The organism is Ectopseudomonas oleovorans (assembly GCF_003052605.1).
GTDB lineage: Bacteria > Pseudomonadota > Gammaproteobacteria > Pseudomonadales > Pseudomonadaceae > Aquipseudomonas > Aquipseudomonas oleovorans_A.
This window is the reverse complement of sequence record NZ_QASO01000032.1, coordinates 1-56,304: the sequence shown is the minus strand read 5'-3', so window position 1 is coordinate 56,304 and position 56,304 is coordinate 1. Positions and strand designations below refer to the sequence as shown.

Here is a 56,304-nt window from a genome sequence, read left to right as displayed (position 1 = left end):
CAACCTCGCGGGCCATGCGCTGCATGTCCTCGCGCGCACGAACGTCTGCCTGGATGGCCGTGACCGCACCGCCCAGGTTCTTGCGGGCCTGTTCCAGCCGCGCGGCATCGCGCCCGGTGATCGCGACCTGCGCACCTTCTCGCAGGAACAGTTCGGCAGTCGCCAGACCAATGCCGCTGGTGGCACCGGTGATCAGTGCCGTCTTGCCTTGCAGTCTCATGTCAACGCCTTGTTCAATGCAGCACGGGATACCCCCGGCGTCAGTGCCTGCACACCCAGACTTGCTGCTTCGATGGCGCCGGCGAGATAGCCCGGAAACTGCGGCGACCACTCGCTGGCGATGCCCGTGAGGCACCCTTGCCACGGTCCTGAGGTGGCTTTGGACGCAGGTGCCTGAGCATGCTGGCCCGTCGCATCGCGATCCATTGCCGTGGCGGTGCGCGGGTCTTGTGCCCAGTCCTTAATGATGTCGGCCTTGGGCGTCGCCGCGTCGGGTCCAAACATTCGGACGAACTGCTCACGGCAATGCGTGCGCATCACCTCGTCAGAAACGGTGCTGCGCACGCGCGCCGGCACACCCAGGAAACCAAACAGCGCTGCGCTGCCGCCGGGCATGGAGGCATCATGGATCTCACCCATCGGCCCGCGTGCACTGCGGCCCTCTCCCGATAACCCCTGTTCTCGCCAGAACGGGCTGTCATAGATTGCGATGTACTTGGCGTGCGGCGCCATCCACGTGGCCGTGTCGCGCCATTGCTTGGCGAGTGCCTCCGGCAACGCTGGCTCGAAGGCAATGGTGTTTTCGATCAGACGAGGCGGCAGCGCCAGCAGGACGTGCTCGGCGTGCCACGTCACGGGACGACCCGTGGCATCGACGCTTTCGACGACAACATGGTGATCGTTTTTGCGCAGGCTCTGCACCGTATGGCCGGTCAGGACACGGCCTGGATTCAATCTGCGGTGCAGCGCTTCGATAAGGCGGCCCATTCCACCCTTAAGGCGCATGGACGCCGGCGAGTTCACATAGCCACGCATGCGCACGGGAGCGTCCTGCGGCGAACGCTCGACCACCATGTCACCGGCCTCGAACTGCTCGAAGATTTCCAGGCTCAATTCTTCGATCAGGCGTCCGAGTTCGCGTTGGTAGCCGGGCCAGAACCAGGCGGGGCCAAGATCGAAACGGTCAACGGGGCTTACTTGCGCTGCTCCGTGGGAAACGACCTGTCCCGAGGCGTCGGCAGAGGCGATACGCCCACCAGATGCCTCCCGTGCTTCCAGCACCACGTAATCGGTCACGCCTTGGCGTGCCAGCAGATAGGCTGCGTACAGGCCGCTCAAGCCAGCGCCGACGATGACGATGCGTGCGGTATGCGGGCTCATGCTGCTACCACCACATCGGACAAATGGCCCGTCTTGAGGTACACAGTGGCACCTTGATCGCCAGCACGAGGCACAGCAGGTTCACCTGCCGGCAGTCGCAGCCAACTGCCTCCCTCGTAGCGCGTCCCCTCCAGCATCACGGTGCCTGATACGACCAGGATTTCCGCACCGTCCTGCGATGCTTCGAGAATCTTTTCGCCTGGCTCCAGGCGCTGCAAGCTGACCTGCTCGCCCTCAGTCGCGAACAACGGGCACACCTCACGCGCACCTTCGCGGCGCCAATTGGCCAAGTCTCGCGTGTCAATGCGGACGCTGCGCGTCTCGTTATCCGGCATCTGCTGGAGCTTGACGAAAATGACTGCGCCCTCGGCACTGTAGGGCTGATGGCTGGAGCCGGGCGGGTTGCGCAGATACCAGCCTGCCGGGTAATGTCGGTCTCCTTCGGAGAAGGTTCCTGACAGCACCAGGATTTCCTCGCCACCCGGATGCGGGTGCGCGGGAAAGTAGGATTCGGGTGCATACCGCACGATGCTGGTGGCACGGGCCTTCTCCGCGCCCACGCGATCCAGCATCACCCGCTCGACGCCTCCTTGGGGAGATGCGACCCATTGGTAATTGCCGGATGTCACGATGGCGCGACGGGTGAAATCAGCATTGATCAGCATGATGTTTATCCAAACGGGGGACAGCGGCATGGCTCGTCCAGGCGATGGCAGCCATCCCCGGTCAATACGGCTTATTTGGCGGGCAGTTGCTGGTAGGCCTCGACAACACGTGCCGAGTAGGTCAGCGCAGCACCCGCGTTCAACGCGATGGCAACACCCAGGGCTTCGGTGATTTCTTCGAAGGTGGCACCGTGTTCTACCGCCTTCTTGGTGTGCACGGAGATGCAGCCGTCGCAGCGGGTGGTGATGGCCACCGCCAGTGCGATCAACTCGTGCATCTTGGGTTCCAGATGGCCGGTCTTGACGGCTGCGTTGTCGATCGTCATCAGGCCGCGCATCACGTCCGGGCTTTGTTTGGCGTAGTCGCCCACGCGCTCCAGTAGGGAGTCGCGGTAGGCATTCCAGTCTTGCATCATGGTGGTTCTCTCTGTAAGGAAGTTGGCGCCGGGCGTTGACTACGCCCAGCGGAGGTTTTAGTAAGAGGCTCCTGGCATCGGAGCCTGCACGAGATACATCAGTTGCGGCCAGCCATCACGCCGCCATCGACATCCCAAACGGCGCCGGTGACCCAGCCCGCCTTGTCCGATAGCAGGAAGGCGACCACTTCCGCCACATCCTGCGGCGTGCCTACGCGGCCGATCGGGTGAAAGCTGTTGAACCCTTGCAACGCGCTGTGAACTTCGGCCTTGGGAATGAAGCCTTCGTAGATCGGGGTCTGCACCACGGCAGGCGACACCGCGTTGACACGGATGTTCTTGCCGGCCAGTTCCATGGCCAGATGCTGGGTCAGAGAATGCAGGCCGGCCTTGGCCATGGAGTACGCCGAGGACGGCGTGGCCGCGATTGCCTGCTTGCCCCACATCGAACCGATGTTCACAATCGCGCCCGGGCGGTTCTTGGCAACCAGATTGGCGGCCACCTTCTGCGTGATGAAGAAGGTGGCTTTGTTCAGTTGCATGTACTGGTCGTAGTCCGCGCCCGAATGCTCCAGGAACGGCTTGGGGAAGAACACGCCAGCGGCATTGACCAGCAAGTCGATGTCCGCGTGCTGCTCGTCCAAGGTCTTGATCAGCGAAGCCACGGCCTCGTCATTGGTCAGGTCTGAGGTCAGTGCCCAGACTTGACCCAGCGCAGCAAGCTCCTTGCGCGCTTCTTCGGTCTTCTCCGGACGGTTGCCCACGATGACGACGCTGCCGCCGTCGGCCAGCACGGTGCGTGCGATCTGCATGCCCATGCCGCTGGTGCCGCCGACGACCAGCAGCTTCTTGCCCTTGAATTGATTGCTCATCTTGAAATCCTCTCTGTTGGCCCGCCGCTCGGCGGGGGGTGAATAGAAGAAAAACTGTTGATTCCGAAGGTGGCAGCATTGCCGCACCTTCCACCTCCGTATGAAGGCTTCTCTGGAATAAGCGTTATTGTTCTCCTGTTCCCAAAGCCCGACAAACCATATAAAGTGTCAGTTATTGAAAGAAAAACTTTATCGAAATGAAGTCACCCGTCCACCTGAATGCCTTGCGCGCCTTCGAGGCCAGCGCCCGCCACCAGAGCTTTTCTGCGGCGGCGGCCGAACTCAACGTCACGCCAGCAGCGGTAGGCCAACTCGTACGCACGCTGGAAGACTGGCTGGGGACGCCCCTGTTCGTGCGGGGCAGCAGTGGCCGTGCGCGGCTCCTTCCCACGGAGGCTGCCGAGCGGGCACTGCCCGATATCCGCGCCGGGTTTGATCGGCTCACCCTGGGGATGGAGAGACTTCAGGAGGGTGCGTCAAACGGCGTGCTGACCGTGGCCGTCAGCCCAGCCTTCGCCGCAAAATGGCTATTGCCCCGTATCGACCGCTTCCAGGCCGTCTGCGCCGACACGGATGTGCGCCTGGACACCAACCTCAAGCCAGTGGATTTCGTGGCTCAGCGGGTTGATATCGGGGTGCGATATGGCGCCGGCCAATGGCCGGGGTTGACCGCCGATAAGCTGATGGATGAAGAGGTTTATCCGGTGTGCTCGCCCCAACTGCTGCGTGAGCATTGGCGCTTGCAAAAGCCTGCGGACCTGGCCCAGGAAACCCTGATCCACGATTTGTCCATGGACCGACACACAGCGTTCCCAAGTTGGGAAGCCTGGATGAAGAAAGCCGGTGTGAAGGATGCCATTACCCAACGGGGCATGCAGATCAACAACTCTGCTGCGGTCCTGCAGGCGGCGATCGAGGGGCATGGCGTAGCGCTGGCGCGCAGCGTCATGGCTCGTGACGACTTGGCAAGCGGACGTCTGGTAAGACTATTTCCAGACATCAACTTTGCTTCTGCACTGGCGTACTACGTTGTGTATCGACCGGAATGTGCGAGCTTGCGCAAACTGACTACCTTTCGGGATTGGTTGCTAGCAGAAGCCGCCCATTCCCAAGCGGAGAATGGTGGGCTTTAAATCCCAGGCCCTAATCTCCGGCCAACCTCCCATGACACACCACTACCGCGCATCGTCGCGGAAAGCTGCTGCCCCAATCGCTGTTCGATCACCGGACGCCACGGCACAAGCGAGAAGCCTATGCCGTCATCAAGCATCGCGTAATGCCCACTGGCGAGCATGACGCTGCGCCGGTAGATGCCGGCGACGCGCTGGCCGTCTGCCACAGGTCGATTTTCCAGGCCGGTGTCGGCGGCAATGTCCTTGGCGGCTTGCGCCAGTTCCCGATTGCGCAGCGTGCCCAGCAGGTTCCGGGCGAGGATCACACGCTGCCCGCGCCGCTCGGCCAACCCCTGTTCGGCCAGAAAGTCGGCGCGCTGTTGCAGGGTGTTCTTGACCTCGCCACCAAACCCCAGGTCACCCAGGCCCTTGCCGCCGCTGATCAACTGCTGATCCAGCCAGGTCGCGCCAATCACCCGCGCCTGCCGCTCGATCGGAAGGTGCGATTTCAACTCCACCGCCACACCGCCCAGCCGTTGCGCGTCGTACTGGCGGCCACGCTCGGCCAGGTCGTCCGGAACCTTCCATAAGCCTTCGGCCACGCGCTCCACGATGCCGGCCCGACCCAGGGCTTCCAGTCGTCGGACATGGGCCGCGACGACTTCCTGCGGGTCTCGGTCGGGCTTGCCCCGGCCCTGCTCGATCGCCAGGTGATGATCGGCGCGATACAGGCCATCGCTCGCCAGCGCGGCGATGTTCTTGTCGGCCGCCCGCACCTCGGCGGAACCGCGTACCTCCACCACCGCGCCAGCGGGATAGTTCGCCAACTCGTCGCGGGCGTTCAGCGCGACGTAGTGAGCCTTGCCGTCCACCCCGTCGATGACCAGATAGCCGCGGTCGCGCAGTTCGTCGGCCAGCCCCTTGGCAGCGATGCGGCCAACGATGGTACGGCCTTCGTCACCCGCCTCGAACACCGCCAGTTCGCGCGGCTGGCCGCTCATGGCCCGCTGCATCGTTCGGATAATGTCGCCACGCTCGCCCAGGGCGCGCAAGGTCTTCTCGGCATCGGCATGGACGGCCCAGGTGCCGGGCTGCGTCTCGTCGGCCAGGCCCAGGCGCTGCAAGCGTTGCAGGCGGCCGATCAGCAGCAGGCGTTGGCGTTGCAACCGGGGTTCATTGAAGCGTTCGATCTGCACCCGGCCAGCCTCGCCGGCTTCGCGTTGCAATGTGCGATCGAGGCTCGTCCACCGCTCCTGTTCCACCTCGCGCTGCAAGGTCTGCTGGATCTCCAATTCGGTGCGCGGGCCGAGCCATTCCGTCGCCAGTTCGGCGGCGCGATGGCGGAAGCCGTGGGCGATGTAGTCGCCCGCGATGATGAGGTCTTTGCCGGTGTCGTCGCGCCCGCGCACGATCAGGTGGGTGTGCGGGTTGTCGGTATTCCAGTGATCGACCGCCACCCAATCCAGCCGCGTGCCGAGGTCGGCTTCCATCCGGTTCACCAGATGCCGGGTGTAGGTGCGCAGCTCTTGAAGCTCGGCACCGTCCTCCGGGGAGACGATGAAGCGGAAATGGTGCCGGTCATCGGCGCTGCGCTCATTGAAGGCGTCGAGGTCGGCATCGTCGGTCTGCGGCCCATAGGCGCAGCCCGGCGCGCCATCGCGGCCAGCGCCGTCGCGCTCGATGTAACGCAGGTGTTTCGTCAGCGACTGCGGGCTGGCGTTGCGTTGATTGACTAGCAGAGTCTTGATGGTCACGCGCCGCGACATGTGCGTGAGCTTCGCCCCGGCGAAGCGTGCCGCCGTGTGGCCGCGCCCAAGCCGTGAGCCGGGCCGCTGGCCTGCCCGTGCGCCGCTGCCATTGCTTGCGGAGTGGCGCATCGAGGATTTGCCGCCGCTAGCCTTGCCGACCTGCTTGAGCACCTTGGAAACGAAACTCTGGCCCTGGCCCTTGCCCCGGTTCTTCGGGGCGCTGGGACGCACGCGGAAATCGTCGTCGCGGCGGTCGGTCATGGCTGAGCTCCCTGCAAGCTCTGGTGTGTCCTATCGTGCGAAGCACGCGGACATGCCTGCATTGGCGCGACCTTCGCGCCCCAAGCGGCACGGTGGCGAAGCCGCTCCGTGCCGCGCGCCCCCCATGTGCAGACTGGCTTTCGACGCGGCCCGGTGCCGCGTCCTTTTGTCTTGCCTTCCGCCTTTGCCCCTCGCTGGCGCTCCGGGCAGCGGCGGCCCGGCGGCGCTGCTGCGTAAGCAGCCAGCGCACCGGCGAACGCGGACACGGCCGCAGGCCGGGCGCGTTCGAGGCAAGACGCCTGCACATGGGAAGGCAGCGCGAAGTGCAGCGCGGATGCGCTCGCACTGCACGCGCGACGACACGCGGAAAGCCACTGGATCGGCATGCCCGATGGCACGACAAGATGCACGGCAACGTACAGCGAGTCGGCGGCCATCATGGGCGAGCCTCCAGCCAGACCGGATGCGCGACGCCGATCACGGCGGATGCGCTGACCGGCCCGAAATACCGGCTGTCGAACGATGCCGGATTCGTCACGCTCAACAGGAGCAGCTCGCCCGGGTCGAGGCGTCGGCAAAGCTGCAAGGACGGCAGCGGCCGGCCCAGCCGGTCGGCAGGCAACGCGGCGGCCACCGGCACGCCGTCGATGCGTACCTGACCGGCGACGATGCAAACGTGTTGCGGCGCGACCGCGCCCACACGTTTGAGCAGCTGAACGCGCGTCGGCAGGTAGCCGCGCTGCGCAGCCAGCGCGGCGGCCCTGGCGGGCAGCGGCACCAGCACGATGCTGTCTACGGACGGCGGACGTGGCAGCGAGGCGGCGCGTGGGTCGAACGGATCGACGCGATACCAGCCAACCGCCACGCTATCTGACGGGTTGTAGATCAGGCGCGGCAGCGGCTGCACGAAGGACGCCCAGGCCAGCGCAGCGAGGCTGCAGGCGGACAGGCTCGCCAGTACGAGGCGAGCGCGCAAACGTGCGCGGGGCGAGCGAGGACGCGGCGCGGCGGCGACAGTAGAAACGGTGGTCATGGCTGTGCCCTCCCGGTCAGCCAGGCGGCGTGCCGCTCGGCGGTGTATTCGGGCAGCGGCAGGCGCGCGGCGAGCCGGTTGGCGAGCGTGCGCCAGTACGCGGGCGAGACGGCGACGGGCGCGATGCCCAGCGCCTCGATGGCGTCGATGCGTTCCAGCACGGCGCGCACCTGGTTCTCGCCTTCGGCGTGCAGCAGCAGGCGCGCGCCCGGCCGCACGCCGGGGATGCGCTGCGCCGCGTCCAGCGGCGTGCAAGCCTGCATCACCATGAGCTGCCAGCGGATCGTGCCGTAGTCGTTGGCTTGCCAACGGACACGGCACAGAACCGCGTTCGGCAGGAACACGGCGCTGCGCCGCCAGCGGTCGAGCCGGACGATGCGCGCAGGCTCACCGAAGCGCAGATAGAGGTCGAAATGCTGGTCGATGTAGGCCAGCGCCACGCGCGTCAGCGGCGCGCTGGCTGGCTGGCCGGTAGGTGCTGTGAGCGCAGCCGTGGCCGCGCCAGCGGCCGGCGAAGCGGATATGTTCATGGGGTGCTCTCCCTGCGGCTCTCTGGAAACTCGCGCTCCAGCAGGCCGCGCAGCAGGTCGGCCACGGTCACGCCTTGCGTGAAGGCCGACACCTTGATGCGCGCCCGCATGGCGGGCGTGATGTCGAGAGTGAGGCGAGCCGTGTAGAGGTCGCCCTTGCCCAGCGCATCGGCATCACCTTGGCGAATCCACGCCTCGGCGTGTGGATTCGCGGGCGGACGCGCGCCGATGCCGACACGCTTGGCGCGTGGTGGCGGCTTCGCTGTCATGACGGCCACCGCAGCAGTTCATCGACCAGCGCGGTGATTTCACGCGCGGCCGCGCTGTCCGGCGCCGTCTCGCGTGCAAGCCGACCAGCGGCCACGCTGTCGGCGAACACGACGCGCTGATGCACTTCCGCGCGCAGCGCAGGAAGCGGCTGGTCGGCAAGCGCCTGGCGCGCTTCGCGCCCGATCACGGTGGTACTGACACGCCGATTGATGATGAAGGCCGCGCGCAGCGCAGGCCGGAACACCTGCGCCTCGCGGATCAGCGCCACCATCTCGGCGCTGGCCCACAGGTCGTAGGGACTCGGCTGCACCGGGATCAGCACGCGCTCGGCCGCCAGCAGCGCGGAGCGCGCCAAGGCGGCGATGCGCGGCGGGCCGTCGATGACGACGTGATCTGCTCGCCTGGCGAGTTCTGGTGCCTCTTGGTGCAGCGTTTCGCGTGCGAGGCCCACGGCGCTGAACAGCCGTGGCAAGCCTTGCTGGCTTCTGCGCTGCGTCCAGTCCAGTGAGGAACCCTGCGGGTCGGCATCCAGCAGCACGACGTGCTGGCCGCGCATCGCCAGCTCGCCGGCGATGTGCGTGGCGAGCGTGGTCTTGCCTACGCCGCCTTTCTGATTGAGAAGCGCGACGATCATGGCGCGGCCCTCCCTGCCGGAAAGCCGGCCTGGCCGTGCCGCTGGGTGGTTTTCCACCGAAACGGCGCGCTTCTACTAAAAGTTATGTATTTCTTGTTAGGTAAGTTAGAGGGGGCGCAAACCCGCGCCGTTATTGGCTTTACGGCGTTTTCGTACTCCTGATAGCACGATAGGCGTACTCCTGATAGCACGATACCCGGTACTCCTGATAGCACGAGGCCGTCCACAAGTTTTCCCCGAGTTATCCCCGTGCCGTATGCAGCACTGGCCGGAAGGTCAGCAGTTCCGTTCCATCGTCCGGCATCCGCTCGATGTCCAGGACGTAGCCGGGCAGCGACTGCCGCGCCACCAGGGCGCGCAAGTCGTAGGCAAAATCGGAGAAGCGCGCCGCGCTGCCCGATTTGCGGTAGAGGTGCCGGAAATCGAATTGCCAGCCGTGTTCCTGCCGTCCGCCGTGCTTGCGCACCAGGCGATACAGCCAGCGTTCGATGCCGCCCTTCAAGCGGAAATAGGCCGGGTCGATGGTCAGCACCAAGGCGGCATCGAGCACGCCCGCATAGAACCAATCGGGCAAGATCAGCTCGATGCCCAGCGGCACGCCGCTGGCGTCGGCCAGTTCCTTCCACTCGTTGATCCACGAGAAGCGATGCAAGCGCCTTCCCGTGGTTTCGCGGATGGACGTGGCCACCGTGGTCGATTGCAAGCGATCCAGCGCGGCTTTCAGGCGCTGGTAGTCGTTGAGCGATGTGCCGCGCCCGATGAAGCGCAGGATTTCGTAGGGCGTGGCGCGTATCCAGCGCGACGGGCGGATGCCCGCGTCGCGCGCCTCCGCGATCTGCGAAGCGGCCCATATCAGCACGTCGGCATCCCATATCGTTGCGATGCCGTGCTCCTGCGTGCCCTCCACGCGGATGGTGATGCCGCCTGCGCGAAAGTCGATCGGCGCGGTGCGCCGCGACTTCGCCAGCGAGAAGAACGGAAAGGCCATCAAGTCCTGGCTGTCGCGTGGTGCCATGTCGCCCGGCAGCGCCCGGAACAGGTCGAGCTGTTCGCGCTGCTGCAAGGCTTGCCCTGGCGGGCTGGACATGGCAAAGGCCACCCACGCACCGGCGTTCAGCGGCCATCACGGTAGTCACCCGCGTGGCGTTGGGCATATTCCGGGTCGGAAGTCGCCTCGTAGCTGCGCTGGTCGGCCCAGGCATCGAGGTCGCTTACCGCGTACATGACGCGGCGGCCGAACTTGCGGAACTTCGGCCCTCCGCCGATCACGCGCTGTTTCTCCAGCGTGCGCGGCGACAGCCGCAGGTATTCGGCGGCTTCGTCGTTGGTCAGGTAGCGTTGGGGCTGCGCGGGCGCAGCGACAGCAGCGGCGGCAGGCCGCAAGGGAGCGGGTCGCATGGGGTGTACCTCCATCAAGCCCGGCCACACCACGCGGCCGGATAGAGGCACTTTCAAGAAAGCAAGGCTTCTTGCTAAGGGACGTTCTTCAAGGGACGCGAAACGTCCCCCCTAGTGCAACGGTGGCGGAAGCTGTGCCAGGCGGCGGTAGCCGCCGCGCATCAGCGCATCGCCACGGCGCACCAGCCGCCGCACGCGAGCACGCAAGGCGCTGTCTTTGTGCCAGTCGGCTGCGACTGCATCCGCGCCGAACAGCCCTTCGGCCACCTCGCGCAAGGACGCGCCCGAGAGGGTCGCGTCGAGCGCCTGCAAGGTGTGCAGTTCCAGCACCGCGGCGGGCGTGGGCCGGGATCGAGCCGCCGCCGCAGGCGTGGCCACGGTCGCGGCGGACAGCGCATCCAGTTCGGCCGCGAGCGTGCGATAGCGCGTGCAGGGCGTGGCGCAGGCGCGGGTGGCGTAGAGGTAGGCCATGCCGTCTTCCAGGCCGGGCGCGAGTGCCAGCCGCACGCAGCAACCCGGCCAGTGCGACACCAGCACCAGGCGCTTGCCGTCGTGGATCAGTTGCTTGCGGCCAGGCACGCGCCAGAACTCGAAGGCGTCGGCATCCGGCGGCGGGTCGTCGTCTGGATAGAGCTGGATCACGCCATCGTGATCGGGGAACCAGGCTGGATGCGCATCGCGCGCATCCAGGGCCGGGTCTTCCAGCAGGCGCAAGCCCCATCGATGCGCCGTATCCGGTCGGCGGCGACGGCGCAACCAGTCGAGCCGGTAATCGGGGTTTCTACGCAGGTATTCCCAGGCCAGCGCGGGGCCGTCGAGGTGCAGCGTGTAGAGATACGCGGCGGTTGGATACCAATGCTCGGCGTTCAGATCAGCCATAACGCAACCTCCTGTCGATCAGCAGGAACGTCGCTACGGATTCCGCCGTGCGGGAGCTATCGAAACGCCATCAAGTCGTCATCGAATCAAGGTAAGCTGTAACTGCTGGTGTCAAGACAGATTCGCTCCGGAGCATTGCTGAAATCGTCTGAATGCGACGGCTGCGCCGCCGTAAAAATGGTGCGCAGCATTGAGCAACGTGCCGCATCCAGCGCCCGGCATCATGACTGTTTGCATCTGGATCGCACCGCTTCGGCGCAAGCGTGCGGATTCAGACTTGTCCGGTCTTGAACAAGACTGAAATAGTCACAATGCGTCCCGTTTGGCCCTGCTGCGCTGGCCGGTATCAGTCCGGGATCGAACCGTCTTCCTGCGCCAGCCGGACATACTCCGACAGCCTCCGCGTCGGCTGAAAGTAGCGATCGCGCATCACCGGCCGCTGACGCGGGCCGACGATGGACGCGAGATCGGACAGCCTCACCGTGCCCAGAGCGGGCATTCCGATCCCCAAGTCGATCAGGCCGTAGGCCGTATCGCCATCGGCAGGATCGAGCGAGGCCAGCAGCCATGTTGCATGCGCGTCCGGGGTGAACAGCCGCACGGCCGGCAACGGGTCGATATCCTGCCCGGCGGCGCGGGCTTGGCCGTGGGCCAGCAGCCGCGTCCGTTCTTCCTCGGTCGCAAGCGGGATCACGGCCGCGTGCCTTCCACGAATGCACGGAACCGCCGAAGCGCCTCTGTGCTTGCGCACGAATCCATAGAAGCGTAGAGGCACGAAAGCGCATTGCCGGAAGTCAGGAAAGACACGGATGCGGTTCCCTGGGTTTGAAGAAATCCGCAGATACGGATTTCCGTAAAGGCACGAAAGAGGAAAGCAGTAGCACAAAATGAACACTATAGATTGTAGCCCTATAGAGCGCAATGGGCTGTCATCTTGGTTTTTGGGGGGAAACCATAGGTGGCAGCGAAGAACTCATTGGCAGCGGCGATACGGACGGTCAGGAAAGCGCGTGGCTTGAGCCAGGAAGCGTTCTCTGACGTGTCCAGCCGCACCTACATGAGTTCGCTGGAACGCGACCTGAAAAGCCCGACCATCCACAAGCTGGCCGAGCTGTGCGAGGTCATGGACGTGCATCCGCTCACGCTGCTGACGCTGGCCTACGTCGGCGACAGCGCGCACCAGGCCGACGAGCTGCTGGCGCGCGTGCGCCAGGAGCTTGAGGCCGTGCTGAAGGAGTCGGATACGCCGTAGCGCGTCGGCGCGTAGTGCCGGATCTCCGCAAGCGAAGCGCGCAGCGCCGCAGGCGCGAAGGCGTGAGGGATTGAAGCCGATTGGCCGTGACGGCGTAGCCGGCACGGGGCGCAGCCCGAAAGCCCGGCGGCGCTTCCAGCGCCGACACGCCATCTTGTGCCTGCGGCTGCCAAGGGTTGCGAACCCTCCAGTCAGCACCCATGCGATACCGGCCCTGGTGGACGTACCCAGCGCGGAGCGACTGCCGAAACCCTATGCGTGCGGTGATGCGATGAGCAGCACAGTGCCCCGCCGCAATGGGCGGGGCGCTGTGGGCGGCCGTCAGGCCGCCTTGGGCTTGTTGCGCGACCAGATCAGGTCGTGCGTGCCGTTCTCGCCTTCGATCAGGCGGGCATAAACGGTGGCTGGGAACGAAGGATCGTCCAGGGTCACGGACACATAGGGCCGTCCGGCCTCGCTGGTCTTCTTCCACGCCGCGCCGATGTCATGACTTGCCGCTTGCAGGCGGTAGTCGGGGGCGTTCTCGTTGTCGCCCTTGTCGTTGGGAACCAGCTTGACTTTGACGTTGAGCGTCAGGGTGCGGAGCGTGCCGGTGAAGCCGTCTTTCTCTGCGGTGAAGGTGCCGATGTTTGCCATGATGATTTCTCCTTTCGGGTTGAACAAGGTCGCGCCAGTGCGTCCTTGTTGTGATCCGTCCGGCGGGGATGGGCTGGCCGCACCGCTTGCGGTCGGAACGAAGTGGAGAACCTGGAAGCAAAAATAATTTGTCCCGCGAGGAATGCGCGCAGCGCAGGGGAAATTATTTTTGCTGGAAGGTTGCGGCCATGAAGCCCAAGGCGCAGCCGCGCCACCGCCAGGATTCACAACAAGACAAGGACGTACAGGCCGACCGCTCCCGAATGGAGACATGGCCGACTCGGCATCCCCGCGTGACGGCTTCACCGGCTTGCGCCCTGACGCGGGCCAGGTCAATGCCCCGACGACAAGGCCGGAGCGCCCCTGCCGCAGCTCGCGGCACATGCTTGAGGCGTGGCGTGGAGGCTCCATCGGGCGAGGCCGGGCGGTGTGTCGGTGAACCGTCCTTCGTGACATACAGGCAACGAACCGCCAGCGTCGAGGACGGCACGCTTTCGCACAACCTGCCGCAGCAAGCCGGGGCGTAGCCCCACAAGCCCCGCCCATTGCGGCGGGGCGCAGTCCAAACACCGGCGGCGGGGTGCGCCGCCGCACTTGTGGGCTTCGTGGTTTCTCGCGCACAAGGCCGCTTGTGCGCGGCCCCTTCGCCGCCCGCCCGAAGGCGGCGAAGGGGCGTTTTGGTTTTGGGCCTTGAAACCGGGCGCGGCCACCGCCGCGCCCGGATTTTTGACCACCAGCCCCAGGGCGGAACGGACTGGGGCTGGCGTGAATGATGGGTTAGTCCTTGGTTTCGATAATCCACCACACGGCACGCGGCAAGGCGCGGCCCGTGATGGGGTGAAAGTCGGTCAGGTCGGCTCGGGCTGTCCAGCCGCGAGGCGGACGGTAGCCGCGCACGTCGCCTTCGCCGTGCCAGCGGCGGGCGCGTACCGTACCGGGGGCATAGGTCGCCGCCATGCGTGGGCGGCTGGTCGTGGTGCGGGTCATTGGGGTTTCTCCTTGCAGCGAAGCGCCCCGGTCGAGGCCGGGGCGCTTGCCTTCCGTGCGGGTCAAGCGGCCAGTGCTTCGGCGGGTTCATCCGCCATTGCCTCGGCATCCTCCGGGGCGTTTTGCTCCGGGCCTTCTTCCTGCACGGCATCCTGCGGGCCTGCGGCCTTGAAGATGGCGGGCATCCAGCCCGTGCCATCGGCCAGCCGCTCGGCCTCGCTGGCAATGTCGGCCTTCTTCAACTTCGCCAGCCGGGTTACAGAATCCGGTGCAAACACGGCCACGGCATCCAGAATCACGGCCTTGGAAACATGCTTGAAGTAGCCTTCTGCGGTCGGCTTCCACCATGCGGCCATGTCGAGGCCCACGGCCTGCGCCAGTTCTGCGCCGCGCTGGTGCGGCGTGGCGCGGGGTGTCACCACGTCCACCGTGGAAGCCACGCACACGGCCAGCAGCCGCACCAGTTCATCTTGCGGCTTCGCCAGCAGCACGGCGAACAGTTCGGCGCTGTCCTCCGGCAAGGCTTCGCCCGCCACCTGTTGCAGTTCGCGCAGCGCCACGGCGGCGGGCGATTCGGGCAAGTCCGGGGCCATGCCTTCCAGCCGGTCTTGCACTTTGAGGCTTACGCCCAGCGGCAAGTCGTGGCCGTAGTGGCTGCCCTGCAAAACGGTCTGCACCATGCCATGCACCACGGCGGCCAGCGCGGCTTGCGGATGCCGGGCGACTTCGATTTGCAGCGCGGCGGTGCGGTGGGCGCTCAACTTCTGCGCCAGCCGGTCGGACATGGCGGCGGCCTTGGGCTGCCTGTCGTCGTCTCCGTCCTCGCCTTCCTCGTCGTTCGCGGCTTCGCCTTCGCCGCCGAAACCCTGCCGAATCCTTTCCAGTGTGCGCAGCGCCTTGGCTTCGGCTTCGCGCATCAGGCCGCGATGAATGACGGCCTCGCCGTTGCGGTCGATGGTGACGATGGCTCCGGCTGCGGCCTTCACGTTCGCGCCGTAGTCTTGCAAGCCATCTTCTAGCGCTTGCAACTGCTCGCCCACGGCTTCGCCTTCCTCCTGCAAGGCATCGGCCTTTTCCTCGTCGTCGGCGTCCAATGCGGCATCCACGGCTTCGGCCAGTTCGTGCATCCGGGCTTGCAGCTTCTCGATGCGTGCGGCTTCGCGCTTGTTCGGTTCGCGGCGCTCCCTCGGGGCGCGTTGGAAGGTGTGCAGGTCGGCATGGGTCGCGCCCGGCGTGGCATCCACCCACGCCCAACCTTCGGCGCGAACATTGGCGGCAATGCCTGCCAGCCGGGTTTGCGCCAGTCGTTCCAGCAGCGCGGCATCGGTCAGATACACGCCCGCATCGCCTTCCGCAAACAGGTCGCGGCGGATGCCACCGCCTGCGGCTTCGTAGGTGTCCAGCCCTACGAACCGCACCAGCGGATGCCGGTAGGCGTCGATTTCGCGCTCGGTCAGGCGTTCGCGCAAGTGGGACGGATGCCGCTGCCACTGCGGGGCATCGTAGAACGCGGCTTCCTGTGCGGCGTGGTCATCGGTGATGGCAAGCGCCATCAACTGATCGAGCGTGACGGCATCGGCGCGATAGTCGGCCATCAGGCGCGGCGACACGTTCGCCAGCTTCAAGCGGCGTTGCACCACCAGCGGCGTGACGCTGAAATCCGCCGCAATGTCCTCGATGGGCCGGCCTTCGGCCACCAGCGCGGCGAATGCCTCGAACTGGTCGGCGGGGTGCATGGCTTCGCGCTGTACGTTCTCGGTGAGGCTGGCCGTGCGGGCGGTGCCATCGGCTACCAGCAGGCAAGGAACCTCCCATTCCTTGCTGATGCGGTGCTTTTTCGCCAGCAGCTTCAACGCGGCGAGGCGACGGCCACCGGCGACGACTTCGCAATGCTCGCCATCGGCGGATGCAATCACGATCAGGTTTTGCAGCAGGCCGACACGCTGGATGGATGCGGCGAGTTCGGGGATGGACATGCGCGGGGTCTTGCGCACGTTGCGGCCCGTGGGGCGCAACACCAGCCGCGACAGCGGAACCAGAATCAGGTTCTTGGTCGGGTCGGCAGCTTCCAGCGCGGGGGCTTGGATGGCGCGGGCTTCGGTAGTGGTAACGGCGTTCATGGTGTATCTCCAATCAAGTGAAACAAGGGAATGGAGGGGAACCGCCCCTCCGGCGGGTAAAAGATCGGAAGGGTTCAGGCTTTCAACTGGCGCAGGCCATCGGCCAGCATCCAGAGGGCGCGATTGAGGCGCACATCGGAATCAATGCCTTGCACCGGGCGGGTCTGCTGGCGGCGCCCGTTGGCGCTGCGGCCATGCAATCCGCCTTTGGTCAGGTTTTCTTGGGTGCGGTTGAACACGCTCCACAAGTCCGGGCGGCGGTCGTCGAACCGGCGCGGCATCAGGATTTGCGATTCGGTGATGGGCGCTGGCTTGTTGTCGGTGGGGTCGTACTTGAGGGCCAGCGCGGAACGGGCGAACACTTCGGCCTCGCCTTCGTCCAGCGTGATCGCGCGCATGGCATCGCGGGATTCCTTCACCCGCTCGAAGCCGCTCAACACCTCGAAAGCGCCTTCGATGACGGAGCCGGCTACGTCGCCTTTGTGGGGCACGCGCACGTCCGCCACGGTGTCGCCGCAGACAAGACCATTGCTGCACACGAACCGGAACATGCCGGCCAGCATCTGATAGCTGCTGGTGCCGTCATGCGAGTTCAGCAGCACGATTTCGTTAGCCTCCGCGCCGTTGATCTGGCTGGCGTGGCGCAGGCGAATCATGTGTTTCGTGTGCTCGCGCTTGCCTTCATCGCGCACGCGGGTCTGCGTCACCATGAAGGGCTGGAAGCCTTCTTTCCGAAGCTCGGTCAGCACGGCGGCGGTGGGGATGTAGGCGTACCGCTGCGAACGGCTCTCATGCGGGGCGTCCGCGAAGATGGACGGCGCGACACGGTGAATCTGGTCATCGGTCAGCGGGTATTCGCTGCGCAGTGCCGGGGAACGGGAAGCGAAACGGGATGCGAGTTGCATGGTCTTTCTCCTGACAAAAAGAGGTTTGCTGTTCACACCGCACACCGGATTCCTAGATTCGGAGCCCAGCCTTTCAGCTGTTCGGTGCGGTCGGCACGAGGAACCCGGTTAGCCCTGTTGCCACCGTCTTTCCTGAGTTCATCGCCCGCGACGGTCAGGAGCGCGCGAACGGGTGCCGTCAAGGAGGCAAGCGCAGGGTTGGTGCGGCCCGCAGGCGCAGCCGAGGACACGGCCCTGCGTGCCTTGACGGCACACGGGCGCGGGCTACAGTCGCAGACAAGGTGATGAGGTCAGGGAAGACGGCTGGACATGGCAACGGCCATCCCTATGTGCCGAACCGCACGGCAAGCGAAGCGCGCAGGCCCGGATCTAGAAGCCGGGCCGGAGGCGTCAGCCGAGCGGAGCGAGGGAACGATGGAAGCCCGTCAGGGGCGAGACGCCGCAGGCGGCTCGATGCGCAACGCGCACGACAGCGCGACCGGCCATGTCTTCTTGGCCGGGGACGCCCTGACTTCGATGCTCGATGAACATCACGCCCAGGACAGCCCTCATGCACAAGGCATCGAGAAATTGCTTCTGCTGCTGGGACTGCGATTGGCTTCTGGCCGATCCGGCGCAGCCGGTTCGGCGGTCTTCCAGGGGCGCCAAGCATCGCGCGGCGGGGATAGCCCGCAGGGCTTTCCCCTGGAGGCAAGCGAAGCGCCGCGGGCGCGAAGGCATCGGCATCGGGCGCAGCAAAAAGAATGGCGCGTCGCCCGAAAGGACGACGCGCCGGGTTGTTAGCGCGATCAGCTCGTCGCCGGCGACACCATCGCTTCAAGCTGCTCTATGACGCCCGGCTTAACGAAGACGCAAGGCTGGTTGGCCTCGATCGGCACGTTGAACACCTTGGCGAACACATGATGCTTCAGGTGCGCCAGCCGGCCCGTGCGATAAGCCTGCTCGGGCTTCAGGCGGCCACCCGGCGAGCCGCTGCGCTGCGGGTCGCATTCGACTAGCGCGACGAAACCATCGTCGGCCAGCTTCTGGTGCTCGGGGCATAGGCCCCAGCCCGTCTTCGTATGGTGCTCCATGCTTGCACGCAGGCGCTTGTCGAGCAGGATGGTGCCGGTATCGAACGCTTTGCCGCAGACCAGGCAAACGTGCTGTTCGAGGGAAACATGTGATTTATCGTTCATGACGATCTCCGGTTACACAGGCGGAATTGCCCGGAACCGTCACCAGCACGGCGCAGCGCAAGCGGTCAGGGGTCAAGGACGGCCGGGAGGCCGCAAGCGTGCTTGCACGCGCAGCCCTTGACGGCGAGAACGCCGTGATACGGTGAAGGGAACAGCAAGACCGCCTCACACCACCACCTACGCACACCTGTCTTCAGCAAGCGCAGGCCCGCGAGGGCCGTAGCTGCGCCACCGGGCGCAGCAAAAAAGGGGCCGCAGCCCCCCTGTGTCAGATCAGGCCACGCTCAGCGAATGACGTAGTGGCCTCGCCGCCGACGACGATGTGATCCAGCGTGCGCACGTCCACCAGCGCCAGGGCTTCCTTGAGGCGTTGGGTCAGCAGCTTGTCCGCCTGGCTCGGCTCGGAATTGCCGCTCGGATGATTGTGCGAAAAGATCACGGCCGCTGCGTTGTGTTGCAGTGCCGTTTTCACGACTTCGCGCGGATACACCGATGCCTGGTCGATGGTGCCGCGAAACATCTCCACGTATTCGATCAGACGGTTCTGGCTGTCGAGGAACAGCGTAGCGAAAACCTCATGCTCGAAGTTGGCCAGCTTGGTGCGCAGGTAGTCCTTGACCAGCGCCGGCGAAGTGAACAGCGTCCCGCGCGGAGTTTTCTGGTCGATAACGTACCGCGCAGCTTCCAGAATTTGGTCGGCAGTCGCCGGCAGATAGCGCCCCTGGTCGTCACGCACCAGCAGCGAGGAATCGAGAGACAGAGAAAGTTGCGACATGATCATGCTCCGGTTGCTCGGGCGGAATTGCCCGGAACCGGCCTCAGCACGGCGCAGCGCAAGCGGTCAGGGGTCAGCGACGGCCGCCAGGACGCAAGCGCGCAAGGCGCGCGCAGCCCTTGACGGCGAGAACGCCGTGATACGGTGAAGGGAACAGCAAGACCGCCCACACCCCGCCCGCAGAGACGACGGATGGGCAAGCGCAGCGCGCAGGCCCACAGGGCCGGAGGCGTCAGGGATCAAAGCCGGATGGCCATGACTCGGTACGAGGCATGGGGCGTAGCCCGCGAGCCCGACGGCGGAACGCCGGGACGCTCTTTTGTCGCTAAGTTCCTATGAAATGTGGAGCTTCAACTCGCGATCTATAGGTAACGACGTGACCACACGCATTTAGAGCATCGTCAGCAGGTTGGAGATGAAAATTGCTTTGTCCATAGAGCCGTCGATTCAGTCAAGAACCGCTGTTGCGCAGTCAGCGCTTCCCTCAAATCATTGCCCAAATCGTGGTGCCCCTGACTCAATAGTTCTGCCATCACGGACTCGGCGATTTGCGAACCCCGGGGGAATGCCAAAAGCGTGCCTTCGGCCAGTACAGGCGGGAACTCCATGTTCGAACCAGAACCTACCAAGCTCTTCACAGTCCATAGCATCTGTCCGGCCAAATCCTTGGGGAGCAATACCAGATGAAATCCATCGAGCAGCCATTGCACAGTCAAATGGTTGAGCTGGTAGAGATAGAGTTTCGAGGCGAGGTGAATGCGCGCGCCAATGCGCTTAGCGACATGCACGGCGCCCGCAAGATGGTGAGATCCGCCACTGTTGTCAAGGAACAAACGGCCATCCCAAGCTCGCACGCTAAACGTGTCGGAGCCACGTCCGTGCAGTAGCCGAATTTCGCCATGAGAACAAAGCTCTTTTAAGCTCGCATCATCCAGTCCGAGCGGGGGCTTTCCTTTTCTGGCATATCGATTCTGCTCATCAATATAGTAGGCACCAAAGACATCCACACTTTCGTGTGGCATATCTGCCGACTTGCTTGCGGAGATGCCCTCTATATCGCTTGCGTCGCATTCAAAGTGAGGCACCATCGTCACTTGCACTAGCGATCCATGAGGACTTTGGAAAGCCTCCTTAGCGCCCGAGGCTAAGCCCGAAAATCGGCTCCGCAAAGTAAAGTTGCTGCGATTAAGATTGTCCAGGATGTCCCATCGACGGCGTGAGTCATCAAAAATCTTCGATTTTGCGGTGTTGAGGAGCACATTTTTTCCTGCCGACTCCTTGAGCCCCAATAGCTCACGCCAAGCTTCACACCGCTTCCGTACAAGCGCCGGCGGTCGATTCCAAAATCTTCGCCACCACGGCCATGTGTGGAGTTCAAGCACAGAAATTGGAAACTCAGAGAGCGACATCGCATGCATAGGTTGCAAGTACCTGGTAGTTAGGCAAGCGCAGGCCCGCAAGGCCGGAGGCGTCAGGAATCAAAGCCGGGTGGCCGCGACTCGGCATGAGGCGCGGGGCGCAGCCCGCGAGTCCGACGGCGGAACGCCGGGACGCTCATAACGTAGGCGGCAGAAAGCCAATGAACAGCACGTCACGCTCAAACTGCCCGCTCAACTCTCTTGCTCTTCGGGGTACTCTGCTTGAGGAATTGATACCCAGCCATCGCGGGTAATGCCCGCCCCAATGCGGAGATTCTTGCTTTCGGTTGCCGCCCAGTGCCCACCCCGGTGCAATACAGCGCGAATTACGGACTTCCGCGGGTGATCCTCATCGGCTTTGGCAGAACTGCAAATGGCATTCCAGGTATGCTTGTCCGGCATGCTGTCCAATCGTGGACCAACCAGTTGATCCAGAATTTCAGTCGAGACATTGTGTCGCCCGCCATGATGAGGCACCTGGAAATACCGAATGCCTGGCAACGCGAGTCCGGCAAAAGGCGCGTAGTCAATAACCTCTTGCAGCGCTTCACGCCCGGCATCGCCAGTAAGCATGACACGATGACCGTTCAGAACAGCCGACTGGACCACACTCATTTCATTTTCACGGCTGGTAGGCTCCGGCGGAAAATATTCCTCGCCCCACAGGGACTTGATGTAGGCGGTCGCGGCCTTCACCACCCGGAATATGCTGCTCAGCGCGCTATCCAAAGCACTTTCTTCAACAGCTTCCGGTGTCTTCGCGGAGTCCACGATCAGGTCGAAGTAGCGATCTAGTGTGGGTGCCATCACCATGAAGGGACCGATGTTCTGCCCCTGAAGAGGGGCATGGATTGGAATTCCCTTCTCAACCGCAAGATCCTCAAGAATTGCCGTGGCATCGTAGATGGAGCGCAATTTCCGTCTCAGTGCTTCAACTGATTCATAGGTCTCGAATCGATCAATCAACTGATCTGCATAGATCCACGGCCTGTTGATCCAGAGATTTTTGACTGTGCATTGCTCCAGGACTTTTCGCAGCCCATTGGCGTGATCGCGATCGGGGTGTGTGAGGATCACATGGTCGATGACTGTTGTTCCATAGTACGTCTTCAGGTGCTCGACGAGCTGATCTCCCGTATCCAGATACCCACCGTCAACGACGTGCACGCCCTCTGTGCCATTCACCGAATAGCGTAGCGTGATTGCATCCCCGCTTTTCGCTGTTTCGACGCCAAGAAAATCGATCTCGAAGTAGTCAGCCATACATCCCTTTCGTTTTATGCCAAGAAAGTGCCGGCGGCTTTGCCTTTACCAGCGATCCACCGCACACCTGAGTCCTGTCGGAGTCCATACCAACGACACGGCGGGAAGGCCGCCAGCATCCTCGGCGATGCCGCGCAACGTATTTCGGTCTATGCCCGAATGTGCGCCGCCTTTCGGGTGGCTATGCCAAGTGCCGATGAAGGCCAGATACCCAAAAGAGGTTCCATTCGCTGTGCGCAAATTTTGAACAAGCCCATTCGTCCCAAGGACGAAGCGGGCGGCCTCCCGAATGCTGTCAGGCGGCGCATCCACGAGGCCAGCAATGGTGATGGTTCGATTCTCAAACGAGATACGACCGACCAAGGCTCCACCTGTTTCCAGAGCGCCCCAGCGCAGCGCATCAGCATGGATCGCTTGCACGACAGGGTGCAGAATCCGAATGTTCCAGCCACCATCGTCTGCTACGTTGAGCACAGTGGTCGGGCCGAGGCTGGTGCTGGTCCATGCCATGCCGAGGCCTTCGGTATCCGAGACCCCGGCGCAAAGCGTCGCCTCCTTCGGGAGTCCGCCAACGAGCCAGCGTTCCAGTTGCAGGCCAGCTAATGAAGCAGAACGCGAAACAACGGCATCGGACATTGGCATCGTCAGTGAACGGCAGTTGTCGCCCACAAAAATACGCGTCGGCTCAGACGTATCGCCAGCAATCGACGCCCGCAGTTCCGGCACAAACCGACAGCACTCGAACAAGAATGCCGTAAGATCGTCAACCCGACCGGCGCGACCAGGCCCTTCAAGCAAAACCGCGACACAGCGCCCCTGGCCATACATGACGATCCGTGCCAACCGCGCAGGGGATTGGTTCAGCGCCGTTGATTGCGTTTCTGCGGCCAACACCTGAAGTGAGGCTGTCGCATCCACGATGAGGGCCGCATCCTGCGGAACGGTTGCAGCAAACTGCGCAGCATCGACCAAGAGAGTCACTGCGTCGGTGTCGAACGCTTGCGATTGAAGATGCGACAGCGACTCAAAGGCCGTCTTCATCAGCGCCGACTTCCGAGGTGGGACCAGCACCGATGCCCGCTCAATGAGTGCATGCCGGGCCGCGTTGTGAGGCGACATGGACTCGTTATCGACGAAGGTCATTGAGCCGAAACCCGCTCGCCCCAGTTGCATCGCGATTTTCGACCCCACGCTTCCGCAGCCGAGCAAGACCAGCGGCTGCGATGTGGCCGCAGATGGAATGCCGGACGTTCTTGCCAGCAGTTCGGGAGACAACGCATGTGCGTGAAAAGCCGGGTGAACCGTGGCGTTTCGCTCCAGGAGCGATTGAGCGTTGAGTTCATAGCGCACCACGTAGGGCAATACCTCGATACTTCTCCCCGGTGAGCCCACAAGCGACGCTGGCCTTTGAACAGTCAGAATCACAATCGCATACAAGCCATGCGTCCAGCCACGCGAGTCTTGCTGCATATCCAGAATCGAACGTCCATAGTAGCCGTCCAAGCCTTGAGCCAAAGCGTCACGATCGACGCCGAGTTCCGCTGCTCGATCAAGCAACGTCGCGAGATCGACAACCGTCTCGGGTTGATAGTGGCCGACCACATGCGGGTTGCCGTCGGTTATTGGAGCCCGCGCAATGAAGGCTGCGGTATGGCCATTTCCCCATTTACCCAACTTGTCGTTGTGAACCTCCTGATAGAACACAGGATCGACTTGAGCAGTCAGTTCGGCATTGACGATGGCGTATAGCCCGCCATCAATCGTCACGTAGCCTGCGGGAACCACCAAAATCGTGCCGTCAGCGGGAGCGGCGGCCGCGACATTCTCGGCACTGAATACAAGGGTCGAAGGACAACTGTCTCGACGAGTCGGCTCCCACCCCTGTTCAAGGTCCAGCAACGTCCCGGCTGCGGCCTTGTGCAACCAAACGATCAACTGATCGACGATGGCGTCCAGACCAAACCGATGCAGCAGCTCGTCCAACGATCCCTCGAACAGACAAGGCGAGACCAACTCGCCTTCGCGATGAGGATTGATGTGCGGCAAGTTGAGTGGGAAGTCCGCACGCAAGAAAGGCTTGGGTGCAGACATGGGCCAGTCACTGCCGAATACCAGAACGCATGTCTCGACCGAGCGCACTCCGGTCCCGGATACGCCATTGCGCCGAGACCTGCTCGGCAATTCAACAGCAACATCGACTTCAATCTGCGTCGATTCACCACTTTTCCTTGGCTCGCCAACGCGGACAAGGCCCCTGTGCCGCTGAAGTTGATGCAGTGCGTCCGCGATGGTGCCCGTCATGATGCCCCGTGTGGCATGGGCGCGCGCGCGGAGGTGATCACGGCGGCGGCCTTCGATCCGGCTTCCTTCTTCGAGGGAGGCTGCACACCCTGAGCGGTGACGGTGAAAACGAGGGGCTCCACGGATTTTTCGCTCGGATATTCGCCCGTGCAGTAAAAGTCGCCTTTTACTTCGTCCACGATTGCTACGTATTCACGCTTTGCGCGGATGCAGGGCGGATCGCTGTCGTCGTCTGCGATCGGCTTGCAACTGGCGACGATGACGGCACCGTTGCGGGTCTGCGAAAGCGCCTTGCGAGCGTCGGCATCAAGTTTGGCCTTTTCGCGGTAGTCCGACCAACTGTCATAGGACAGCGAATGCCAGGAACAGTGATGTGGCGCCTGCATGATGTCGTACTCAAGCACATCGGCTTCGGCCTTGTGGCGCTGCCACTGGCGGTTCCAGATAAATACTTCGGCATCGCCACCAGTAAGGAATTTTGCGCCATCCGGCGTCTGAGCATCAGCGGCCAATGTGAAGTTCAAGATCACGCTGGACTGGTTCTTGACCAGGCACTCTTCCTCTTCTTCGTCGTCCTGGGCGTCCAAGGGTGCCAGAAGAATCGCGGAGAAGAATGCGGAACTCTTGCCATTGATCGTCGAGAAGCGCGTGTCCACCTTCCGCACAATCGAGGTGAGATCATCGGTTTTTCCGTCGATGTCCTCGCCCATGATCTGAATGCGGTCGCCGTTCCCGACGACGAAATTCTTGTCGCGGTTCAGCTGTACGCGCCGACGCGCCTCCGTGTTGAATGCCTTGGCGTCGTCACTCAAGGTGTGCGTCTTGCTGGCGCGTCGAAACACGATCGGAGACGACCATATCTCGCGGATCACGATCTTCTTGTCCTTGTCGTCCTTCTTGTCATCCGGATACTTGTCCAGCGGCCCCAGGTGGAAGTGCCGCGTCAGGCCTCGGCAATGGTCCTGGTCCGGGTGGCTCAGCAGGAACGCATCGACATACGGCCTGCCGTTCTCATCTTTCTTCAGTCGGTCGCGCAGATCCTTGGCGACATCGCGCGCCTCACCGTCAGGGTCGTCGGCGTCTTGCCTGATGTTTACGTCGATCAGCAGGGTGGTTGCGTCGAGGTCGCCGAACTTGATGAGGGTCATGTCCCCGTTGTCGACGGGAAAAAACGTGATGGTTGTGGGCATTGGGGCTCCGGGTAGACGACCGAAGGATGATCGCGTATAGTTAATGTACGACTATTTTTTATATCCGTCTACTTTTTAGGCGCAACTGATGCAAGAGCCCTCTGTCACTGCCGCCAATCCTGCTGAGCCCAAAGGGCTAAGTTGGGGGTTGGAAAGCAGACTTCAATTCATCGATTTCCGTTTGCGCTGGGAACGGCACATTAATCGAATGGATCTCACTGAGCACTTCGGCATATCGGTTCCCCAGGCGTCACTGGACATTGCCAAGTACACGGAGTTGGCGCCGAGCAACCTAACTTACGACCGCAGTTCCAAGACCTACACGGCAGCGCCGAGTTTTCACCCGCTTTACCAACGAAGTTCGGCGCAACACTATCTAGCGGAGCTGCTGGCCACCAAGATGGGAGTCATCGAGCCTGCGGCCAGCTTTATCGGCTCAGCACTTGAGGCAGATTGGGCGCCGTCCCCCTGGCGCACGATCAATGAACAGACCGTCGAAGCAGTGGTCCGGGCAATTCGGCAGCAGGAAGCCATTTGGGTGAGCTACCAGTCCATGACGTCCATGGACGAATCGGTTCGTCTGCTGTCTCCCCACGCCCTTGGTAATGACGGTTTTCGCTGGCACATGCGCGCGTTTTGCCACAAACGCCAGCGCTTCAGTGATTTCGTCCTCGCCCGAATCCTGCGCATCGACGGCTTCGAAGCGAGCCAAGTGGACGCCAGCCAAGATTCGCACTGGCAAACTCTCTTGACGCTGGTGCTTGCACCGCACCCCGATTTGCCCGCTGCCAAGAAACGAGTCCTGGAGTTGGACTATGGAATGGAAGACGGACAGGTCAAACTTCCATGCCGCCAAGCGTTTTTGTATTACACGCTGAGGCGTTTGGGCTTGCATACCAAGGAAGCACCCGACCCTCTCGCGCAGCAGATCACTTTAAAGAACCGCGATGAAATTCAACCCTATATTGATGCCTTGTCGGCCCAAAGCTGAACGCCCATGACAACTATTTTTGAACTGGTCAAAGACCCCTATGAGCGCAAGGCGCGCGTAATCCCAGGACTTCTTGTAGCGTTACCGCTGCTCGTTCCTTTGTTGTGCGTCTACGGCGCAAAGCACCCGGTACTTACAGGCGTGATCGGCTTGCTTGGTGGCTGCGGTGCCATTTATGCGCTTGCGAGCGTAGCTCGCGGGCGCGGGAAGAAGCTTGAAGAGATCCTGGTTGCAAGGTGGGGCGGTATGCCGACAACCATCGCGTTACGCCATCGCGACAAGTTTCTCGATGGTGTCAGCAAGCAGCGCTACCACACGGCGATCACGGCCAAGCTGGGCATCGCCATGCCAACGGCAGAAGAAGAATCAGCAAGCCCTGACAAGGCAGACGACATCTACGTTGGCGCCACAAAGCGGCTTCGCGAACTCACGCGTTCCAACAAGCAGCTCTTGCTGAAAGAGAACATCGCCTACGGATTTCACCGCAATATGCTGGCAATGAAGCCTGCCGGCATCGTGTCGTGCCTCCTGGGCATCGTCTACGGATTGCTGATTGCAAAGATTCTGCAGGTAGTACCTCCTCATTTTAACCTAGAGCACCTTGCCGATCCGGGGCTTGCCGCAGGCTTGACACTGCTCATTTCGCTGGCATTACTTGCCGCTTGGCTGCTGTATTTCGATCAGGGCGCGGTCAGACGGATGGGGTTCGTCTATGCAGAACGCTTGTTTGAGTGCTTGCCGTCTTTGCCTTCTTCGGCCCCGCGGAAAAGAGCCTCAAAACCGACTACGGACTGAGATTCAATGCTCTTTGCAAATAGGCGCGTAACTCCGCAGGAATGCTTGCCTATCGGCTGACTTCCGACGGGGGATGGTCACGCCTCTTGGCTGGCAGCCGCGTGATTGCGATGCAGGTCCGAAACCACCGCGATCAATCTGTTGATCGGTTCAGCCAGCCGCTTCGGCAAGACGCGATGCTGGGTATGGGTTTTCAAGTCGGCGATCCAGCGATGCGCAACCCACACGTCTTCTTCAGGGTGGTGGTTGTCTACGCCGTTGCAATACTTGTAGCCAACGAGCGAATCAGTGTGCGACAGCAGGATGCGCGCCATCGTCATGTGGAAGCGATGGGCCTGGAGATCCGCCGGGCCTTTGGGACGCGGCAGGGTCAGTCGTAGGCATCGCTGGCCGTTGAACTCGCTCCAGTCGGGGCCAACGACTTGTCCCGCGCGTTCCAGCATCTTGCGCGACTGTTCGTTCTTGCCATTGACCAAGGCAACGGCGACCGTACCCTTCGGGTACTCCAGCTTTTCGGCGAGCAGGTTCATCCAGCGCACCAACTTGTTCAGGGTCTCATCGTCGGCAAACACAAGGAACTGATGGCGCTGCTCGTCGTCCAGAAACGCCGGCAATTGCGCGTAGAGGGGGTACAGCAGGTCGTGGAGATAGATGTAGGTCTGCCGGCGTCCTTGCTCGTGGCTCCGCGTGGTCGCAGTCAATACCTGCCGTGCCCACTCGGGCGTGAGTTCGTCCAGCGTCATCTCGGTGATGTCGATGGAGATGAGCGGGAATCCGAGCGACTTCCCGATAAGAGCCTTGCGCCCGTCGAAGGCGTGGCCGAGTTCGATTTCAACGCCGCCCAGCACCATCGGTTCAGCCTGGACCGGGGGGCCGAGCACGGCAACGTCGAGCCGGAATTTGCTGCCGAATGGCGTCTCCAGGGGATGCTCGGTTGCCACCTGGTCGGCGCCGAGCAACAAGTTGCCTTCCAGCGGATAGTCCGACGCATCCATATCCTTGAACGCCCACGGCATCGCAAGCCCGGCATTCAAACGTCGTGAGAGTTCGGCCGCGACAAGTTCTTTCGCCCGCCGGTGTTCAGGACTTTCCTGCACGGCGCGCCATCGGCTGGCTTCTTCATCGTCGAAGTGCGCTTTGGGGTTAAAGGTGTGCTGGGCAGGAAGTACGCGGAAATGGGATCGCCGACGCAGCTTCCCGCTTTCAAAGGAGGGGCTGACCCATGTCACCATCTGGCGCTCTGCGCCTGGAGACACCAAGGGCCACAGCTTGCGCGCATGTTCCCGGCTGCGAACGTCGCGCGCGGCAATCGTGGTCTGGAAAATCCCTTTTCGAGAGAAGACAACGATCGCCTCGTCCATTCCTGTCTCTCACTTACGGCGATACGGCCGCTAATTTCGTGGTGCCATCCAGCTTGCGGTGAATCAGCGATACCAGCGTCAGGATGTCCAGTGCGTCCTGTTCGGACATGGGCCAATTCGTCTTGGGCGCATGGGCCAGCGGATTGCGCACGGCGCCAAATAAGCCGATCAGCAGGTTGGCAAAGCCTTTCTGCTCGCTCTTTTCGGACTCGGTGGTGAGCGGTCCCAAGGCGAGAACGGGTTGCTGGCCTGCGAATGCCTTGTTCACCAAGTCCGCGCCGTCGCCGTTCAGGCCCGACAGCAGGCGAATCCGCTCCGCAACACCTTTCGTTGCCTCGAACACGGCATGGAAGTAGTTTTCCTCCAGCAACTCGGCGCGGCAGTAGTTCAGCACTTCCGCATGGACGACGCGGCTTTCCAGTGCGGCCTTGAGTCGTCCCGCGCGGGCGCGGGCGGCATCAAGCGTCGTGGCCTTATCGGCGTGAGCAACCTTGCCGTCATCGCGCACGTAGAAACCGGAGAAGGCAAGGACGACATTGAGTTCGTCGCGCCGCCAAGCGAACGTCGCGGGATCGCGGGCGTAGTTCACCGGGTTCATCGCGCGGTTGATGAACATGATGAGATGGTTGCCGATCTGGTGGTGGTTCTGCGCACCGGCCAGCGCATTGAACAACCGCTTCCACTTTGTCATGCCGGGCGACGTGTCGGCAACCTCGATTTCCTGCAGCAGCCGCTCGATCTGTGTACCGCTCAGACCGCGTTCGGTATCGGCGAGCACGCGGCAGGCGGCTTCAAGATGCTGTGAGTTGAAAGGGGTAATTCGCGTCGCCAATGCCTGTCTCCCTCGTCAGGCATCAGATGATGGCCTGCAGGCCCTTGTCGGCGATGACGTTGAGCAGTTTGAGCGCTGGCCCCGTGGGATGGGTTTCGCCTTGTTCCCACTTGCGCACGGTCGAGGCCGACGTGTGTAGATGAAGAGCGAACACCGGCTGGCTAAACTTCAAGGCTTCACGCAGCCGCTTGATATCGAAAGCACTGAACTCCCGCACCGGCGGCGGGCAGATTGCGTCGAACTCGCGCATCGTTACCTTGCCGATCGCTCCCGCTTCGTGGAGCGCGGCCAGATCGCCACGCAGGGATTCAATGATCTTGCTCACAATGCACCTCCAATAACACGCCTGACTGCAACGCCTTCGACAATGCTTCGGCGGACAGTTCCAGGAACACCTTGCCGGCGAATTGCAGTGCCTTCTTCTCGTCCTGCGTAATGTTCGCCTTGTCGCTCTTGGGGAACCCATGCAGGAACACATAGCGGCTGCCGATCCGGGCCGACAATAACGTGCGGTAGCCGCCACTCTTGCCACCACCAGGGCGGGCAACCCGTTTCTTGTAAAGGAAGCCGCCCAAGTCCGCGTCAATCAGACCGCTTTCCATCTCCTGAACCGCTTTGCACAAGGCGGCATCGGACAGCTTTTCGCCCGCCTGCCACCGCGCAAAATCCTTTCGTTTGAGGATGCGCGTCATCTTGACCTTCAAACTATACCCGAAACGGGCACACTTTTCCAGTGCTTAGTACGATACGCAGGCGGTGATGGCCACTGAGCCAATTGTCGTAGCGGTGATACGACAATTGGGGCGGCAAGGTGGATTGCTGGCCTCTGATCATGCGGTCACCTCTTTCGGTTCTTGATGCATGCTGACGACCGACTTGCGTCGATTCGCCACCAGTTCGGCGGCTTCCCGCACGGGCTTGTCCTCGGTGTGGACGTAGCGCATGAACATCACCACGGTCTTGTGCGCCGTCAGGGCCATGCCGACCTTGACCGGGATACCCGAATTGGCAATGTCGGTCGCCGAGCGGTGGCGGATGCCGTGCGTCCCCACATGCGTTGCCCCCGCCGCTTTGAGCGCACGGCTCCAGCCGCCGTAATACTCGCCCGTGGTCAGGTGTTGCCCTGGATGGCGCGGCGACGGCAGGACGTAAGGATTGCCTTCCTGCCTCGGCGCCGTCGAAAGCAGCCGGTAGGCTTCCTCGCTGATGGGCTTGGACATACCGCCGGTCTTGCTGTCAGGCCAGACGACGCGGCGGTTTTCCAGATCGATCCATTCCCATTCGAGCGAGACGATTTCGCCACGGCGGCCGGCAAACTCGAATTGCAGGCGGATCGCCAACGGGATGACGTAGTTCTCCAGCCCCTCGGCCTCGATCTTGTCGAGCTGCCGGAAAAGTTTTCCCATGTCCTCGTCGCTGATAAGGTGGGTGGACTTGCCGGCAGGGAACATTGGGACATGGCGGCAGGGATTGGTGCCGTCAGGCCGATAGCCCCACACCTCAGCCAAATTGAACATCTTGCGCAGGATGCTGAACGCCTTGTTCGCCTCGGTCTGCTTGTAGGAAAGCTTTTCCATCAGTCCGGCAATGTCAGGCCGCTTCACGTCGTGGACCTTCTTGCGGCCCAACAACGGGATGATGCAGCGGTCGATGACACCTTGATAGCCGACTCGGGTGCTGGGCTTGTTGCGCTTCTTGGAGTGGTCCTCCATGAACTTCTTGCACAACTCTTCGACGGTGGGCGCTTTGCGTGCTTCCGTCTTGGCTGCGCCGGGATCACCACCCCGGCGTACCTGGGCCAGCCATTCTTGCGCGAGCGAACGGGCCTGTTCGACGGTCAGTTCCCCGTACTGACCCAAGGCGGGCTTGCGGCGCTCGCCAGCGTTCGTCCGGTACTGGAGCATGAACACCTTGCGGCCCGACGGGGTAATCTTGCACAAGAAGCCGGGAACCAACGTATCCCGGAGTTCGACGGCCTGCGCCTGGGGGTGTGCCGCATCGACAGCGGACTTGGTGAGTTTGATTTTTGCCATGATGACTCCTTGGAAAGACCCGGTTCCCAGGAGCCTTCTAGGGGCCAGTAGAGGGAAAGTCAGGTCAAGTTTCGGAAAGCACCGGCATATGATGAACTCGCCTAAGTCATTGATAAACCTGCTGTATCAAGCCTTGGCGTAGTCCAGCGCAGTACCGGGCTGGAGTCATGGTGAAATAAAAAATGGCCGGGAGCCATTTTTAACGTCGCGCAGCGACGGCCCGCAGGGTGGCCGCCATGGATGGCAGGCCATAAAAAATGCCCGCCTCCTCAACGGAGCGCGGGCATTTTTGCCTATGCCTACCAGAATCAGCCGCGAGCAGCCTTGATCACTTCGATGTAGGGCCCGGCATTACGCTGATCCTGAATCAGCGCGATGAAATCATTGCCCTGCGCATCGGTGGCCGAGAGGTCGTAGCCTGCAGCAACGAAGAAACCCACAAAGCGCTCGAAATCATCGATACGCAGACCGCGATAAGCCTTGACCAGCTTGTGCAGCGAAGGCGGTGTGGCGTCCGCCGGCTCCACCGCAAGGAACAGCTTGATCGAGTCATCGCTGATTTCTTCGCCAATCACCTGCTTCTTGTCTTTACGCATCGCCCGCTCCCGCCAGCATTACAGAGGGCCGGCAGTGTACCGCCGCGCCGCGCGCGGCTCAACGCGTAGCCAAGCAGGCTAACACGCGAACAATCGACACGACAGCCGACCTAGGTCATGCCGCGCCCGGAGAACTGACTTCTATAATGCGCCAAGCCATTAGGAGCCAGCATGTCACGCCCATCGTTACCGCTGTTCGCCGCCTGGCGCCAGACCCTGCGCGCCGGTTACTCGTGGAAGGCCCTGCGCGGCGACCTGAGCGCCGGCCTGACGGTGGGCATCATCGCCATTCCGCTGGCCATGGCGCTGGCCATCGCCGTGGGTGTGGCGCCGCAGCATGGGCTCTACACCGTGCTAATCGCCGCACCGCTGATCGCCCTGTGCGGCGGCTCGCGCTTCAATATTTCCGGCCCCACCGCTGCCTTCGTGGTGATTCTGCTGCCGATCACCCAGCAGTACGGCCTCGGTGGCTTGCTGCTGTGCACGCTGATGGCCGGGCTGATCCTGATCAGCCTGGGCCTGCTGCGCGCCGGACGCCTGATCGAATTCGTGCCCTACCCGGTGACCCTGGGCTTCACTGCCGGTATCGGTATCGTCATCGCCGTCCTGCAGATCAAGGATCTGTTCGGCCTGCATCTGGCCGGCGCGCCGCAGCATTTGTTGGAGCAGGTGAATCTTCTGCTGCGCGCCCTGCCCAGCCTGCAGCCCGGCGATACCCTGGTTGGCGCGGTGTGCCTGGCGACGCTGCTGATCTGGCCACGCCTGGCGCCGAAAATTCCCGCACATCTGGTAGCCCTGGCGGTCGGCGCATTGCTGGCACTGGCTCTGGAACGCCTGGGACTGCCCGTGGCGACACTGGGCGAGCGCTTCAGCTATCAACTCGATGGCATTGAATACCCCGGTATCCCGCCCTTCCTGCCGAGCCTGGCGCTGCCCTGGAACCTGCCAGGTCCTGACGGCCAGCCGCTGGTATTGTCGTTCGAGCTGATTCGCCAACTGCTCGCCCCGGCATTTGCCATCGCCATGCTCGGCGCCATCGAGTCGCTGCTGTGCGCAGTGGTGGCCGACGGCATGACCGGCAGCAAGCATGATCCCAACGCCGAATTGATCGGTCAGGGCCTGGGTAATCTGGCCGCGCCGTTCTTTGGCGGCATCACCGCCACCGCCGCCATCGCCCGCACGGCAGCCAACGTGCGGGCCGGGGCCTTTTCGCCGATGGCGGCACTGGTTCACGCCGGCGTGGTGCTGGCAGCGATTCTGCTGCTCGCGCCGCTGTTCAGCTACCTGCCGATGGCGGCTCTGGCCGCGCTGCTGCTGATGGTGGCGTGGAACATGAGCGAACCACACCATGTTGCCCACACCCTGCGTATCGCCCCACGCGGCGATGTGCTGGTGCTGCTGACCTGCCTGGTGCTGACGGTGCTGTTCGACATGGTGCTGGCCGTGGGCGTTGGCCTGCTGCTGGCAGCCGGACTGTTCATCAAACGCATGAGCGAGCTGACCGATACCGCTGCGCTGAGCCGGCAGCAACGTCAGGCCCTGCTGGATTTGCCCGAGCACGTGCTGGCTTACGCCATTCGCGGCCCGCTGTTCTTCGGCGCGGCAGAAAAGGCGCTGAGCGTGCTGCGCCGCTTCACCCCAGGGGTGCGCGTGGTGATCGTCGATATCAGCGCCGTACCGCTGCTGGACATGACCGCCATCGCCGCGCTGGACAATGTGCTGCGCGACTATCGCCAGCAGGGTGTGGCGCTGATCCTCAGCGGCCCCACCGCGCAGGTACGCCTGCAACTACGGCGCGCCGGCGTGCGCAGCCGCGAGGGCGAACTGGCTTATGCGCGGGATCTGCCGCACGCGCGGGAAAAGGCATTGCGCTGGTTGGGAGAGACCCCGAAGCTGTGACCGGATTTCATCCGGCCTTCGCGCCCGACGGCGATCTGTAGGAGCGGCGCCCCGCCGCGAAGCTGGGCGACACTGACATCAACAGCTTCGCCCCGGGGCGGGGCTCCTACGGAAAGCAGGTGTGTGAACCTGGTATCAGGCTTACAGCCCCTTGACCGCGTAGATGCCGGCGGCGTTGCGCCAGTAGCCCTTGTAGTCCATGCCGTAGCCGAAGATGTAGCGGTCGATGCACTGCAGGCCCACGTAATTGGCCTTCAGGTCCGGACGCGCCTTGCGCTCGTGCTCCTTGTCGATCAGCACCGCCGTGTGCACGGCACGCGCGCCGGCATGGCGGCAGAAATCGATGATCGCGCCGAGGGTATGCCCTTCGTCGAGGATGTCGTCGATGATCAGCACGTCGCGGTCGATGAACGACACTTCCGGCTTGGCCTTCCAGAACAGCTCGCCACCGCTGGTTTCGTTGCGATAACGGGTGGCGTGCAGGTAAGACGCTTCCAACGGGAAATTCAGTTTGGTCAGCAGCTTGCCGGAGAAGATCAGGCCGCCATTCATCACGCAGAACACCACCGGGTTGCGCTCAGCCAGCTCGGTGTTGATCTGGCTGGCGACCTTGTCGATGGCCGCTTCCACCTCAGCTTCGGTGAACAGGCAGTCGGCTTCCGCCATGATTTGGCGAATGTGCGCGAGATCGGCGGACATGATGGGACTCTCTCTTGATCGGACTGATGAATGGCGGCGAACAGCCTGAAAGCTGATCGAACCGTCAAATAAAAGCGGGCAAAGGTACAGACCCTGGCAACGCTTGCCAAGTATCGACTGACCAGCGTAGCCGATGCACGGCGCGGGGCGGCGTGACTCATCAGTCACCCACCACTTGGCATGAGCAATGCTTTAATCTAACGCGATTTTTCCCAGAGCCCCGTTGGAGATCCCAGCCCATGCCCACTCGCGAGATTCGCCACCCGCTGATCCGTCACAAGATCGGCCTGATGCGCCGCGCCGATATCAGCACCAAGAATTTCCGTGAGCTGGCCCAGGAAGTGGGCGCCCTGCTGACTTATGAGGCCACCAACGACTTGCCTCTGGAAGCCTACGACATCGAAGGCTGGGCGGGCACCGTTCAGGTGGAGAAGATCGCCGGCAAGAAGATCACCGTAGTGCCCATCCTGCGTGCCGGCATCGGCATGCTCGACGGCGTGCTCAGCCTGATCCCGGGCGCCAAGGTCAGCGCCGTGGGCGTGGCGCGCAACGAGGAAACCCTGGAAGCGCACACCTATCTTGAAAAACTGGCGCCGGAAATCGACTCGCGCCTGGCGCTGATCATCGACCCGATGCTCGCCACCGGCGGTTCGATGGTCGCCACCATCGACCTGCTGAAGAAAGCCGGCTGCAAGGACATCCGCGCCATGGTCCTGGTTGCTGCCCCCGAGGGCATTCAGGCGGTCGAGCAGGCTCACCCGGACGTGACCATCTTCACCGCCTCCGTCGATCAGCGTCTGAACGAGCATGGTTACATCATCCCGGGCCTGGGCGATGCCGGTGACAAGATCTTCGGCACCAAGCAGAAGGACGCCTGACATGTCGCAGACGGAATTCAACGATCCGCTCTGGCGCCAGGGCATTTCCGGCGCGCAGATGCTGTTCGTGGCCTTCGGCGCTCTGGTGCTGATGCCGCTGATCACCGGCATGGACCCCAACGTCGCGCTGTTCACCGCCGGTATCGGCACCCTGCTGTTCCAACTGGTGACCAAACGCCAGGTGCCGGTGTTTCTGGCCTCCAGCTTCGCCTTCATCGCGCCGATTCTGGCAGCCAAGGGCGAGTTCGGCCTGCCGGCAGTGATGGGCGGCGTGATCGCCGCCGGTCTGGTCTACATCCTGCTCTCGGCGCTGGTGAAGCTGCGCGGCCCGAGCTTCATCGACCGCCTGCTGCCACCGGTGGTGATCGCCCCGGTGATCATCTCCATCGGCCTGGCGCTGTCACCGGTCGCGGTGAACATGGCCATGGGCAAGGCTGGTGACGGCAGCGTCGAACTGGTGCCGTACAGCACGGCGATGATGATTTCGATGCCGGCGCTGATCACCACTTTGCTGGTGGCCGTGCTGGGACGCGGGCTCTTCCGCCTGGTGCCGATTCTTGCCGGTATCGCCGTTGGCTGCGCCATCGCCGCCGTACTCGGTGTGATCGACACCAGCGCCGTCAGCCAGGCGGCCTGGATCGCCATGCCCAACTTCATCGCCCCCGAGCTGCACTGGGGCGCCATTCTGTACATGGTGCCGGTCGCCCTGGCGCCCGCCATCGAGCACATCGGCGGCGTGGTGGCGATCGGCAACGTCACCGGCAAGAACTTCGTCAAACAGCCGGGCCTGCACCGCACCCTGCTGGGTGACGGTCTGGCCACCTCGGCAGCCGGCCTGTTCGGTGGCCCGCCCAACACCACCTACGCCGAAGTGACCGGCGCGGTGATGCTGACCAAGAGCTACAACCCGAAGATCATGACCTGGGCGGCGGTATTCGCCATTGCCCTGGCCTTTATCGGCAAGTTCGGCGTGGCCCTGCAGAGCATCCCGGTGCCGGTGATGGGCGGCATTCTCTGCCTGCTGTTCGGCTCCATCGCCGTGGTCGGCCTCAACACACTGATTCGTCACCAGGTCGACCTGTCCGAAGCGCGCAACCTGATCATCGTCTCGGTGACCCTGGTGTTCGGTATCGGCGGCATGGTGATTGGCGGCAAGGAATTTGCCCTGTCGGGTATTTCCCTGTGCGCCATCAGCGCCCTGCTGCTCAACCTGGTACTGCCAGGCGGCGCCGGCTGGCGCAAGCGGGACGCAGAAGAAGCCTGATTACGCCGCCCAACAAAAAGCCCGCGACGATCGCGGGCTTTTTGTTGGCACCGGCTTACCAGCCGACGCCGAACCCCAGGGTGTAGCGAGTTTCGTTCAGATCGCCCTCGGCACCGCTGACGATATCTTTCTCGGCCTTCATGTTCAGCGACGCCCAGTCGGTCACCTTGTAACGCAGGCCGACTTCCGCATCGAGGCTGTAGTCCGCCGCGCCACTGAGCGGACGACCGACCTCACCGACAGTGAACAGCTCGACGGTCTTGCCGATCAGATAGCGGTTGTAGTCCCACTTCACGCTCATCGCATAGAAGCGGTCCTGCTCGCCATTGCTGTAGCGGTAATCACTGCGGTTGGCCAGGGTGGCGAGGGAGAACGACCCCAGCTCGTCATCCCAGAACTGGTAACCCGGACCGGTACCCAGGGTGCGCTGACGCTCCACCTCTTCGATACGGTCGCGCTTGTACTCGAAGCGCCCCTGCCAGAACCATTTCTCCGTGAGGAAACGGTCAAGGGCATATTCGGCGCTCCAGTTATCGGTACTGACGACGTCGTTTTTCAGCTCGCGGTTGTAATCGGCCAGCGCGTTATGCCGCCACAGGCCATGACGGGCCTGGGTCTTGATGCCGACATCGTAGTCGTCGGAGTCGCGCTCACCGCGCTTGTAGTCCAGACCGAGGTCGACATTGCCCTTCCAGGTAAAATCCTCCACCAGCGGCTTGGGCTTCATGATCTGCTCGATCTGCGCCAGCTCGATGGTCTTCGGCGAATCGCCATTGGCCAGCGTGACCTTGCCCGGCTCAGCCGCCAGCAGCGACTTGGCACGCTCGCCATCTACCGGCCCGAGCTTGACCAGCAGCTCGTGGTCACTTTCCAGGGTAGCGATTTTCTTCCAGTCCAGCGGGATGGAGCCGCCGTAGTCGGTTTCCAACAACAGTTTGCTGCCGTCGAAGAAGCGGATGGTGCCAGAGAGACGGTCACCGTTCTTCAACCAGACGGTATCGGCGAAGGTGGCGGAACTGCACAGAGCGATGCTCAGGCCTAGCAGGGACAGCGATTTAGAGCGCGACATAAGTTGGGTAATGGCGTTGGTGGGCGAAAGCCGGGCATTATCCGCAACCCCGGCGCCAGAGCAACAGCTGACCGGGCCGAATACGCAGAGTTCAGCTTTTTCCGTCGGGCGGCGTGCCGTTGGGCAGCGCGCCGCCCGACGGCATCACCACCCCACGCCGATACCGATCAGATAATGCCGATCCGAAACCGTCTGCCCTGGGGCACGCAACTGATCCAGCTCGTACAAAAGCGATAAGCGCGCCCACTGGTTGAGGCGGTAGCGCAGGCCGAATTCGCTATCGAGCACGTAGTCGATTTCTTCGATATGCGGGATCTGCAACTGGGCATTGGCATAGAACTCCAGCCGCGTACCCCACAGCAGGCGCTTGTAATCCAGCTCCAGCGAAGTGGTATTGAACGCCAGATCGGCAACATCCGACTCCAGACGCACGCGATTGAACTGGCCGATCAGGTCGAAACGCCCCAGTTCGTCATCCCAGAAGCGATAACCGGGGCCGGTACCGACGATGCGCTGGCGATCGACAGTCTCGAATTCGTCCTCGGCCTGCTCCACGCCCACCCGCCAGAACCAGTGCTCGGTGAAAAAGCGATCGAGGTCGTACTCCAGTTTCCAGTTGTCCTCGACCTTTCTGTCGTTCTTGGTTTCACGCTCCAGCTCGCCACTGAGCACATGGCGCCAGCGCCCGTGCTCGACACGGGTATTGCCCTTGAGCTTCCATTCATCGACATCGTTCTGGTTGCGCTTCATATCCAGCTTGGCGTCGAGGTTGCCCTCCCAGAGGCGGTCTTCCAGCACTGCCCGCGGCGGAATCAGCCGTTTGATCTGCGCCAGCGGCAGGGTGTACTCGCGCTCCCCCTGCACTCGGACCATGCCCGCCCCGGCTGCTGCCAACCTTTCGCTGCGTTCGTTGTCGAAACCGCTGCGGCGCACCAGCAGGGGTTTGTCCGAGCTGAGGGTATCGATATCCTTCCAGTCGATCAGCACCTGGCCGGCGTATTTGGTCTTGAGCGCCAGCTTGCCGCCATCGAGCAGGATAATCTCACCGCTGAGGCGGTCACCGTTGTTCAGCCAGACGGTATCGGCCCAGATCGGGGCTGCCAGGGTAGAAAGGAACAAGGCGAGTAGTACGCGCATGATGAAGGACGAACCCTATGGGCAAGACGAAACCGCCAGAGTCTGCATGGCCGGCACCACCACCGGCAAGCGTGGAAGCGCGTCGCGAGGCGCTGTATCTGGTACTGGCACAAGTGCCTGAGGGCAAGGTCGTCAGCTATGGTGAACTGGCACAGCTCGCCGGCCTTGGCCGCGCCGCACGCTGGGTCGGCCGCACGCTGAGCCAATTGCCCGACGGCACCACACTCCCCTGGCATCGTGTGATCGCCGCTGGCGGACGCCTCAGTCTGGCTGCCGGCAGCCCCTCTGGTAACGAACAACGGGCACGTCTGCGCGCGGAGGGCATCAACATCCTGAACGAACGTGTGGATATGCGTCGTCACGGCTGGCGCCCGATGGAGCACAGCAGTTAGAGTGCGCCCTACGAACCACCCCTGCCCAGATTCGAGCCTGATGCCACGCAAATCCTGGCGAGAAGCCCTCGCCACCTACGCCAACCCCGCCACACTGGCTCTGCTGCTTCTGGGTTTCGCCGCCGGCCTGCCCTACATGCTGGTGTTCTCGACCCTTTCGGTATGGCTGCGCGAAGCCGGAGTAGCACGCGAGACAATCGGTTTCGCCAGCCTCATCGGCCTGGCCTACGCCTTCAAATGGGTGTGGGCGCCAATGCTCGACCAGTGGCGCCTGCCGCTACTGGGCAAACTTGGCCGGCGCCGCTCCTGGCTGGTGCTGTCGCAAGGCCTGGTCGCCATCGGCCTGATCGGAATGGCGCATTACGACCCGCAAACGCACCTGTCGACGCTGATCGCCCTGGCCGTGCTGGTGGCCTTCGCCTCGGCCACCCAGGACATCGCCGTCGATGCCTACCGTCTGGAAATCCTCGGCGACGAACATCAGGCTGCGCTGGCTGCCGCCTACATGACCGGCTATCGGGTGGCCGCGCTGCTGGCCACCGCCGGCGCGCTGTATTTCGCCGAAGGCTTCGGCTCGACCGCCAAGGACTACCAGTTCAGTGCCTGGACCGGCACCTACATGGTCTTCGCCCTGCTGATGCTGCCCGGCCTGCTCACCTCCATCTGGATGCGCGAGCCGCCAGCACCGCCGCACATTCATGTCGCGCCGCCCAAGCACGGATTTTTCCACCAGTTGCTGGCGATCAGCGCGGTCATCGTGCTGATCATCGCCGTGCCGACCATGTTCATCCAGTTCTACCAGAGTGATCTGGTGCCGATGCTGCTCGGCGACGTCAGCATGCAGGAGCTGCTCTACAACGACCGCGCCTTCCTGCGTGCGCTGCTCTACAGCACCCTGGCCTGCGTGTGCGCCTCCGGGCTGTTCTGGGGTGGGCTGGCGCCGGTGCTGAAAACGGCAGCGGCAAGGTATGGATTCTTCCATCAGCTGCTGTCCGTGCTGCTGCTGATCATCCTGCTGATTGCCGTTCCGGCGATGATCACCCAGTTCTACGAAAGCGATCTGCACCTGGTCTTGCAGGGCCAGATGAGCCTGCAGGAACTGCTCTACCAAGACCGCGCCTTCCTCCGCGCCCTGCTCTACACGCTGCTCACCAGCCTGTCGATTTCCAGCCTGTTCTGGGGCGGCATGGCCCCGGTGCTGACGCCGATCAACGACTTCATCGTGCGCTATCGCTGGCAGGCGCTGCTCTTGCTGAGCCTGATTGCCACCTATCGCCTGTCCGACACCGTAATGGGGGTGATGGCCAACGTCTTCTATATCGACCAGGGCTTCACCAAGGAGCAGATCGCCAGTGTCAGCAAGATTTTCGGCCTGGTGATGACCCTGCTCGGCGCCGGGGCCGGCGGCCTGCTCATCGTGCGTTTCGGCATCATGCCGATTCTCTTGATCGGCGCGGCCGCCTCGGCGGCCACCAACCTGATGTTCATGCTGCTGGTAGGCATGGGCCCGCACCTGAACATGCTGATCGTCACCATCAGCTGCGACAATTTCAGCGCAGGCCTGGCTACCTCGGCGTTCGTGGCCTATCTGTCGAGTCTGACCAACCTGAAGTTCTCCGCCACCCAGTACGCCCTGCTCAGCTCCATCATGCTGTTGCTGCCGCGTCTGATCGGCGGCTATTCCGGCGTGATGGTGGAAAGCCTCGGCTACGCTCACTTCTTCCTTGCCACGGCGCTGATGGGTATACCGACACTGCTGCTCATCGTTATCCAGTGGCGTCGCGATAAACGCCAAGCGCGGCCTGAGACGACACCGCCTGCTGTCGAGCAAGCCTGACACCAGGCAGAAAAAAGCCCCGGATCGACCGGGGCTTTTTCATTGCATCGCGCCTTACTCGGCCTTGGCCAGATGCACCACCCGCTGTGGGAACGGAATGCCGATACCCGCCTCGGTCAGACGCTCCTTGGCCTGCTCGGTAAAGGCGAAGGTCACCGGCCAGAAGTCGCCAGTGGCCACCCACACGCGCAGCGACAGGTTCACCGCACTGTCACCCAGCCCAGTGACGAATACCACCGGCGCCGGCTCGACATGCACGCGCGGGTCCTGGGCAATCTCCAGCAGCACCTCGCGCGCTTTTTTGATATCGCTGGAGTAATCGATACCGATATTGATGTCGGCACGCCGACGCGGCTCGCGCGAGTAGTTGGTGATGTGGCCGTTGGACAGGCTGCCGTTGGGCACGATGACGACCTTGTTATCGCCGGTCTTCAGCGTGGTATGGAAGATCTGGATACTGTCGACGCTGCCTGAAACACCTTGTGCCTCGATCCAGTCACCGGCACGGAACGGGCGGAACAGCATGATCAGCACGCCGCCGGCAAAGTTGGCCAGGCTGCCCTGCAAAGCCAAGCCGATGGCCAGACCCGCGGCACCGATCATGGCGATGAATGAAGTGGTCTCCACACCGATCATCGAGGCCACGCTGATCAGCAGCAGAATACGCAGCACAATGCTGACCAGGCTGCCGATGAAGCTGCTCAACGCACGGTCCACCTTGCGCGCTGCCAGCATGCGCCCGATGCTCGACGTCAGCCGGCTGATCAGCCACCAACCGATCAGCAGGGTGATCACTGCCAAAGTCAGCTTGCCGCTGTACTCCAACACCATCGGCATCCAAGCCTCGGACATTTTCACCAGTTCGTCGATGCTCATCTCCATAGGGTGCTCCTGTTTCCCATACATGAAACGAAACCGCCATGGCATGCCATGGCGGTCAGAATGCTATCAACCTAGCCTGCGACGCCTCAGCATCACAAAGGTTCAATCGCGGAAGTTGTTGTACTGCAGCGGCATGCCGAACTCATGACCACGCAACAGGGCGATGGCTTCCTGCAGGTCATCGCGCTTCTTGCCGGTGACACGCACCTGCTCGCCCTGGATGGCGGCCTGCACCTTGAGCTTGGCGTCCTTGATGTGGGCGACGATCTTCTTCGCCAGCTCCTTGTCGATACCTTCGCGGAAGGTGACTTCCTGCTTCATCACCTTGCCCGAAGCGTAGGGTTCCTTGGTTTCCAGGCACTGGCAGTCGATCTTGCGCTTGATCAGGCTGCTGCGCACGATGTCGAGCATCTGCTCGAGCATGAACTCGGCTTCGGCGGTCAAGGTCAGCGCCTTGTCCTTACTCTCGATACTGCATTTGCCACGCAGGTCGAAACGGCGGTCGAGCTCCTTGATGGCATTGTCGACCGCATTGGTCAGTTCGTGTTTGTCCAGTTCAGACACGATGTCGAACGAAGGCATGAGTGGGCTCCTGATGGACGGCGCGATCCTCTTCACGGAGTGAACGCGCCTGACTTGACGATAACTATGGCGGGCCCATTATATCCAGACTGATACGCGCCGTTTGGCGTCCTTCCTCTCTGTCTGCGAGCCAGTACCATGCCCAACCCCCATCTCAGCATCCTGGTGGTGGACGACGCCAAGTTCTCCAGCGCCATGATCGGTCGAGCACTGAGCCAGGCCGGCTATCAGGACGTGCGTTTCGCCAGCAGCGCCAGCGAAGCGCTGCAGTTGCTCGAACAGCGTCCCGCCAGCGTGCTTCTGGCCGACTGGCTGATGCCCGAGATCGACGGCCTGGAGCTGACCGCGCGGGTGCGCCAACTGGACGAGACCGCCGACCACTACACCTACATCATCCTGCTGACCGGCAAGGAAGGCGAAAACGTCCTGGGCGAAGCCTTCGACCGTGGCGTCGATGACTTCATCAGCAAGGCGGCTATGAACGAACAACTGGTGCCACGCGTGTACGCCGCGGATCGCCTGTGCAACACCCTGCAGCGCCTGCTGCACGAGAACCGCATGCTCACGCAGAACATCGCCAGCCTGGAGCGGCGCAATCTGGTCGATCCGCTCACCGGCCTGGGCAACCCGCGCTATCTGCGCCAGAAGCTCACCGACAGCCTGCGCCAGATCGAGTCGCGCGGCGGCGCCGTGTGCTACCTGCTGATCGGCCTGCAGGACGCCGGTCAGCTGCGCCACCAGTACGGTGACCGCTTCTTCAACGAGCTGCTGCATGGCGTCGCACGGCGCCTGCAGCAGCTTGTCAGGCCACTGGACGTATTGACACGCCTGGACGACAACCACTTCGGCCTGATCACCCTGCTCGACGACCTACACGAGTGCTCGCCGAGCAGCTTCAAGCGCCTGTACGAAGGCCTCAACTACAAAGCGTTCAAGACCAGCGAAGGGTTCATTACGCTGAAAGCCGGCATCAGCCTGGTCGGTCTGGACACCAAGGCGCTGCCCACCGATCCCGAACAACTGATTCAGCACGCGCAAAATCTGCTGCCAGAGTCTTACGCCAGCGGCCGGGTGGCAGCCATGCGCCTGCCTCTGCCGTGACCTGGCACATCCTCGGCGCTGGCAGTCTCGGCAGCCTCTGGGCAGCACGCCTGGCCCGTGCCGGCCTGCCAGTCAGGCTGATCCTGCGCAACCGGCAACGCCTCGAAGCCTATCGCCAGGCCGGCGGCCTGACGTTGGTCGAAGCGGGCCAGCCCATGCAGTACGCCATTCCTGCAGAATTGCCACAAGCGGACACGCCCATCCATCGCCTGCTGCTGGCCTGCAAGGCCTACGACGCGCAAAGCGCGGTAGCGACCATCGCCGGACGTCTTGCCCCGGGCGCCGAGCTGCTGCTGTTACAAAATGGCCTGGGCAGCCAGGATGAAGTTGCCCAACGCCTACCCAAGCAACGTTGCCTGTTCGTCTCCAGCACCGAAGGGGCTTTTCGTCCCGCCGATTTTCAGGTGGTGTTCGCCGGCAATGGCCACAACTGGCTGGGTGACCCGAGCGATCCCCAGCCACCAACCTGGCTGGACGAGCTGCAGCGCGCGGGCATCGCTCACCAGTGGAGCCCGGATATCCTCACGCGCCTGTGGCGCAAGCTGGCGCTGAACTGCGCGATCAACCCGCTCACCGTACTGCACGACTGTCGCAATGGTGGCCTGACCGAGCACCCTGCCGAAGTCGCCACCCTGTGCGCCGAACTCGACGAGCTGCTGCAACGCTGCGGCCAGCCCGCAGCCGCAGAGAATCTGCATCAAGAGGTACAGCGCGTGATCAGCGCCACTGCGGCGAACTACTCCTCCATGCACCAGGACGTTGCACAGGGACGTCGCACCGAGATCAGCTATCTGCTTGGCTACGCCTGCGCAGCGGCGCAGCGTCATCAGCTACATGTGCCGCACCTGCAGCATCTGCAGCAGCGCCTGCTGAGCCACCTGCGTGAACGAGGTTTGCCTCTCGCTTGAGTACGCAGGGCGGGTGCAACCCATCACTCGCAGCTTGGCGGGTTGCACCCGCCCTACACTGGCAGTAGGCAATGGCCTGACAGCCGCGCTAACCTGCCGTCCTCACTCGTCACAACGATACCCTCATGAGACTGCGTCAGCGCCTCGAAAACCTGCCAGTGGGCCGCAAACTGCTCGCCGCACTGCTGGTGTTGCTCGCCGCCGTGATGCTGGTGGCCAATCTGGCTTTCATCAGCGCAGCCTACTGGATCACCCAGCAGAGCATGGCGCCACAGGCCCTGCACACCCTCGGCCGGCTTATCGCCAGCCCGACACTGAGCAAGGAAGCCTTGCACTCGTCCGCCTCGGCCGAGGCCCTGCTCAAACGCCTGGACGATTACGCGCCCCTGCGTGCAGCGATTATCTACGACAGCAATGGCAACAGCCTGGCACAACTGCAACGCGGCGAAAAACTGCAGCTACCGCAGCAACTGAGCCAGCTGCAGAACTGGCGCGAAACAGCCTTTCGCACCAACCTGCTGGTCGATCTGCCCCACCCCAGCGGTCGCCCCGGCGCCCTGCTGCTGGTGGCGTCCAGCGAATTGCCTGGTGCCTTCTATACCGGCACCCTGACCGCCAGCCTGGTGATTCTGGCGTTCAGCGTGCTGCTGTGGTTGCTGGTGGCCAGGCAGATCAAACGCCTGGTGACCAAACCCATTCGCCGTCTGGAAGAACTGTCACGCCAGGTCACCCGCGAAGAGAACTATGCGCTGCGCGCCAATCGCGGCAATCAGGACGAGATCGGCAGCCTGGCCGATGCGTTCAACACCATGCTGATGCGCATGGAAGCGCGTGAGCAGCAGCTCAAGCGTGCCCGCGACGACGCCCAGCAGGCCTTCGATCAGGCGCAGAGCCTGGCCGAGGAGACTCGCCACTCCAACCGCAAGTTGGAGCTGGAGGTGCAGGTGCGCAGCAAGATCGAGAAGAAACTCACCGGCTTTCAGAACTACCTCAACAGCATCATCGACTCCATGCCTTCGGCGCTGATCGCTCTCGACGAACAGCTCTACGTCACGCAGTGGAATCAGGAAGCCAGCGCCCTGTCCGGTACGCGCCTGGAAGAGGCGCTGAGCCAACCGATATTTCTCGCCTTCCCGCCACTCAAACCCTTTCTCGCGCAGCTCAAACGCACCGCCGAGCAGCATCGCGTGGAGAAGATCGAGCGCGTTACCTGGCACAAAGACGAAGAGCCCCACCATTACGCCCTGACCTTCTACCCACTGGTGGGCGGCGCCGGCCGAGGCGTGGTGATCCGTATCGACGACATCACCCAGCGCCTGGCCTTGGAGGAAATGATGGTGCAGTCGGAGAAGATGCTCTCCGTCGGCGGCCTGGCGGCGGGCATGGCGCACGAAATCAACAACCCGCTCGGCGCCATCCTGCATAACGTGCAGAACATCCGCCGGCGCCTGTCGCCGGGTCTGGAAAAGAATGTCGAACAGGCCGAACAGGCCGGCGTCAGCCTGGAAGCCATTGAGCACTACATGGAGGCACGCGAGATACCGCGCCTGCTCGACGGCATCCAGCAGGCCGGCCAGCGCGCCGCCAAGATCGTCAGCCACATGCTCAGCTTCAGCCGCCGCAGCGACCGCCAGCTATCGCCCTGCGATCTGCCGGCGCTGATCGACCAAGCCCTGGAGATCGCCGGCAACGACTTCGACCTGGCCGACAGCTTCGACTTCAAGAAACTGGAGATCGTGCGCCAGTTCGACCCGCTGCTGGGGCCTGTGGCCGGCACCGCCAACGAACTGGAACAGGTGCTGCTCAACCTGCTGAAGAACGCCGCCCAGGCCATTCACCAGCGCGACGAGGATACCGAGCCCGGCCGCATCATCCTGCGCACTCGGCAGGCCGGCAACTGGGCAGAAGTACAAGTGGAAGACAACGGCACCGGCATGAGCGAGGCGGTGCGCAAACGCATATTCGAACCCTTCTTCACCACCAAGGAGGTGGGCCAGGGCACCGGACTCGGCCTGGCGGTCTCTTACTTCATCATCACCAACAATCACAAAGGGCAGATGGAAGTGCACTCGACGCCAGGCCAGGGCACCTGTTTCACCCTGCGCCTGCCGCTGGCCTCGCTGCCCGATCACACAGGACTCTGAGACATGGGCTTTCGCCTCTCGAAGATCTACACCCGCACTGGCGACAAAGGCGAAACCGGGCTGGCCGACGGCCGCCGGGTCGGCAAGGATCACCCACGTATCGAGGCCATCGGCGAACTGGACACGCTCAACAGCCAGCTCGGCCTGCTGCTTGCCGAACTGGATGATGCCGCCACGACCTGGCCGGCACTCAAGGAGATCAGCGAGGTGCTGAGCCCCTGCCAGCACCGTCTGTTCGATCTCGGGGGCGAACTGGCAATGCCCGAGTACCAGGCCTTGCAGCAGGTAGAAGTGCAGCGCCTGGAGACGGCCATCGACAACTGGAACGAAGAGGTCGGGCCACTGGAAAACTTCATCCTGCCTGGCGGCTCCAGGCTGATCGCCCAGGCCCACGTGTGCCGCAGTCTCGCGCGTAGCAGTGAGCGCCGCTGCCAACACCTCAATGCCGTCGAGCCGCTACGTGGTGAGGGCCTGGCCTACGTCAATCGCCTCTCCGACCTGCTGTTCGTCGCCGCCCGCCTGATCGCCAAGCGCCAGGGCATAGCCGAGGTGCTGTGGAAGGCGGCAGACAAGCCGTAGCTCGCGACCTCACATGTAGACGGAGGGTAGGAGCGAGGGGGACGCCTAGTTCTCTGCTCGCAAAGCTTCTTAGACTCGCCGATGTTCGCGAGCAGAGCTCGCTCCTACAGAAATACGGCGTCCCACAAGGGATAATTGGCCAGTTGCGTTACCAGGCCGCTCCGCAGCGGGTTGGCGATGATATAACGAGCGATGTCACGTACATCATCCTCCCGGCGTAAAGCCCGGTCATGGTAGCCGGACTGCCAGACCTTACCGCTGCGTTGCAAGCGCTGATTGATTGCCTTGGCGCTGCGCGACTTGACCTGCTGCAACAGCTTCTCCAAGTCGCACTGCCCCAGTTGAAGCAACCAGTGAAAGTGATCCGGCATCACAACCCAGCACAACGAGGTGGCGAGGTCTTGCTCCTCAGCAAGACGTAATTCGTCGATCAGCAGCCGTCCCACAAAAAAGTCGTGAAACCAAGGTTGTCTACAGTGGGTAACGGCTGTAATCGAATAAATGCGGCCAGATTCAGAAAAACGACCGCTGCGCAGATGAGACGTATGGTAATGGGGCATTCCTTGCCTCCTGCCTGCATGCAACCTCAGGTATAGACCGTAGGAGCGAGCTCTGCTCGCGAAGCTTCTTAGACTCGCCGATGTTCGCGAGCAGAGCTCGCTCCTACAGGGTGCTAGCCGGCCAGAACGCGCGAATACCGGCCACGCCCTGGGCGCCAACCTGCCAGGCACGTTCGATATCGGCCGGGCCTACGCCGCCCAGCAGATATGCCGGCAGGTTGCAATGGGTCAACATCTCGCTTGCGGCGTCCCAGCCCAGCGGCTGCGCCTTGGGATGAGTCGCGGTCGCCTGCACAGGGGACAGGGTGACGAAGTCCACGCCCATCTGCGCGGCCAGCGCCAGCTCATCGGCATTATGGCAAGACGCCGCCAACCAGCGGTCGTCAGGGAACGGGCGGCCGCCAGCGGCGTACTTGCGCAGCTGTTCGGCCGTCAGGTGCCAGCCAGCCGCGGGAAAATCGCCCAGCCACTCCAGCGGTCCCTTGAGCATCAGTTGCGCCTTGCCGGCACACAGGCCCTGCACGTCGACAGCCAGGTCGCGGTATTGCGGGTCGAACATATTCGGCGCGCGCAGCTGAATCAGCCTTACCCCCTGCGCCAGAGCACTGCGGATGCCGGCAAGCAGCTCACTCGGCTCCAGGCCGTCCGGAGTAATCAGGTAACGCTCGGGCAGGCGCGCGGCGGCGACTATGGGTTTGTTGGCGGCGGGAAATTCGTACTCCAGCAACTGCCGTTCGCTGACCCAGGCCAATGGCTGGCCCTCGGCACCATGCGGCTCGCCACTGAAGGCGGAGACTTCCCAGACGTCCAGCAACACCTGCTTGTCCGGGTAATCATGACGAATCTGGATCAACGGGCGCGCAGCCTGCGGACGGATGCCCAGTTCCTCCTGCAGCTCACGATCGAGGGCAACCCGCACCGCCTCACCGTCCTCCACCTTGCCGCCGGGAAACTCCCACAGACCGCCCTGGTGTTTGTCATCGGGTCGCCTGGCGATCAGGATGCGTCCATCGACACCCCGAATCACCGCTGCTGCGACATGCACACGCTTCACCCCTTTACCTCCTGCAATGCTGCCTGATACCAGCGCCGGAACGCCGGCCAGCGGTAGATGGTTTCGACATAGGCCGCTGCCGTTGTCGGTAGCGCCACATGATAACTGCGCAGACGCGCGGCGACCGGCGCATAGAAGGCATCGGCAATGCTGGCCTGACCGAACAGATAGTTGCCTGAAGTGGCGAAGCGCTCGCGGCAATCGGCCCAGATCGCGCAAATACGATCGATATCCGCCTGCGCCGCGTCCGGCAGCTCGGTCAGTGCCTTGTCACGCGCCAGATCCATCGGCAGGTGGCTGCGCAGAGCGCTGAAGCCACTGTGCATCTCCGCACAGACACTACGGGCCAAGGCGCGGGCCTGGCGATCCTGCGGCCACAGCTGCGCCTCGGGGTAGCACTCGGCCAGATATTCGGCTATCGCCAGGGAATCCCACACCGGTCCCTGTTCGGTTAGCAGCACAGGCACCTTACCGGTGGGGGAATGACGCAGCAGTTGCGCGCGGCTGTCAGGCTGATACAGACGCACCAGCACTTCCTCACATTCCACACCGGCCAGCTCGACCGCCAGAGCGGCGCGCAACGACCAGGAGGAATAGTTCTTGTCGCCAATCACCAGTTGCAGTGCCATCTCGCGCGTCCTCGCCTACGATCTTGGAAATACCCCGAAGTCGCTCGACGTTAAAAGCCTGCCTCCCGAATAGCAAATTCCCGCGCGTCATGGGGGCATGAGGCGCGGGAATAATGTACGGCCGGGACTAGGGTCTGTTGCCGTTTCGACGCGAGCCGCGTTGCTGCGCCAAATTGCGCCACGCGAGGCGCGGGGTGCAGGTAATGGTCGTTCCCTTGCCAAATCCCGCAACGACGCATGGCGCAATTTGCCGCGCAACCCGAAGGGACGGGCCAGTTTTTGCGTGGTACGTCGTTACTCGACGGCTCATTTGGGCGACCAAACTTCGCGTCTCGCGCCTAGCCCCACGCAAAAACTGGCTCCGTCGCGGCCGTGCGCGAAACGGCAACAGACCCTAATCAGGTGCGGTATTCGGCGTTGATCTTGACGTACTCGTGGGACAGGTCGGTGGTCCAGATGGTCTCGCTGCAGGTGCCGCGGCCCAGCTCGATACGGATGGTGATTTCCTCACGAGCCATCACCGCCGCACCCTGCTCTTCGGTGTAGGTGGTCGCACGGCAACCCTTGCTGGCGATGCAGACTTCGCCGAGGAACACATCGATCTTGCTCACGTCCAGCTGTGGCACGCCAGCATAGCCGACAGCCGCGAGGATACGCCCCCAGTTGGGGTCGGAGGCGAACAGCGCGGTCTTGATCAGCGGCGAATGGGCCACCGCGTAAGCCACGTCCAGACATTCCTGATGCGTGCCGCCACCGTTGACCTGCACGGTGACGAACTTGGTCGCGCCCTCACCGTCACGGACAATGGCCTGCGCCACCTCCATGAATACCTCGAACACGGCCTGCTTGAGCTTGGCGAACAACTCGCCGGAGGCCTCGGTGATTTCCGCCAGGGCCGCCTGCCCGGTAGCGATCAGCATGCAGCAGTCGTTGGTAGAAGTATCGCCGTCGATGGTAATGCGGTTGAACGACTTGTTCGCCGCGTCACGCACCAGATCCTGCAGCACGCCCTGCGCGACCTTGGCGTCGGTGGCGATGTAGCCGAGCATGGTGGCCATGTTCGGCCGGATCATGCCGGCGCCCTTGGAAATGCCGGTCACGGTGACGGTGACGCCATCGTGCTGGAACTGCCGGCTGGCGCCCTTGGGCAGGGTGTCGGTGGTCATGATGCCGGTGGCGGCCGCTTCCCAGTTGTCGGCCTTGAGATCATCCAGCGCGGCCTGCAGCGCGGATTCGATTTTCTCCACCGGCAGCGGCTCGCCGATCACACCGGTGGAGAACGGCAGCACGGCGCTTTCAGTTACACCGGTCAGCTCGGCCAGACGCGCACAGGCACGGCGCGCACGGGCCAGACCATCGGCGCCGGTACCGGCGTTGGCATTGCCGGTATTGGTCAGCAGATAACGCACTTCACCACCCAGGCGCTCGCGGGTAATCAGTACCGGCGCCGCGCAGAAGGCGTTGGTGGTGGTCACCCCGGCGATCCGCGAACCTTCGGCGCAGCGCATCACCACCACATCCTTGCGCCCGGGACGCTTGATGCCGGCCGAGGCGATGCCCAGCTCGAAACCGGGAACCGGGTGCAGGGTAGACAGCGGGCCAAGACCAACAGCCATAAGGTGAGCTCCTTGTGAGACGTTGCCGACCGCCAAGCGGTCTGAAAGATAGTAAAACGCCGCGAACGGCAGGGCCGTCGCGGCGTCATCGAGGGCGGCGACAGCATAGCCGAAGCCCTCTCTACTGCAAGCGCCTTCAGCGGCGCGCACCTGCCATGATCAGCCGATCTGACCGTGGCAGTGCTTGTACTTCTTGCCCGAGCCGCAGGGGCACGGTTCGTTGCGACCGACCTTCGGCTCGGCGCGTACTGGCGCTGCAGCCACAGCGACGTCGCCCTCTTCGCCATTGCTCTCTTCAGCCGCCAGGGCCGAAGCGTCAGCGTGCTGGAACTGCATGCGCTCGGCCATCGCTTCAGCCTCGCGACGCAGTCGGGCTTCTTCTTCGGCCGGATCTTCGCGACGGACCTGAACATGACTGAGCACGCGGATGGTGTCGCGCTTGATCGACTCCAGCAGCTCCTGGAACAGGGCGAAGGACTCGCGCTTGTATTCCTGTTTCGGGTTCTTCTGCGCGTATCCGCGCAGGTGGATGCCGTGGCGCAGGTGGTCCATGGTCGACAAGTGATCTTTCCACAGGTCATCCAGCACGCGCAGCAGAATCTGCTTCTCGAAGGTACGCAGGGCTTCGGCGCTGGCCTGGGTCTCCTTCTCGTTGTACGCAGCCAGCAGCTCGACAAGGATGCGCTCACGCAGGGTTTCTTCGTACAGCTTGTCATCTTCGCCCAGCCACTGCTGGATCGGCAGCTTGATGCCGAAGTCGCTCTGCAGGGTGGCTTCCAGGCCAGCCACGTCCCACTGCTCCGGCATCGACTGCGGCGGGATATGGCTGTTGATCGCTGCGGTCAGCACTTCCTCGCGGAACTCGGCGATGGTGTCGCCAACGCTCTCGGCAGCCAGCAGGCTGTTGCGCATGTGGTAGATCACCTTGCGCTGCTCGTTGGCCACGTCGTCGAATTCGAGCAGTTGCTTGCGCATGTCGAAGTTGCGGCCCTCGACCTTGCGCTGGGCCTTCTCGATGGCGTTGGTGACCATGCGGTGCTCGATGGCCTCGCCGGACTGCATGCCGAGGGCCTTCATGAAATTCTTCACCCGATCCGAGGCGAAGATACGCATCAGGTTGTCTTCCAGCGACAGGTAGAAGCGGCTGGAGCCCGGGTCACCCTGACGACCGGCACGACCACGCAACTGGTTGTCGATACGACGCGATTCGTGGCGCTCGGAGGCGATCACATGCAGGCCGCCGGCTTCGATCACTTGCTGGTGACGCTTCTGCCACTCGCTCTTGATCTGCGCGATTTGCTCGTCGGTCGGGTTCTCCAGTGCCGCAACTTCCACTTCCCAGTTGCCGCCAAGAAGGATGTCGGTACCACGACCGGCCATGTTGGTAGCGATGGTCAGCGCACCCGGACGACCAGCCTGGGCGATGATCTCGGCTTCCTTGTCATGGAACTTGGCGTTGAGCACCTTGTGCTCGATGCCTTCCTTATTCAGCAGCTGGCTGACGTATTCGGAGGTTTCGATGGTTGCGGTACCCACCAGCACCGGACGGCCCTGAGCCTGGCACTCCTTGATGTCGGCGATGATCGCCTGGTACTTCTCTTCCTGGGTCAGATAGACCAGATCGTTGAAGTCCTTGCGCGCAACCGGCTTGTTGGTCGGGATCACCATCACGTCCAGACCATAGATCTGGCGGAACTCGAAAGCCTCGGTATCGGCGGTACCGGTCATGCCGGACAGCTTGTTGTAAAGGCGGAAGTAGTTCTGGAAGGTGGTCGAAGCCAGGGTCTGGCTCTCGGCCTGGATGTTCACCCCTTCCTTCGCTTCGATGGCCTGATGCAGGCCCTCGGAGAGACGGCGGCCCGGCATGGTACGGCCGGTGTGCTCATCGATCAGTATCACCTGGCCGTTCTGCACGATGTACTCGACATTGCGATTGAACAGCTTGTGCGCACGCAGGCCGGCATACACATGGGTCAGCAGACCGAGGTTGTGCGCCGAATAGAGGCTCTCGCCTTCAGCCAACAAACCGGCAGCGGTGAGCATTTCCTCGACGTACTGGTGGCCGGCCTCGTTGAGTTCGACCTGGCGCGATTTCTCGTCGACCTTGTAGTGACCTTCCTGAGTCACCACGCCTTCCTCTTCCTCGATGTGCTGCTTGAGGCGCGGGATCAGCTTGTTGATCTCGATGTACAGCTTGGAGCTGTCTTCGGCCTGACCGGAGATGATCAACGGGGTACGGGCTTCGTCGATCAGAATGGAGTCGACTTCGTCGATCACGGCGAAATTCAGCTCACGCTGGAACTTGTCTTCCAGGCTGAAGGCCATGTTGTCGCGCAGGTAGTCGAAACCGAATTCGTTGTTGGTGCCGTAGGTGATGTCGGCGGCGTAAGCGGCGCGTTTCTCTTCCGGCGGCTGGAAGGGGGTGACAATACCCACGGTCAGGCCGAGGAACTCATACAGCGGACGCATCCAGTTGGCGTCGCGGCGGGCCAGGTATTCGTTGACCGTGACCACATGCACGCCCTTGCCGGACAGCGCGTTGAGGTAGACCGCCAGGGTCCCCACCAGCGTCTTGCCCTCACCGGTACGCATCTCGGCGATCTTGCCTTCATGCAGGGTCATGCCGCCGATCAACTGCACATCGAAGTGGCGCATGCCCATCACTCGCTTACCGGCCTCACGGGCCACAGCGAAGGCTTCGGGAAGCAGATTGTCGAGGGTTTCGCCCTGAGCCAGACGCCCCTTGAACTCTTCGGTCTTGCCACGCAGTTGCTCGTCCGAGAGGGCGATCATCTGCTCTTCGAGGGCGTTGACGGCCTGCACCGTCTTGAGCATACGCTTTACTTCACGCTCATTCTTGCTTCCGAAAAGTTTTTTCAACAGAGGCGCAAACATATCGACAGGGTCTTCCGGCGAATGGATGGAGGTCGGCGCAAATCGCGACCTGGCAGCCGGCATGGCTGCGGGCGAAGGGGGCATTCTACCCGGAAAAGCCGGGGAGGAAAGTGACGTTGTCAGCCCATTGCTGCCGTGTGATGGCGCAAACCGGGTATCCCCGGAGAACCAGGGACACGGCGTAATATTTTATATGAGGCTCAATACTGGCAATTCAAGGGCGGCGCGAAAACCGCTCACTCGACGCCACTGGCACGTGCGATATACAGCGACGGGTTGACCTGCCGGCCATCCTTGCTGACCTCGAAATGCACGTGATAACCGGTGGAGCGCCCACTGCGACCGACCTTTGCAATGGTCTGACCACGCTGCACCAGATCACCGATCTGCACGGTATTGCTCTGGTTGTGCGCATAGAGCGTGACGTAGCCATCCGTGTGACTGATTTCCACGGTATTGCCGTAACCATTCTTCCTGCCGGAAAAGGTCACCACACCAGCGGCCACCGAAACCACGTCACTGCCAGGCTTGGCCGCGAAATCGATGCCCTTGTGGACACTGGCGCGGCCGGTCAGCGGGTGTACACGACGGCCGAAAGGTGACGACACATAACCTTGCAAGACCGGGCGACCGGACAGTGTTTCCGCTTCACTCAGGCGTCGCTCGCCAAGCAGTTGCTCCAGCACTTCCAACTGCTGCTCGCGACTCTCCACGCGCAGTGCCAGCTCATCCAGGGCGTTCATGAAAGGCGGCGGCGCATAGGCCGAAGCCCCCAGCGGATCTTCCGCTCCGCCCTGACCGACACTGAGGGAGAAGTCGAACTCACCGGCGTCCAGTTCCGCCAGTTCGGTGAGGCGCTCACCCAGGGCATCGAGACGGGTGAGGCGCGCCTGCAAATCCGCCACGTGTACGGCAAATGCGTCGAGCTGACGTTGCGCGTCCTGGCGCACGGCGCCGACCTGTTCGCGCTGCTGGTCGAGCGCTTCGACCAGCGAGGTGTCGACCACAGGTTCGGCGGTCAACCACTTGGCGCCCATCGCAGCACCGGCAGCAAGGCTCAGGACCAGCAGCAGGACAGCCGACAGCAGCAACCAGCGCAGGTCCAGATTGATCGTTCGCGCCGAACCGTGACGGCTGTTGAGCAAGATGATATGCATGGCTTCCCCTTTTCGCAGAACACAGGCCGGCAGCACGCTCTGCTACCATGACGGCTCTGCAATTTAAGGCTTCCTGCCATGACGTTTCGTCCCTTGCCGGCCCAGGCACCCGCTAAGCTGTTACGCGAAGCCAAGCCCCTGAAAGCGCTGTTCGGTCAGGCGCAACGCCTTACCCACCTGCAGCGTCTTGTCGATAGCCAGCTACAGCCTGCTGCCCGGGAACACTGTCATGTAGCGTCCTGGCGCGACGGCTGTTTGCTATTGATCGTGACCGATGGCCACTGGGCAACACGCCTGCGTTATCAGCAAAGAAGACTGCAACGACAACTACAGGCACTCGAAGAATTCGCGACCTTAACGAAAATCATGTTCAAGGTGCAACCTCAAGGCGGCCAGAATCGTGGAACCGGTCGCACCTTGCACTTGTCCAATAGCGCCGCACAAAGCATTCAGGCAACGGCCGAAGGCATCAGCGACCCCAAGCTACGCGCGGCACTCGAGCGCCTGGCCAGTCATACGCAGAAAGACCAATAAGCCCCCGCTCCGCTCGTCGGTAAAACTCGTTTCGACGCAGGTGCCAGGCAAATGGCGCCAGAGACGCTCACCCCAAATCCCAATCCACTGAGCGACCGACATCGGGTAGGAGGCGGCCTCACGGCCGCCGTCCTCCCACACCACCGTGCGTACGGTTCCGTACACGGCGGTTCAGGCCATGCGGTTAAGCCGATTGATCGTATCCAGTATCGAGACCAGTCCAAGTCTGTCCCATAGCTTCTTCGGCAGCGCCTGATTCATATGCGGCGCTCCTGAGTTCCACCACGGGCCTCGGCCATTGAAGGCCGACTTGCAGGCACGCTCCTCGCTCAATCCCAGGCGCATCAGGTTGCGCGCCCTCGTAGAGGGCTGCTTCCATTGCCGCCAGATGACACAGCGAAGTTTGTGCCTGACCCAGCCATCCAGCTCTTCCAGTGGACGCTTGCTCTGGCTGAGCTTGAAGTAGCCTGCCCAGCCTCGCAGCACCGGGTTTACCCGCTCGATGACATTCGCCATCTTGTGGCCCCGCACCCCTCGCAGCAGTTCCCTGAGACGGTCGCGCACACGGCGCAGGCTCATGGTTGCCACTCGCAGTCTAGGCTGCGAGTGCCAACTCATCCCATACCCCAGGTAGTCGCATTTCCACGACCCAGCCAC

56 protein-coding genes and 1 pseudogene (1 of these 57 only partly in view) are annotated in these 56,304 nt (G+C 62.7%); 15 read left to right on the top strand and 42 right to left on the bottom strand.

The annotated features are described in order from the left end of the window. The 5 genes from DBO86_RS05645 to DBO86_RS05625 form a co-directional block, all read right to left on the bottom strand. Positions 1-220 carry the beginning of an SDR family oxidoreductase gene (locus DBO86_RS05645; protein WP_020203117.1) on the bottom strand. 533 nt of this gene lie to the left of the window's left edge, so the window shows 220 of its 753 coding nt (coding positions 1-220); its start codon is at positions 218-220; its stop codon lies off the left edge, out of view. Beyond that, positions 217-1,380, bottom strand: coding sequence for a flavin monoamine oxidase family protein (locus DBO86_RS05640; RefSeq protein ID WP_108233172.1), 1,164 nt, complete (start codon positions 1,378-1,380; stop codon positions 217-219). The genes DBO86_RS05645 and DBO86_RS05640 overlap by 4 nt, the downstream gene beginning before the upstream one ends. Further along, a complete protein-coding gene (locus DBO86_RS05635; RefSeq protein WP_029043634.1) occupies positions 1,377-2,045 on the bottom strand; it encodes a cupin domain-containing protein in 669 nt (222 codons plus the stop codon). The genes DBO86_RS05640 and DBO86_RS05635 overlap by 4 nt, the downstream gene beginning before the upstream one ends. Positions 2,046-2,116: 71 nt before the next feature. After that, positions 2,117-2,458 (bottom strand): carboxymuconolactone decarboxylase family protein, encoded by a 342-nt coding sequence (locus DBO86_RS05630; protein WP_200866190.1) that lies wholly within the window; start codon positions 2,456-2,458, stop codon positions 2,117-2,119. 101 nt (positions 2,459-2,559) lie between these two features. Continuing rightward, positions 2,560-3,333, bottom strand: a complete 774-nt coding sequence (locus tag DBO86_RS05625; RefSeq protein ID WP_020203121.1) for an SDR family NAD(P)-dependent oxidoreductase — start codon at positions 3,331-3,333, stop codon at positions 2,560-2,562. Positions 3,334-3,530: 197 nt separating this feature from the next. Here DBO86_RS05625 and gcvA point away from each other — a divergent pair, with 197 nt between their 5' ends. Then, complete coding sequence (gcvA, locus tag DBO86_RS05620; RefSeq protein WP_020203122.1) at positions 3,531-4,466, top strand: transcriptional regulator GcvA; 936 nt, start codon at positions 3,531-3,533, stop codon at positions 4,464-4,466. Here gcvA and DBO86_RS05615 read toward each other — a convergent pair. From DBO86_RS05615 to DBO86_RS05565, 9 genes are all read right to left on the bottom strand, one after another. Further along, positions 4,463-6,454: a relaxase/mobilization nuclease and DUF3363 domain-containing protein gene (locus DBO86_RS05615; RefSeq protein WP_020203123.1), complete on the bottom strand. Its 1,992-nt coding sequence runs from the start codon at positions 6,452-6,454 to the stop codon at positions 4,463-4,465. The two genes, gcvA and DBO86_RS05615, sit on opposite strands and share 4 nt — an antisense overlap. Positions 6,455-6,890: 436 nt before the next feature. Next, positions 6,891-7,487, bottom strand: coding sequence for a S26 family signal peptidase (locus DBO86_RS05605; RefSeq protein ID WP_014703539.1), 597 nt, complete (start codon positions 7,485-7,487; stop codon positions 6,891-6,893). After that, positions 7,484-8,017: a DUF2840 domain-containing protein gene (locus tag DBO86_RS05600; protein ID WP_014703538.1), complete on the bottom strand. Its 534-nt coding sequence runs from the start codon at positions 8,015-8,017 to the stop codon at positions 7,484-7,486. Before DBO86_RS05600 ends, DBO86_RS05605 begins: the two co-directional genes overlap by 4 nt. Further along, positions 8,014-8,286 carry a hypothetical protein gene (locus DBO86_RS05595; protein ID WP_014703537.1) on the bottom strand — a complete coding sequence of 91 codons (273 nt, stop codon included), beginning with the start codon at positions 8,284-8,286 and terminating at the stop codon, positions 8,014-8,016. Before DBO86_RS05595 ends, DBO86_RS05600 begins: the two co-directional genes overlap by 4 nt. Further along, the gene (gene parA / locus DBO86_RS05590; RefSeq protein WP_014703536.1) at positions 8,283-8,921 is read right to left on the bottom strand and encodes a ParA family partition ATPase; all 639 of its coding nucleotides are present in this window, start codon (positions 8,919-8,921) and stop codon (positions 8,283-8,285) included. The genes DBO86_RS05595 and parA overlap by 4 nt, the downstream gene beginning before the upstream one ends. A 241-nt stretch (positions 8,922-9,162) precedes the next feature. Further along, entirely contained in the window at positions 9,163-10,008 is an 846-nt protein-coding gene (locus DBO86_RS05580) for a replication initiator protein A (RefSeq protein ID WP_014703534.1), read from the bottom strand. Positions 10,009-10,034: 26 nt separating this feature from the next. Beyond that, positions 10,035-10,319 (bottom strand): helix-turn-helix transcriptional regulator, encoded by a 285-nt coding sequence (locus DBO86_RS05575; protein WP_014703533.1) that lies wholly within the window; start codon positions 10,317-10,319, stop codon positions 10,035-10,037. Positions 10,320-10,430: 111 nt separating this feature from the next. Then, a complete protein-coding gene (locus DBO86_RS05570; RefSeq protein WP_014703532.1) occupies positions 10,431-11,198 on the bottom strand; it encodes a DUF2285 domain-containing protein in 768 nt (255 codons plus the stop codon). A gap of 346 nt (positions 11,199-11,544) precedes the next feature. After that, positions 11,545-11,892, bottom strand: a complete 348-nt coding sequence (locus DBO86_RS05565; protein ID WP_014703529.1) for a DUF2958 domain-containing protein — start codon at positions 11,890-11,892, stop codon at positions 11,545-11,547. A 264-nt stretch (positions 11,893-12,156) separates the two neighbouring features. Between DBO86_RS05565 and DBO86_RS05560 the strand changes: the two genes are divergently transcribed. Then, complete coding sequence (locus DBO86_RS05560; RefSeq protein ID WP_023110657.1) at positions 12,157-12,450, top strand: helix-turn-helix domain-containing protein; 294 nt, start codon at positions 12,157-12,159, stop codon at positions 12,448-12,450. A 321-nt stretch (positions 12,451-12,771) separates the two neighbouring features. Here DBO86_RS05560 and DBO86_RS05555 read toward each other — a convergent pair whose 3' ends face one another. From DBO86_RS05555 to DBO86_RS05535, 4 genes are all read right to left on the bottom strand, one after another. Continuing rightward, a complete protein-coding gene (locus DBO86_RS05555) occupies positions 12,772-13,086 on the bottom strand; it encodes a DUF736 domain-containing protein (RefSeq protein ID WP_014703526.1) in 315 nt (104 codons plus the stop codon). A 777-nt stretch (positions 13,087-13,863) separates the two neighbouring features. Then, positions 13,864-14,073, bottom strand: a complete 210-nt coding sequence (locus DBO86_RS05545; RefSeq protein ID WP_023110658.1) for a hypothetical protein — start codon at positions 14,071-14,073, stop codon at positions 13,864-13,866. Positions 14,074-14,135: 62 nt separating this feature from the next. Continuing rightward, complete coding sequence (locus DBO86_RS05540; protein ID WP_108233170.1) at positions 14,136-16,193, bottom strand: ParB/RepB/Spo0J family partition protein; 2,058 nt, start codon at positions 16,191-16,193, stop codon at positions 14,136-14,138. A gap of 74 nt (positions 16,194-16,267) precedes the next feature. Beyond that, entirely contained in the window at positions 16,268-17,098 is an 831-nt protein-coding gene (locus DBO86_RS05535) for a DUF932 domain-containing protein (RefSeq protein WP_023110659.1), read from the bottom strand. A 414-nt stretch (positions 17,099-17,512) separates the two neighbouring features. Here DBO86_RS05535 and DBO86_RS05530 point away from each other — a divergent pair, with 414 nt between their 5' ends. Next, on the top strand, positions 17,513-17,881 hold the full coding sequence (locus DBO86_RS05530; RefSeq protein WP_014703521.1) for a hypothetical protein: 369 nt from the start codon (positions 17,513-17,515) through the stop codon (positions 17,879-17,881). Between the two features lie 5 nt (positions 17,882-17,886). Here the strand turns inward: DBO86_RS05530 and DBO86_RS05525 are convergent, their stop codons facing one another. From DBO86_RS05525 to DBO86_RS05500, 6 genes are all read right to left on the bottom strand, one after another. Continuing rightward, a complete protein-coding gene (locus tag DBO86_RS05525; protein WP_014703520.1) occupies positions 17,887-18,276 on the bottom strand; it encodes a hypothetical protein in 390 nt (129 codons plus the stop codon). A 268-nt stretch (positions 18,277-18,544) separates the two neighbouring features. Then, positions 18,545-19,051: a JAB domain-containing protein gene (locus DBO86_RS05520; RefSeq protein ID WP_014703519.1), complete on the bottom strand. Its 507-nt coding sequence runs from the start codon at positions 19,049-19,051 to the stop codon at positions 18,545-18,547. A gap of 401 nt (positions 19,052-19,452) precedes the next feature. Further along, positions 19,453-20,310 carry a DUF6685 family protein gene (locus DBO86_RS05515; protein WP_045285107.1) on the bottom strand — a complete coding sequence of 286 codons (858 nt, stop codon included), beginning with the start codon at positions 20,308-20,310 and terminating at the stop codon, positions 19,453-19,455. Positions 20,311-20,661: 351 nt separating this feature from the next. Then, positions 20,662-21,732, bottom strand: coding sequence for a ComEC/Rec2 family competence protein (locus tag DBO86_RS05510; protein ID WP_014703517.1), 1,071 nt, complete (start codon positions 21,730-21,732; stop codon positions 20,662-20,664). Between the two features lie 45 nt (positions 21,733-21,777). After that, entirely contained in the window at positions 21,778-24,033 is a 2,256-nt protein-coding gene (locus DBO86_RS05505) for a ThiF family adenylyltransferase (RefSeq protein WP_108233169.1), read from the bottom strand. Next, on the bottom strand, positions 24,030-25,223 hold the full coding sequence (locus tag DBO86_RS05500; protein WP_023110661.1) for a ComEC/Rec2 family competence protein: 1,194 nt from the start codon (positions 25,221-25,223) through the stop codon (positions 24,030-24,032). The genes DBO86_RS05505 and DBO86_RS05500 overlap by 4 nt, the downstream gene beginning before the upstream one ends. An 88-nt stretch (positions 25,224-25,311) precedes the next feature. Here DBO86_RS05500 and DBO86_RS05495 point away from each other — a divergent pair, with 88 nt between their 5' ends. Further along, positions 25,312-26,214, top strand: coding sequence for a WYL domain-containing transcriptional regulator (locus DBO86_RS05495; RefSeq protein ID WP_014703513.1), 903 nt, complete (start codon positions 25,312-25,314; stop codon positions 26,212-26,214). A gap of 6 nt (positions 26,215-26,220) precedes the next feature. Continuing rightward, positions 26,221-27,009, top strand: a complete 789-nt coding sequence (locus tag DBO86_RS05490) for a hypothetical protein (RefSeq protein WP_014703512.1) — start codon at positions 26,221-26,223, stop codon at positions 27,007-27,009. Between the two features lie 77 nt (positions 27,010-27,086). Here DBO86_RS05490 and DBO86_RS05485 read toward each other — a convergent pair whose 3' ends face one another. The 6 genes from DBO86_RS05485 to DBO86_RS05455 all read right to left on the bottom strand — a co-directional run bounded on the left by DBO86_RS05485 (position 27,087) and on the right by DBO86_RS05455 (position 31,831). After that, positions 27,087-28,370: a hypothetical protein gene (locus DBO86_RS05485; protein WP_014703511.1), complete on the bottom strand. Its 1,284-nt coding sequence runs from the start codon at positions 28,368-28,370 to the stop codon at positions 27,087-27,089. Between the two features lie 13 nt (positions 28,371-28,383). After that, a complete protein-coding gene (locus DBO86_RS05480; RefSeq protein ID WP_014703510.1) occupies positions 28,384-29,202 on the bottom strand; it encodes a TIGR02391 family protein in 819 nt (272 codons plus the stop codon). A gap of 22 nt (positions 29,203-29,224) precedes the next feature. Next, positions 29,225-29,527 (bottom strand): helix-turn-helix domain-containing protein, encoded by a 303-nt coding sequence (locus tag DBO86_RS05475; RefSeq protein WP_014703509.1) that lies wholly within the window; start codon positions 29,525-29,527, stop codon positions 29,225-29,227. Then, on the bottom strand, positions 29,511-29,894 hold the full coding sequence (locus DBO86_RS05470; RefSeq protein ID WP_014703508.1) for a type II toxin-antitoxin system RelE/ParE family toxin: 384 nt from the start codon (positions 29,892-29,894) through the stop codon (positions 29,511-29,513). The genes DBO86_RS05475 and DBO86_RS05470 overlap by 17 nt, the downstream gene beginning before the upstream one ends. 138 nt (positions 29,895-30,032) lie before the next feature. Further along, complete coding sequence (locus DBO86_RS05465; protein WP_023110663.1) at positions 30,033-31,235, bottom strand: tyrosine-type recombinase/integrase; 1,203 nt, start codon at positions 31,233-31,235, stop codon at positions 30,033-30,035. A 308-nt stretch (positions 31,236-31,543) separates the two neighbouring features. Then, on the bottom strand, positions 31,544-31,831 hold the full coding sequence (locus DBO86_RS05455) for a PA4642 family protein (RefSeq protein WP_090336950.1): 288 nt from the start codon (positions 31,829-31,831) through the stop codon (positions 31,544-31,546). 171 nt (positions 31,832-32,002) lie between these two features. Here DBO86_RS05455 and dauA point away from each other — a divergent pair, with 171 nt between their 5' ends. Further along, positions 32,003-33,730: a C4-dicarboxylic acid transporter DauA gene (gene dauA, locus DBO86_RS05450; protein WP_108233168.1), complete on the top strand. Its 1,728-nt coding sequence runs from the start codon at positions 32,003-32,005 to the stop codon at positions 33,728-33,730. 141 nt (positions 33,731-33,871) lie between these two features. On the opposite strand, the gene DBO86_RS05445 is transcribed toward dauA, so the two are convergent. Beyond that, complete coding sequence (locus DBO86_RS05445; RefSeq protein WP_003459387.1) at positions 33,872-34,429, bottom strand: hypoxanthine-guanine phosphoribosyltransferase; 558 nt, start codon at positions 34,427-34,429, stop codon at positions 33,872-33,874. A gap of 239 nt (positions 34,430-34,668) precedes the next feature. On the opposite strand from DBO86_RS05445, the gene upp reads away from it, so the two are divergent. Next, complete coding sequence (upp, locus tag DBO86_RS05440; protein ID WP_108233167.1) at positions 34,669-35,307, top strand: uracil phosphoribosyltransferase; 639 nt, start codon at positions 34,669-34,671, stop codon at positions 35,305-35,307. A 1-nt stretch (position 35,308) separates the two neighbouring features. Beyond that, complete coding sequence (locus DBO86_RS05435; RefSeq protein ID WP_108233166.1) at positions 35,309-36,571, top strand: uracil-xanthine permease family protein; 1,263 nt, start codon at positions 35,309-35,311, stop codon at positions 36,569-36,571. Between the two features lie 55 nt (positions 36,572-36,626). On the opposite strand, the gene DBO86_RS05430 is transcribed toward DBO86_RS05435, so the two are convergent. Both DBO86_RS05430 and DBO86_RS05425 read right to left on the bottom strand, forming a co-directional pair. Continuing rightward, on the bottom strand, positions 36,627-37,640 hold the full coding sequence (locus DBO86_RS05430; RefSeq protein WP_108233165.1) for a DUF481 domain-containing protein: 1,014 nt from the start codon (positions 37,638-37,640) through the stop codon (positions 36,627-36,629). A gap of 144 nt (positions 37,641-37,784) precedes the next feature. After that, complete coding sequence (locus DBO86_RS05425) at positions 37,785-38,777, bottom strand: DUF481 domain-containing protein (protein ID WP_108233164.1); 993 nt, start codon at positions 38,775-38,777, stop codon at positions 37,785-37,787. Between the two features lie 17 nt (positions 38,778-38,794). On the opposite strand from DBO86_RS05425, the gene DBO86_RS05420 reads away from it, so the two are divergent. Both DBO86_RS05420 and DBO86_RS05415 read left to right on the top strand, forming a co-directional pair. Then, on the top strand, positions 38,795-39,169 hold the full coding sequence (locus DBO86_RS05420; RefSeq protein WP_100548086.1) for an MGMT family protein: 375 nt from the start codon (positions 38,795-38,797) through the stop codon (positions 39,167-39,169). Between the two features lie 40 nt (positions 39,170-39,209). Next, the gene (locus tag DBO86_RS05415) at positions 39,210-41,006 is read left to right on the top strand and encodes an AmpG family muropeptide MFS transporter (RefSeq protein WP_108233163.1); all 1,797 of its coding nucleotides are present in this window, start codon (positions 39,210-39,212) and stop codon (positions 41,004-41,006) included. A 54-nt stretch (positions 41,007-41,060) separates the two neighbouring features. Here DBO86_RS05415 and DBO86_RS05410 read toward each other — a convergent pair whose 3' ends face one another. Further along, entirely contained in the window at positions 41,061-41,888 is an 828-nt protein-coding gene (locus DBO86_RS05410) for a mechanosensitive ion channel family protein (RefSeq protein WP_108233162.1), read from the bottom strand. Positions 41,889-41,990: 102 nt separating this feature from the next. Next, a complete protein-coding gene (locus DBO86_RS05405; protein ID WP_064494082.1) occupies positions 41,991-42,470 on the bottom strand; it encodes a YajQ family cyclic di-GMP-binding protein in 480 nt (159 codons plus the stop codon). 135 nt (positions 42,471-42,605) lie between these two features. Here DBO86_RS05405 and DBO86_RS05400 point away from each other — a divergent pair. The 4 genes and pseudogenes from DBO86_RS05400 to DBO86_RS05385 form a co-directional block, all read left to right on the top strand. Continuing rightward, a pseudogene (locus tag DBO86_RS05400) lies at positions 42,606-43,571 on the top strand (response regulator); the annotation flags it as partial. Beyond that, positions 43,568-44,479 carry a putative 2-dehydropantoate 2-reductase gene (locus DBO86_RS05395; protein WP_108233160.1) on the top strand — a complete coding sequence of 304 codons (912 nt, stop codon included), beginning with the start codon at positions 43,568-43,570 and terminating at the stop codon, positions 44,477-44,479. The pseudogene DBO86_RS05400 and the gene DBO86_RS05395, both read left to right, overlap by 4 nt. Before the next feature lie 125 nt (positions 44,480-44,604). After that, positions 44,605-46,623: a HAMP domain-containing sensor histidine kinase gene (locus tag DBO86_RS05390; protein WP_104728295.1), complete on the top strand. Its 2,019-nt coding sequence runs from the start codon at positions 44,605-44,607 to the stop codon at positions 46,621-46,623. Positions 46,624-46,626: 3 nt separating this feature from the next. Then, positions 46,627-47,202 (top strand): cob(I)yrinic acid a,c-diamide adenosyltransferase, encoded by a 576-nt coding sequence (locus tag DBO86_RS05385; RefSeq protein ID WP_003459361.1) that lies wholly within the window; start codon positions 46,627-46,629, stop codon positions 47,200-47,202. Positions 47,203-47,306: 104 nt separating this feature from the next. Here DBO86_RS05385 and DBO86_RS05380 read toward each other — a convergent pair whose 3' ends face one another. The 6 genes from DBO86_RS05380 to DBO86_RS05355 all read right to left on the bottom strand — a co-directional run bounded on the left by DBO86_RS05380 (position 47,307) and on the right by DBO86_RS05355 (position 55,113). After that, positions 47,307-47,762: an REP-associated tyrosine transposase gene (locus tag DBO86_RS05380; RefSeq protein ID WP_021488116.1), complete on the bottom strand. Its 456-nt coding sequence runs from the start codon at positions 47,760-47,762 to the stop codon at positions 47,307-47,309. A gap of 103 nt (positions 47,763-47,865) precedes the next feature. Then, positions 47,866-48,816 carry a Nudix family hydrolase gene (locus DBO86_RS05375; RefSeq protein WP_108233159.1) on the bottom strand — a complete coding sequence of 317 codons (951 nt, stop codon included), beginning with the start codon at positions 48,814-48,816 and terminating at the stop codon, positions 47,866-47,868. Beyond that, a complete protein-coding gene (locus tag DBO86_RS05370) occupies positions 48,813-49,445 on the bottom strand; it encodes a glutathione S-transferase family protein (RefSeq protein WP_059390523.1) in 633 nt (210 codons plus the stop codon). Before DBO86_RS05370 ends, DBO86_RS05375 begins: the two co-directional genes overlap by 4 nt. 398 nt (positions 49,446-49,843) lie before the next feature. Further along, a complete protein-coding gene (gene argJ, locus DBO86_RS05365) occupies positions 49,844-51,061 on the bottom strand; it encodes a bifunctional glutamate N-acetyltransferase/amino-acid acetyltransferase ArgJ (RefSeq protein ID WP_074855522.1) in 1,218 nt (405 codons plus the stop codon). A 159-nt stretch (positions 51,062-51,220) separates the two neighbouring features. Further along, a complete protein-coding gene (gene secA, locus DBO86_RS05360; RefSeq protein WP_108233158.1) occupies positions 51,221-53,956 on the bottom strand; it encodes a preprotein translocase subunit SecA in 2,736 nt (911 codons plus the stop codon). A 236-nt stretch (positions 53,957-54,192) separates the two neighbouring features. Further along, complete coding sequence (locus DBO86_RS05355) at positions 54,193-55,113, bottom strand: M23 family metallopeptidase (RefSeq protein ID WP_108233157.1); 921 nt, start codon at positions 55,111-55,113, stop codon at positions 54,193-54,195. A 78-nt stretch (positions 55,114-55,191) separates the two neighbouring features. Between DBO86_RS05355 and DBO86_RS05350 the strand changes: the two genes are divergently transcribed. Then, positions 55,192-55,647: a DUF721 domain-containing protein gene (locus DBO86_RS05350; protein ID WP_108233156.1), complete on the top strand. Its 456-nt coding sequence runs from the start codon at positions 55,192-55,194 to the stop codon at positions 55,645-55,647. Positions 55,648-55,818: 171 nt separating this feature from the next. Here the strand turns inward: DBO86_RS05350 and DBO86_RS05345 are convergent. After that, positions 55,819-56,304: group II intron maturase-specific domain-containing protein (locus DBO86_RS05345; protein ID WP_279630231.1), on the bottom strand; the 486-nt coding region annotated here is incomplete at its 5' end.

Coding starts and splice junctions, on each gene's coding strand:
- DBO86_RS05350 (WP_108233156.1), top strand. CDS start 55,192: ATGACGTTTCGTCCCTTGCCGGCCCAGGCACCCGCTAAGCTGTTACGC.
- argJ (WP_074855522.1), bottom strand. CDS start 51,061: ATGGCTGTTGGTCTTGGCCCGCTGTCTACCCTGCACCCGGTTCCCGGT.
- DBO86_RS05465 (WP_023110663.1), bottom strand. CDS start 31,235: ATGGCAAAAATCAAACTCACCAAGTCCGCTGTCGATGCGGCACACCCC.
- DBO86_RS05430 (WP_108233165.1), bottom strand. CDS start 37,640: ATGTCGCGCTCTAAATCGCTGTCCCTGCTAGGCCTGAGCATCGCTCTG.
- DBO86_RS05605 (WP_014703539.1), bottom strand. CDS start 7,487: ATGACCACCGTTTCTACTGTCGCCGCCGCGCCGCGTCCTCGCTCGCCC.
- DBO86_RS05355 (WP_108233157.1), bottom strand. CDS start 55,113: ATGCATATCATCTTGCTCAACAGCCGTCACGGTTCGGCGCGAACGATC.
- DBO86_RS05615 (WP_020203123.1), bottom strand. CDS start 6,454: ATGACCGACCGCCGCGACGACGATTTCCGCGTGCGTCCCAGCGCCCCG.
- dauA (WP_108233168.1), top strand. CDS start 32,003: ATGTCACGCCCATCGTTACCGCTGTTCGCCGCCTGGCGCCAGACCCTG.
- DBO86_RS05385 (WP_003459361.1), top strand. CDS start 46,627: ATGGGCTTTCGCCTCTCGAAGATCTACACCCGCACTGGCGACAAAGGC.
- DBO86_RS05545 (WP_023110658.1), bottom strand. CDS start 14,073: ATGACCCGCACCACGACCAGCCGCCCACGCATGGCGGCGACCTATGCC.
- DBO86_RS05415 (WP_108233163.1), top strand. CDS start 39,210: ATGCCACGCAAATCCTGGCGAGAAGCCCTCGCCACCTACGCCAACCCC.
- DBO86_RS05455 (WP_090336950.1), bottom strand. CDS start 31,831: ATGCGTAAAGACAAGAAGCAGGTGATTGGCGAAGAAATCAGCGATGAC.
- DBO86_RS05530 (WP_014703521.1), top strand. CDS start 17,513: ATGGAAGCCCGTCAGGGGCGAGACGCCGCAGGCGGCTCGATGCGCAAC.
- DBO86_RS05595 (WP_014703537.1), bottom strand. CDS start 8,286: ATGACAGCGAAGCCGCCACCACGCGCCAAGCGTGTCGGCATCGGCGCG.
- DBO86_RS05500 (WP_023110661.1), bottom strand. CDS start 25,223: ATGCCCACAACCATCACGTTTTTTCCCGTCGACAACGGGGACATGACC.
- DBO86_RS05635 (WP_029043634.1), bottom strand. CDS start 2,045: ATGCTGATCAATGCTGATTTCACCCGTCGCGCCATCGTGACATCCGGC.
- DBO86_RS05420 (WP_100548086.1), top strand. CDS start 38,795: ATGGGCAAGACGAAACCGCCAGAGTCTGCATGGCCGGCACCACCACCG.
- DBO86_RS05540 (WP_108233170.1), bottom strand. CDS start 16,193: ATGAACGCCGTTACCACTACCGAAGCCCGCGCCATCCAAGCCCCCGCG.
- DBO86_RS05425 (WP_108233164.1), bottom strand. CDS start 38,777: ATGCGCGTACTACTCGCCTTGTTCCTTTCTACCCTGGCAGCCCCGATC.
- DBO86_RS05525 (WP_014703520.1), bottom strand. CDS start 18,276: ATGAACGATAAATCACATGTTTCCCTCGAACAGCACGTTTGCCTGGTC.
- DBO86_RS05390 (WP_104728295.1), top strand. CDS start 44,605: ATGAGACTGCGTCAGCGCCTCGAAAACCTGCCAGTGGGCCGCAAACTG.
- DBO86_RS05370 (WP_059390523.1), bottom strand. CDS start 49,445: ATGGCACTGCAACTGGTGATTGGCGACAAGAACTATTCCTCCTGGTCG.
- DBO86_RS05470 (WP_014703508.1), bottom strand. CDS start 29,894: ATGACGCGCATCCTCAAACGAAAGGATTTTGCGCGGTGGCAGGCGGGC.
- DBO86_RS05495 (WP_014703513.1), top strand. CDS start 25,312: ATGCAAGAGCCCTCTGTCACTGCCGCCAATCCTGCTGAGCCCAAAGGG.
- DBO86_RS05535 (WP_023110659.1), bottom strand. CDS start 17,098: ATGCAACTCGCATCCCGTTTCGCTTCCCGTTCCCCGGCACTGCGCAGC.
- DBO86_RS05510 (WP_014703517.1), bottom strand. CDS start 21,732: ATGGCTGACTACTTCGAGATCGATTTTCTTGGCGTCGAAACAGCGAAA.
- DBO86_RS05625 (WP_020203121.1), bottom strand. CDS start 3,333: ATGAGCAATCAATTCAAGGGCAAGAAGCTGCTGGTCGTCGGCGGCACC.
- DBO86_RS05435 (WP_108233166.1), top strand. CDS start 35,309: ATGTCGCAGACGGAATTCAACGATCCGCTCTGGCGCCAGGGCATTTCC.
- DBO86_RS05600 (WP_014703538.1), bottom strand. CDS start 8,017: ATGAACATATCCGCTTCGCCGGCCGCTGGCGCGGCCACGGCTGCGCTC.
- secA (WP_108233158.1), bottom strand. CDS start 53,956: ATGTTTGCGCCTCTGTTGAAAAAACTTTTCGGAAGCAAGAATGAGCGT.
- gcvA (WP_020203122.1), top strand. CDS start 3,531: ATGAAGTCACCCGTCCACCTGAATGCCTTGCGCGCCTTCGAGGCCAGC.
- DBO86_RS05580 (WP_014703534.1), bottom strand. CDS start 10,008: ATGTCCAGCCCGCCAGGGCAAGCCTTGCAGCAGCGCGAACAGCTCGAC.
- parA (WP_014703536.1), bottom strand. CDS start 8,921: ATGATCGTCGCGCTTCTCAATCAGAAAGGCGGCGTAGGCAAGACCACG.
- DBO86_RS05445 (WP_003459387.1), bottom strand. CDS start 34,429: ATGTCCGCCGATCTCGCGCACATTCGCCAAATCATGGCGGAAGCCGAC.
- DBO86_RS05520 (WP_014703519.1), bottom strand. CDS start 19,051: ATGTCGCAACTTTCTCTGTCTCTCGATTCCTCGCTGCTGGTGCGTGAC.
- DBO86_RS05410 (WP_108233162.1), bottom strand. CDS start 41,888: ATGGAGATGAGCATCGACGAACTGGTGAAAATGTCCGAGGCTTGGATG.
- DBO86_RS05575 (WP_014703533.1), bottom strand. CDS start 10,319: ATGCGACCCGCTCCCTTGCGGCCTGCCGCCGCTGCTGTCGCTGCGCCC.
- DBO86_RS05630 (WP_200866190.1), bottom strand. CDS start 2,458: ATGCAAGACTGGAATGCCTACCGCGACTCCCTACTGGAGCGCGTGGGC.
- DBO86_RS05555 (WP_014703526.1), bottom strand. CDS start 13,086: ATGGCAAACATCGGCACCTTCACCGCAGAGAAAGACGGCTTCACCGGC.
- DBO86_RS05490 (WP_014703512.1), top strand. CDS start 26,221: ATGACAACTATTTTTGAACTGGTCAAAGACCCCTATGAGCGCAAGGCG.
- DBO86_RS05505 (WP_108233169.1), bottom strand. CDS start 24,033: ATGACGGGCACCATCGCGGACGCACTGCATCAACTTCAGCGGCACAGG.
- DBO86_RS05570 (WP_014703532.1), bottom strand. CDS start 11,198: ATGGCTGATCTGAACGCCGAGCATTGGTATCCAACCGCCGCGTATCTC.
- DBO86_RS05380 (WP_021488116.1), bottom strand. CDS start 47,762: ATGCCCCATTACCATACGTCTCATCTGCGCAGCGGTCGTTTTTCTGAA.
- DBO86_RS05640 (WP_108233172.1), bottom strand. CDS start 1,380: ATGAGCCCGCATACCGCACGCATCGTCATCGTCGGCGCTGGCTTGAGC.
- DBO86_RS05485 (WP_014703511.1), bottom strand. CDS start 28,370: ATGGACGAGGCGATCGTTGTCTTCTCTCGAAAAGGGATTTTCCAGACC.
- DBO86_RS05405 (WP_064494082.1), bottom strand. CDS start 42,470: ATGCCTTCGTTCGACATCGTGTCTGAACTGGACAAACACGAACTGACC.
- upp (WP_108233167.1), top strand. CDS start 34,669: ATGCCCACTCGCGAGATTCGCCACCCGCTGATCCGTCACAAGATCGGC.